Annotated in this window: 59 protein-coding genes (1 of these 59 only partly in view); 28 read left to right on the plus strand and 31 right to left on the minus strand. The window is 67.8% G+C overall.

All coding sequences use genetic code 11. The features are described from left to right. Positions 1–465: 465 nt before the first annotated feature. Both VBO01S_RS08275 and VBO01S_RS08280 read right to left on the minus strand, forming a co-directional pair. On the minus strand, positions 466–1,215 hold the full coding sequence (locus VBO01S_RS08275; protein ID WP_062472938.1) for a sulfite exporter TauE/SafE family protein: 750 nt from the start codon (positions 1,213–1,215) through the stop codon (positions 466–468). Between the two features lie 39 nt (positions 1,216–1,254). After that, positions 1,255–2,505 carry an MFS transporter gene (locus VBO01S_RS08280; RefSeq protein WP_062472939.1) on the minus strand — a complete coding sequence of 417 codons (1,251 nt, stop codon included), beginning with the start codon at positions 2,503–2,505 and terminating at the stop codon, positions 1,255–1,257. An 89-nt stretch (positions 2,506–2,594) separates the two neighbouring features. On the opposite strand from VBO01S_RS08280, the gene VBO01S_RS08285 reads away from it, so the two are divergent. The 7 genes from VBO01S_RS08285 to VBO01S_RS08315 all read left to right on the plus strand — a co-directional run bounded on the left by VBO01S_RS08285 (position 2,595) and on the right by VBO01S_RS08315 (position 9,139). Next, a complete protein-coding gene (locus VBO01S_RS08285; protein WP_255221079.1) occupies positions 2,595–3,479 on the plus strand; it encodes an AraC family transcriptional regulator in 885 nt (294 codons plus the stop codon). Between the two features lie 65 nt (positions 3,480–3,544). After that, entirely contained in the window at positions 3,545–4,231 is a 687-nt protein-coding gene (locus VBO01S_RS08290) for a phosphatase PAP2 family protein (protein ID WP_062473052.1), read from the plus strand. A gap of 165 nt (positions 4,232–4,396) precedes the next feature. Beyond that, the gene (locus tag VBO01S_RS08295) at positions 4,397–4,639 is read left to right on the plus strand and encodes an acyl carrier protein (protein WP_062472943.1); all 243 of its coding nucleotides are present in this window, start codon (positions 4,397–4,399) and stop codon (positions 4,637–4,639) included. Continuing rightward, positions 4,636–5,853 (plus strand): beta-ketoacyl-[acyl-carrier-protein] synthase family protein, encoded by a 1,218-nt coding sequence (locus VBO01S_RS08300; protein WP_082818041.1) that lies wholly within the window; start codon positions 4,636–4,638, stop codon positions 5,851–5,853. The genes VBO01S_RS08295 and VBO01S_RS08300 overlap by 4 nt, the downstream gene beginning before the upstream one ends. Positions 5,854–5,975: 122 nt before the next feature. Next, a complete protein-coding gene (locus VBO01S_RS08305; protein ID WP_062472945.1) occupies positions 5,976–6,431 on the plus strand; it encodes a DUF2501 domain-containing protein in 456 nt (151 codons plus the stop codon). 61 nt (positions 6,432–6,492) lie between these two features. Beyond that, the gene (locus VBO01S_RS08310) at positions 6,493–8,223 is read left to right on the plus strand and encodes a SulP family inorganic anion transporter (RefSeq protein ID WP_062473056.1); all 1,731 of its coding nucleotides are present in this window, start codon (positions 6,493–6,495) and stop codon (positions 8,221–8,223) included. Positions 8,224–8,254: 31 nt separating this feature from the next. Further along, on the plus strand, positions 8,255–9,139 hold the full coding sequence (locus tag VBO01S_RS08315) for a LysR family transcriptional regulator (protein WP_062472947.1): 885 nt from the start codon (positions 8,255–8,257) through the stop codon (positions 9,137–9,139). A 2-nt stretch (positions 9,140–9,141) separates the two neighbouring features. Here the strand turns inward: VBO01S_RS08315 and VBO01S_RS08320 are convergent, their stop codons facing one another. The 3 genes from VBO01S_RS08320 to VBO01S_RS08330 all read right to left on the minus strand — a co-directional run bounded on the left by VBO01S_RS08320 (position 9,142) and on the right by VBO01S_RS08330 (position 11,026). After that, the gene (locus tag VBO01S_RS08320) at positions 9,142–9,555 is read right to left on the minus strand and encodes a GFA family protein (RefSeq protein ID WP_062472948.1); all 414 of its coding nucleotides are present in this window, start codon (positions 9,553–9,555) and stop codon (positions 9,142–9,144) included. Positions 9,556–9,770: 215 nt separating this feature from the next. Beyond that, positions 9,771–10,352: a hypothetical protein gene (locus VBO01S_RS08325; RefSeq protein WP_062473061.1), complete on the minus strand. Its 582-nt coding sequence runs from the start codon at positions 10,350–10,352 to the stop codon at positions 9,771–9,773. A gap of 47 nt (positions 10,353–10,399) precedes the next feature. Next, a complete protein-coding gene (locus VBO01S_RS08330; RefSeq protein WP_062472950.1) occupies positions 10,400–11,026 on the minus strand; it encodes a hypothetical protein in 627 nt (208 codons plus the stop codon). A 195-nt stretch (positions 11,027–11,221) separates the two neighbouring features. Here VBO01S_RS08330 and VBO01S_RS08335 point away from each other — a divergent pair, with 195 nt between their 5' ends. Continuing rightward, positions 11,222–11,728, plus strand: a complete 507-nt coding sequence (locus VBO01S_RS08335) for a GNAT family N-acetyltransferase (RefSeq protein ID WP_062472952.1) — start codon at positions 11,222–11,224, stop codon at positions 11,726–11,728. Here the strand turns inward: VBO01S_RS08335 and VBO01S_RS08340 are convergent. Next, a complete protein-coding gene (locus VBO01S_RS08340) occupies positions 11,671–12,279 on the minus strand; it encodes a DUF3299 domain-containing protein (RefSeq protein WP_255221080.1) in 609 nt (202 codons plus the stop codon). The genes VBO01S_RS08335 and VBO01S_RS08340 overlap by 58 nt on opposite strands. 136 nt (positions 12,280–12,415) lie before the next feature. Between VBO01S_RS08340 and VBO01S_RS08345 the strand changes: the two genes are divergently transcribed. Further along, a complete protein-coding gene (locus VBO01S_RS08345) occupies positions 12,416–12,943 on the plus strand; it encodes a DUF2306 domain-containing protein (protein ID WP_062473063.1) in 528 nt (175 codons plus the stop codon). Here VBO01S_RS08345 and arfB read toward each other — a convergent pair. From arfB to VBO01S_RS08365, 4 genes are read right to left on the minus strand one after another with little or no spacing between them, the layout of a single operon-like run. Beyond that, the gene (arfB, locus tag VBO01S_RS08350; RefSeq protein ID WP_062472954.1) at positions 12,912–13,319 is read right to left on the minus strand and encodes an alternative ribosome rescue aminoacyl-tRNA hydrolase ArfB; all 408 of its coding nucleotides are present in this window, start codon (positions 13,317–13,319) and stop codon (positions 12,912–12,914) included. The genes VBO01S_RS08345 and arfB overlap by 32 nt on opposite strands. A gap of 16 nt (positions 13,320–13,335) precedes the next feature. Beyond that, positions 13,336–14,520: an acetyl-CoA C-acyltransferase family protein gene (locus tag VBO01S_RS08355; RefSeq protein ID WP_062472956.1), complete on the minus strand. Its 1,185-nt coding sequence runs from the start codon at positions 14,518–14,520 to the stop codon at positions 13,336–13,338. A 43-nt stretch (positions 14,521–14,563) separates the two neighbouring features. Then, positions 14,564–15,361, minus strand: a complete 798-nt coding sequence (locus VBO01S_RS08360; protein WP_062472957.1) for an enoyl-CoA hydratase/isomerase family protein — start codon at positions 15,359–15,361, stop codon at positions 14,564–14,566. After that, positions 15,358–16,020 (minus strand): TetR/AcrR family transcriptional regulator, encoded by a 663-nt coding sequence (locus VBO01S_RS08365; RefSeq protein WP_255221081.1) that lies wholly within the window; start codon positions 16,018–16,020, stop codon positions 15,358–15,360. Before VBO01S_RS08365 ends, VBO01S_RS08360 begins: the two co-directional genes overlap by 4 nt. A 168-nt stretch (positions 16,021–16,188) precedes the next feature. Between VBO01S_RS08365 and VBO01S_RS08370 the strand changes: the two genes are divergently transcribed. From VBO01S_RS08370 to VBO01S_RS08395, 6 genes are read left to right on the plus strand one after another with little or no spacing between them, the layout of a single operon-like run. Next, positions 16,189–17,028, plus strand: a complete 840-nt coding sequence (locus VBO01S_RS08370; protein ID WP_157627311.1) for an ABC transporter ATP-binding protein — start codon at positions 16,189–16,191, stop codon at positions 17,026–17,028. Then, the gene (locus VBO01S_RS08375) at positions 17,028–17,906 is read left to right on the plus strand and encodes a branched-chain amino acid ABC transporter permease (protein ID WP_062472963.1); all 879 of its coding nucleotides are present in this window, start codon (positions 17,028–17,030) and stop codon (positions 17,904–17,906) included. Before VBO01S_RS08370 ends, VBO01S_RS08375 begins: the two co-directional genes overlap by 1 nt. 2 nt (positions 17,907–17,908) lie before the next feature. Further along, complete coding sequence (locus VBO01S_RS08380) at positions 17,909–18,946, plus strand: branched-chain amino acid ABC transporter permease (protein ID WP_062472965.1); 1,038 nt, start codon at positions 17,909–17,911, stop codon at positions 18,944–18,946. 15 nt (positions 18,947–18,961) lie between these two features. Continuing rightward, the gene (locus tag VBO01S_RS08385) at positions 18,962–20,149 is read left to right on the plus strand and encodes an ABC transporter substrate-binding protein (protein WP_062472967.1); all 1,188 of its coding nucleotides are present in this window, start codon (positions 18,962–18,964) and stop codon (positions 20,147–20,149) included. A gap of 12 nt (positions 20,150–20,161) precedes the next feature. Continuing rightward, positions 20,162–20,995, plus strand: a complete 834-nt coding sequence (locus tag VBO01S_RS08390) for an ABC transporter ATP-binding protein (protein WP_062472969.1) — start codon at positions 20,162–20,164, stop codon at positions 20,993–20,995. Beyond that, positions 20,992–22,824, plus strand: coding sequence for an AMP-dependent synthetase/ligase (locus VBO01S_RS08395; RefSeq protein WP_062472971.1), 1,833 nt, complete (start codon positions 20,992–20,994; stop codon positions 22,822–22,824). Before VBO01S_RS08390 ends, VBO01S_RS08395 begins: the two co-directional genes overlap by 4 nt. A 16-nt stretch (positions 22,825–22,840) precedes the next feature. Here the strand turns inward: VBO01S_RS08395 and VBO01S_RS08400 are convergent, their stop codons facing one another. Both VBO01S_RS08400 and clpB read right to left on the minus strand, forming a co-directional pair. Continuing rightward, complete coding sequence (locus VBO01S_RS08400; protein WP_223301262.1) at positions 22,841–23,170, minus strand: hypothetical protein; 330 nt, start codon at positions 23,168–23,170, stop codon at positions 22,841–22,843. Between the two features lie 9 nt (positions 23,171–23,179). After that, the gene (clpB, locus tag VBO01S_RS08405) at positions 23,180–25,801 is read right to left on the minus strand and encodes an ATP-dependent chaperone ClpB (protein ID WP_062472975.1); all 2,622 of its coding nucleotides are present in this window, start codon (positions 25,799–25,801) and stop codon (positions 23,180–23,182) included. 156 nt (positions 25,802–25,957) lie between these two features. On the opposite strand from clpB, the gene VBO01S_RS08410 reads away from it, so the two are divergent. Then, a complete protein-coding gene (locus tag VBO01S_RS08410; protein ID WP_169805034.1) occupies positions 25,958–26,938 on the plus strand; it encodes a Bug family tripartite tricarboxylate transporter substrate binding protein in 981 nt (326 codons plus the stop codon). Positions 26,939–27,043: 105 nt separating this feature from the next. Then, positions 27,044–27,880 carry an acid phosphatase gene (locus VBO01S_RS08415; RefSeq protein WP_062472977.1) on the plus strand — a complete coding sequence of 279 codons (837 nt, stop codon included), beginning with the start codon at positions 27,044–27,046 and terminating at the stop codon, positions 27,878–27,880. Positions 27,881–27,896: 16 nt separating this feature from the next. On the opposite strand, the gene VBO01S_RS08420 is transcribed toward VBO01S_RS08415, so the two are convergent. Further along, positions 27,897–28,382 carry a molybdenum cofactor biosynthesis protein MoaE gene (locus VBO01S_RS08420; RefSeq protein ID WP_062472978.1) on the minus strand — a complete coding sequence of 162 codons (486 nt, stop codon included), beginning with the start codon at positions 28,380–28,382 and terminating at the stop codon, positions 27,897–27,899. Positions 28,383–28,418: 36 nt separating this feature from the next. Between VBO01S_RS08420 and VBO01S_RS08425 the strand changes: the two genes are divergently transcribed. Then, positions 28,419–29,444, plus strand: coding sequence for a hypothetical protein (locus VBO01S_RS08425; protein ID WP_157627312.1), 1,026 nt, complete (start codon positions 28,419–28,421; stop codon positions 29,442–29,444). A gap of 238 nt (positions 29,445–29,682) precedes the next feature. After that, positions 29,683–30,582 carry a 4-hydroxy-tetrahydrodipicolinate synthase gene (gene dapA, locus VBO01S_RS08430; RefSeq protein ID WP_062472981.1) on the plus strand — a complete coding sequence of 300 codons (900 nt, stop codon included), beginning with the start codon at positions 29,683–29,685 and terminating at the stop codon, positions 30,580–30,582. Here dapA and VBO01S_RS08435 read toward each other — a convergent pair. The 7 genes from VBO01S_RS08435 to VBO01S_RS08465 are packed head-to-tail and all read right to left on the minus strand — an operon-like array spanning position 30,569 to position 37,687. Further along, the gene (locus tag VBO01S_RS08435; RefSeq protein ID WP_062472983.1) at positions 30,569–30,820 is read right to left on the minus strand and encodes a MoaD/ThiS family protein; all 252 of its coding nucleotides are present in this window, start codon (positions 30,818–30,820) and stop codon (positions 30,569–30,571) included. The genes dapA and VBO01S_RS08435 overlap by 14 nt on opposite strands. A gap of 8 nt (positions 30,821–30,828) precedes the next feature. Further along, positions 30,829–32,118 carry a molybdopterin molybdotransferase MoeA gene (locus VBO01S_RS08440; protein ID WP_062472985.1) on the minus strand — a complete coding sequence of 430 codons (1,290 nt, stop codon included), beginning with the start codon at positions 32,116–32,118 and terminating at the stop codon, positions 30,829–30,831. Then, the gene (gene mobB, locus VBO01S_RS08445) at positions 32,111–32,656 is read right to left on the minus strand and encodes a molybdopterin-guanine dinucleotide biosynthesis protein B (protein ID WP_062472986.1); all 546 of its coding nucleotides are present in this window, start codon (positions 32,654–32,656) and stop codon (positions 32,111–32,113) included. The genes VBO01S_RS08440 and mobB overlap by 8 nt, the downstream gene beginning before the upstream one ends. A gap of 15 nt (positions 32,657–32,671) precedes the next feature. Next, the gene (gene thrC, locus VBO01S_RS08450) at positions 32,672–34,087 is read right to left on the minus strand and encodes a threonine synthase (protein WP_062472987.1); all 1,416 of its coding nucleotides are present in this window, start codon (positions 34,085–34,087) and stop codon (positions 32,672–32,674) included. Then, entirely contained in the window at positions 34,084–35,406 is a 1,323-nt protein-coding gene (locus tag VBO01S_RS08455; protein WP_062472989.1) for a homoserine dehydrogenase, read from the minus strand. The genes thrC and VBO01S_RS08455 overlap by 4 nt, the downstream gene beginning before the upstream one ends. Positions 35,407–35,420: 14 nt before the next feature. Continuing rightward, on the minus strand, positions 35,421–36,458 hold the full coding sequence (locus VBO01S_RS08460) for a DUF1176 domain-containing protein (RefSeq protein WP_062472992.1): 1,038 nt from the start codon (positions 36,456–36,458) through the stop codon (positions 35,421–35,423). After that, positions 36,455–37,687, minus strand: coding sequence for a pyridoxal phosphate-dependent aminotransferase (locus VBO01S_RS08465; protein WP_062472994.1), 1,233 nt, complete (start codon positions 37,685–37,687; stop codon positions 36,455–36,457). Before VBO01S_RS08465 ends, VBO01S_RS08460 begins: the two co-directional genes overlap by 4 nt. Positions 37,688–37,787: 100 nt before the next feature. On the opposite strand from VBO01S_RS08465, the gene VBO01S_RS08470 reads away from it, so the two are divergent. The 8 genes from VBO01S_RS08470 (at position 37,788) to VBO01S_RS08505 (ending at position 43,516) form a co-directional block, all read left to right on the plus strand. Then, positions 37,788–38,171: an Mth938-like domain-containing protein gene (locus tag VBO01S_RS08470; RefSeq protein ID WP_062472996.1), complete on the plus strand. Its 384-nt coding sequence runs from the start codon at positions 37,788–37,790 to the stop codon at positions 38,169–38,171. A gap of 144 nt (positions 38,172–38,315) precedes the next feature. After that, on the plus strand, positions 38,316–38,792 hold the full coding sequence (locus VBO01S_RS08475; protein ID WP_062472998.1) for a peroxiredoxin: 477 nt from the start codon (positions 38,316–38,318) through the stop codon (positions 38,790–38,792). 217 nt (positions 38,793–39,009) lie between these two features. Continuing rightward, positions 39,010–40,812: a PhoH family protein gene (locus VBO01S_RS08480; RefSeq protein WP_062473000.1), complete on the plus strand. Its 1,803-nt coding sequence runs from the start codon at positions 39,010–39,012 to the stop codon at positions 40,810–40,812. Positions 40,813–40,967: 155 nt separating this feature from the next. Further along, positions 40,968–41,342, plus strand: coding sequence for a VOC family protein (locus tag VBO01S_RS08485; protein WP_062473002.1), 375 nt, complete (start codon positions 40,968–40,970; stop codon positions 41,340–41,342). A 6-nt stretch (positions 41,343–41,348) separates the two neighbouring features. Further along, the gene (locus VBO01S_RS08490) at positions 41,349–41,798 is read left to right on the plus strand and encodes an EVE domain-containing protein (RefSeq protein WP_062473004.1); all 450 of its coding nucleotides are present in this window, start codon (positions 41,349–41,351) and stop codon (positions 41,796–41,798) included. Positions 41,799–41,841: 43 nt separating this feature from the next. After that, positions 41,842–42,291 (plus strand): GyrI-like domain-containing protein, encoded by a 450-nt coding sequence (locus tag VBO01S_RS08495; protein ID WP_062473006.1) that lies wholly within the window; start codon positions 41,842–41,844, stop codon positions 42,289–42,291. Continuing rightward, entirely contained in the window at positions 42,288–42,767 is a 480-nt protein-coding gene (locus VBO01S_RS08500; protein WP_062473008.1) for an MGMT family protein, read from the plus strand. Before VBO01S_RS08495 ends, VBO01S_RS08500 begins: the two co-directional genes overlap by 4 nt. Next, on the plus strand, positions 42,767–43,516 hold the full coding sequence (locus VBO01S_RS08505) for a helix-turn-helix transcriptional regulator (protein ID WP_062473010.1): 750 nt from the start codon (positions 42,767–42,769) through the stop codon (positions 43,514–43,516). Before VBO01S_RS08500 ends, VBO01S_RS08505 begins: the two co-directional genes overlap by 1 nt. Positions 43,517–43,531: 15 nt before the next feature. Here the strand turns inward: VBO01S_RS08505 and dnaB are convergent, their stop codons facing one another. From dnaB to ppsA, 7 genes are all read right to left on the minus strand, one after another. Further along, the gene (dnaB, locus tag VBO01S_RS08510; protein ID WP_062473012.1) at positions 43,532–44,938 is read right to left on the minus strand and encodes a replicative DNA helicase; all 1,407 of its coding nucleotides are present in this window, start codon (positions 44,936–44,938) and stop codon (positions 43,532–43,534) included. Positions 44,939–45,110: 172 nt separating this feature from the next. Continuing rightward, the gene (gene rplI / locus VBO01S_RS08515) at positions 45,111–45,563 is read right to left on the minus strand and encodes a 50S ribosomal protein L9 (protein ID WP_056583114.1); all 453 of its coding nucleotides are present in this window, start codon (positions 45,561–45,563) and stop codon (positions 45,111–45,113) included. A 15-nt stretch (positions 45,564–45,578) separates the two neighbouring features. After that, entirely contained in the window at positions 45,579–45,860 is a 282-nt protein-coding gene (gene rpsR, locus VBO01S_RS08520; protein WP_007830781.1) for a 30S ribosomal protein S18, read from the minus strand. Between the two features lie 21 nt (positions 45,861–45,881). Then, positions 45,882–46,196 carry a primosomal replication protein N gene (gene priB / locus VBO01S_RS08525; protein WP_062473014.1) on the minus strand — a complete coding sequence of 105 codons (315 nt, stop codon included), beginning with the start codon at positions 46,194–46,196 and terminating at the stop codon, positions 45,882–45,884. 4 nt (positions 46,197–46,200) lie between these two features. Next, positions 46,201–46,575: a 30S ribosomal protein S6 gene (gene rpsF / locus VBO01S_RS08530; protein ID WP_062473016.1), complete on the minus strand. Its 375-nt coding sequence runs from the start codon at positions 46,573–46,575 to the stop codon at positions 46,201–46,203. Positions 46,576–46,691: 116 nt separating this feature from the next. Beyond that, positions 46,692–47,150, minus strand: coding sequence for a hypothetical protein (locus VBO01S_RS08535; protein ID WP_062473018.1), 459 nt, complete (start codon positions 47,148–47,150; stop codon positions 46,692–46,694). A 214-nt stretch (positions 47,151–47,364) separates the two neighbouring features. Continuing rightward, entirely contained in the window at positions 47,365–49,761 is a 2,397-nt protein-coding gene (gene ppsA / locus VBO01S_RS08540; protein WP_062473021.1) for a phosphoenolpyruvate synthase, read from the minus strand. Positions 49,762–49,954: 193 nt separating this feature from the next. Here ppsA and ppsR point away from each other — a divergent pair, with 193 nt between their 5' ends. Then, positions 49,955–50,776 carry a posphoenolpyruvate synthetase regulatory kinase/phosphorylase PpsR gene (gene ppsR / locus VBO01S_RS08545; protein ID WP_062473023.1) on the plus strand — a complete coding sequence of 274 codons (822 nt, stop codon included), beginning with the start codon at positions 49,955–49,957 and terminating at the stop codon, positions 50,774–50,776. Positions 50,777–50,817: 41 nt separating this feature from the next. On the opposite strand, the gene VBO01S_RS08550 is transcribed toward ppsR, so the two are convergent. The 4 genes in view from VBO01S_RS08550 to VBO01S_RS08565 are tightly spaced (at most 33 nt apart) and all read right to left on the minus strand, a layout consistent with a single transcriptional unit that may run on beyond the window. Next, complete coding sequence (locus VBO01S_RS08550) at positions 50,818–51,618, minus strand: heme ABC transporter ATP-binding protein (protein ID WP_062473025.1); 801 nt, start codon at positions 51,616–51,618, stop codon at positions 50,818–50,820. Continuing rightward, entirely contained in the window at positions 51,615–52,652 is a 1,038-nt protein-coding gene (locus tag VBO01S_RS08555) for a FecCD family ABC transporter permease (RefSeq protein WP_062473027.1), read from the minus strand. The genes VBO01S_RS08550 and VBO01S_RS08555 overlap by 4 nt, the downstream gene beginning before the upstream one ends. Then, the gene (locus VBO01S_RS08560) at positions 52,649–53,557 is read right to left on the minus strand and encodes a heme/hemin ABC transporter substrate-binding protein (RefSeq protein WP_062473029.1); all 909 of its coding nucleotides are present in this window, start codon (positions 53,555–53,557) and stop codon (positions 52,649–52,651) included. The genes VBO01S_RS08555 and VBO01S_RS08560 overlap by 4 nt, the downstream gene beginning before the upstream one ends. Before the next feature lie 33 nt (positions 53,558–53,590). After that, positions 53,591–53,853, minus strand: the 3' portion of a protein-coding gene (locus VBO01S_RS08565) for a VOC family protein (protein ID WP_062473030.1). 124 nt of this gene lie beyond the right edge of the window; 263 of the gene's 387 nt are visible here — the last part of the coding sequence; its start codon lies off the right edge, out of view; its stop codon occupies positions 53,591–53,593.

A 53,853-nucleotide genomic window follows, 5' to 3' on the forward strand; every position in this document is an offset into this window, starting at 1 on the left:
ACGCTGCGCTCCTCGGCGCATACAGAAGGGGTTGGGATACCTACGGGCCATCGCTTCGCTCGGCCAGTGGGCCGCAGCAGGCGCTTTGCGCCTGCTGCGGCTGGGATTGGTGGCGGTGCGTGCGCAGCGCGTGTGGTTGCAAGCGCAAGCGCGGGTACGGGCACGGGATTCGGCTGTTGGAAATTCCCGGGCCGAGCGAAGCGACGGCCCGCCCGGTGTCCAAGCCCCTCTGGCTGCGCCGAGGAGCGCAGCATTTCGCGGATCAGGGCTCGCAGCTGTTTGAGCGAAGCGAGTTCTGCGAGACCCCGCGAAACGCGAGCACCGCAGGTTGCCCGCAGCGAAGCGAAGGGTCGCAGACAGTGGGGTCGCCTTTTCTTTGCTTACTTTCTTTTGGCGAAGCAAAAGAAAGTGAGTCCGCCGCCGGGCGGAACTCCCGGCCCCGGAAAGCAAACCCACGCGCCAAGTTCAGCGAGCCAGCAAGGCAGGCAAAGCCGAAGCCAACATAGCAACCCCAGACAACGTCAACAAGCTCAACACGATCTTGCGAAACGCCGCTTCACTGATCCCGATATACAACCGCGCCCCCAACAACACCGGCACCGCAACAGCCGCAGCGACCAACACCAGCAACGGCAAAACCGACCGCCCGATGCTCCCGCTAGCCACATGCACCGCAAACGCCACAGCCAGCATCGACAGGTTGAAGTTCTGGATCACAGCACGCTGCGTATCACGCTGGAAACCGCGCAGCGTGCACCACAACGTAGGCACGACACCCGAGAAGCCGCCGATGCCCGCCATCACACCGCCGATGGCACCCGCAACGCCGTCCGCCGCGCGACCGCCAAAAGTGATCTTCGGCAAGTGCTGCGACATCAGCATGGCCGGGCACCACAGCACCAGCAGCGTGCCCAGGCACACCTTGAACAGCACGATGTCCAGGTGCGGCAGCAGCCAGACACCGAACGGCACGCCGACCAGGCCGCCGAGCACGAAGGGCCAGAGGATGCGTTTGTCGAAAGTCCGCCGCACCGTGAGCGCCGCAATCACCTGCCCCGTGAGGGCGCCGAACAGCGCGAGCACGGCGGCCAGTTGCGGCTCCAGCGTCCAAGCCCACACAGACATCGCGACCATGCCGAAGGCAAAGCCCGACAGGCCCTGCACGAACCCCGCCAGCACAGCGCCGACGATCACATAGACATACAAGGCTTGCATGCGGCCGATGATAGGGGCCGCCCCCAGCGCCCAAGTGGCTTACGCCGACGCAGGCACCAGCGCCGTGCGACGCACGCGCCGCACATTGAAGGCACTGGCGATGAGCACGCCCTGCACCAGCGCCAACCCGACAATCACGCTCGTGTACTGACCGGCGTCCATCAGGCGACCGAACACCAGCGGCGCCACGGCCTGCCCGATGTCCAGGCCCGCGTACACCACGCCGTAGACGCGCCCCGTCGCATTGGGCGGCGTCGACTTCTTCACCAGCAGGTCGCGCGACGGCCCGGCAACGCCCGAGACGAAACCCATCGCGCCGAACAGCACCGGCACCATCACCGGCGGAAACTGCGCAAAGGCCAGCACCAGCGCCAGCGCCGCCGCCACGCCGAAGCCCGCGCCCACGATGCGCTCGCAGCGCGAGGGGTCGGAGGCCAGGAAGCCGCCCACCACCATGCCCGCCGCGCTCGCCACCATGTAGACCGTGAGGCACACCGCCACCAGCGCCACCGGCACGGCGTGCAGGTGGCCAGCCGCCACGGGCGCGAAGGTCTGCACCACGCTGATCACGGCGGCGTAGAAAAAGAAGAAGCCGAAGCACATCCACACGGCCGGGATGCGCAGGAAGTCGAACTCGCCGCCCACCGGCGCGGGCTCGCCCTGCCCCGTGGCCTTGTGCACGGCCGCAGCATCGAGCGCCAGCACGCTGCGGTAGATCCACAGGATCAGCAGCACCACGATGGCCACCACCCCGGCCGAAGCCAGCGCCACGCGCCACGAGAAGGCGATGGCGATCGGCACCACGAAGGCCGGTGCCAGCGCCCAGCCCAGGCTGCCGGTGATGCCGTGCACGCTGTAGGCATGGCCCAGGCGCGTGGGCGCGACCTTGCGGTTGAACAGCGTGTAGTCGACCGGGTGGAACACGCCGTTGCCGATGCCGCCGACCACGGCGCAGGCCAGCAGCATCCAGTAGCTCTGCGCCATGGCATAGCCGAAGGCCGCGAGCCCCAGCGCGCCCAGCCCGACGAACAGCACCGGGCGTGGGCCCAGCTTGTCGACGATGAAGCCCGAGGCCGCCTGCACGATGCACGAGACCACGAAGAACACCGTGAGCACCGCGCCCAGCTCGGTGTAGCTCACGTTGAACGCGTCCTTCAGCCAGGGAAACAGCGGCGCCAGGATCAGCTGGCTGAAGTGGCTCACCGCATGCGCCAGGCCGACCAGCCCGATCAGTTGGGCGTCGGTGCGCAAAGTGGTGGCGGGAACGGCTGTCGAGGAAGTGGATGACATGGATTGCTACAAAAAACCGGTGCGGGCACCGATGCTATGCGGCACCGACGCGGCAGAATGGCGATACAGCGACAACATTTGTCGAAACCATGCCAAGCGCCGTTCCCCCCCACGCTCCGCCCGCCCCCGAGCCCGCCAAGGCACGCGGAACGCCCACCGCGCCGACCAACAGCGTGGGCCCGCTCACGCCGCACCTGTACGCCCCCGACGCGGTGCGCCCGCTGCGCGCCAAGGAACATTTCCTGAGCGCCGACACGCTGGTCGAGCTGCACGAGCACCCGTGGCCGCAGCTCACGTTCTCGACGCGCGGCGTGATCCGCCTGAGCACGCAAGATGGCAGCTACATCGTGCCGCCCTCGCGCGCGCTGTGGGTGCCGGCCAACATGCCGCACAGCATCACGCTGATCGAAGACGCCGAGCTGCGCACCGTCTACCTGCACGCCTGGATCGCGCCCACCTGGGAGAAGTGCGAGGTGCTCGAGATCAGCCCGCTGCTGCGCGCCCTCATGCTCGCGCTCGACACCACGCCCGACGGCCTGCCCCCGGCCGACCCGCATGCGCCGCAGCGCGAACGCATGATCGCGCCGCTGCTGGTCGACGAGGTCGAGCGCGCCACGCAGATCCGCATCGACGTGCCGCTGCCCTCCGACAAGCGCCTGCGCCAGCTGTGCGAGACGCTGCTGCGCAACCCGGCCGACCGCGCCACGCTGGCCGAGCGCGCCGCCGCCATCGGCGCCAGCGAGCGCACGGTGGCGCGGCTGTTCCGCGACCAGCTCGGCATGAGCTGGCAGCAATGGCGCCAGCAGGCCGTGATGGCGCACGCGCTGCCGCTGCTGGCGCGCGGCATGGCCGTGAGCCAGGTGGCGTCGGCCAGCGGCTACGCCACCGACAGCGCCTTCTGCGCCATGTTCAAGGTGGCCACCGGGCGCTCGCCCACCTCGTTCCAGCACCGCAAGCGACCGGCCACCCTTTGATGCCGCAGGGCATGGACCGGGCACGCCAGGGTGCTCTGGCAAGATCGGCGACCGACACCGACACCATGCACTCACCGATCCCCCTGCACATCGCGGCCGAGGCCAGGCCTGCAACGTGGACCGCCGACATCTGGCTGCGCATCCGCCGCCATTTCCTGCTGAAGGCGGTCGGCACCACGGCCTTCACCTGGCTGTTCTTCATCGGCTACTTCCACCTGCTGCGCAACCCGGCCTTTCCGGTCACGGTGATGCCGCTGACGGCGCTGGACCACCTGATCCCGTTCCAGCCCTACACGCTCGGCGCCTACCTGTCGCTGTGGGTGTACGTGGGCTTTGCGCCGGGGCTGCAGCTCACGTTTCGCGAGCTGGTGGTCTACGGGCTGTGGATCGGCGCGCTGTGCCTGAGCGGCCTGGGCCTCTTCTACTTCTGGCCGACGCAGATCCCGCCGCTGGACATCGACGTCTCGGGCTACCCCGGCTTCGCGATGCTGCAGGGCGTGGACGCGGCGGGCAACGCCTGCCCCTCGATGCACGTGGCGGTCGCCATCTTCACCGCCGTGCGCCTGGCCGACGTGCTGCGCGCGGCGCGCACGCCGTGGCTGTTGCAGGCGATCAACTGGGCCTGGTTTGCAGCCATTGCCTATTCCACGCTGGCGGTCAAGCAGCATGTGGTGCTCGACGCGGTGGCCGGCGCGCTGCTCGGGCTGGCCTTTGCGCTGCCCTCGTTGCGCTGGCGCCCCGGCCCCCGTTGATCCGGGGCCGCCCCGAGGATTTCCCTAAGGTCGAAGCGGATATCATCAATCACCATTGATCATCAACACAGGCCGAACGAGGAAGGGATCGACCCCGTGGCCCGCCACCCGCAAGGGACAGGCAGCCCATCGATCAACGGCGGCACAAGACGACAGGCATCGCAGATGAGTTCGCTGAAGGAATTGCAGGACCTGATCCACGAGAAGTACGGCATCGAACCGTCCAAGCTCGACCCCCACGCCTCGATGCGTGAAACCGGCGGACTCGATTCGCTGGCACTGGCCGAATTCCTGTTCGCCATCGAAGACCATTTCGGCATCACCATGCCCGACGACGACGCGAGCATCGACACCCTGGCCGAGCTCGCGCAGCTGGTCGACAAGGTCCGGGCCGCCAAGACAGCGTGAGCACGCACGAAGTCGCCGTCACCGGGCTGGGCGTCATGGCGCCGCATGGCGACGCGCCCGACGCGCTGTTCGACGCACTGCTGCAGGGCCGCTCGGCCATCGCCCCGGTTTTCCCCGAACTCCCCAAACCCGCCGCCGCCGCCACGGTCGCCTTCGACGAGACGCGCTGGTTCACCAAGCTGCAGCTCGCGGGCGTCGACCGCGTGAGCCAGCTGGCCGTGGCCGCCGCCGACCTCGCCCTGCGCGACGCGGGCCTGACCCTGAGTGATGCCGGCGTCGATGCCGAGCGCGTCGGCGTCTACGCCGGCTGCGGCATGGGCGGCGCCGCCGCGCTCGAAGCCGCCTACCGCGGCAACGGGCGCGTCTCGCCGCTCACCATTCCCGCCTTCATGCCCAACGCGCCGGCCGCCCACGTGGCGATGCGCAACGGCGTGCTGGGCCCGGTGCTCACCTACTCGGTCGCCTGCGCCTCGTCGTCGGTGGCCATCGCCGAGGCCGCCAAGGCGGTGCAGCGCGGCGAGGTCGACATCGCCATCGCGGGCGGCAGCGAAGCGCTGATCGTCCCGGGCGTGGTGCTGGCCTGGCAGGCCATGCAGACGCTGGCCGGCTTCCAGCCCGGCGAAGCGGCCGGCGCGGTGCGCCCCTTTGCCACCGACCGCAGCGGCTTCGCACTGGGCGAAGGCTCGGCCTTCCTCGTTCTCGAATCGGCCGAACGCGTCCGCGCGCGCGGCGCCCGCCGCTACGCCACGCTGGCCGGCTGGGGCCTGAGCAGCGACGCCACCCACCTCACCAAGCCCGACGCACCGGGCCAGGCCCGCGCCCTGCGCGCCGCGCTGCGCCAGGCCGGCCTGCAGCCGCGCGACGTGGGCTACTGCAACGCCCACGGCACGGCCACGCGCATCGGCGACGTGGTCGAGCGCAACGCGCTGGCCGAGGTCTGGGGCGCCGATTTCGATGCCCTGCGCGTCAGCTCGACCAAGGCGCTGCACGGCCACATGCTGGGCGCGGCCGGGGCCATCGAGGCGCTCATCACGGTGCTCGCGCTGCACCGGCGCGAGCTGCCGCCCAACGCGAACTGCCATGAGGTCGACCCCGACTGCCGGATGAACCTCGTCGCCCCCGGCGACAGCGCCGCCCCCGGGCTCGAGGCCGCCATCAGCAACTCTTTCGCCTTCGGCGGCACGAACTCCGTGCTGCTGTTCCGCCGGGGCTGAACTGCGTGCTTTTGCGGGCCGTGCGCACCCCGTGGCGCTGTGCCCCGCGCGATAGAGACATTCCGGGCTCTCCGGTATGCTGGTGGGCGCTTCTCCCCCCATGTCCATCCAAGGAGGCCACCATGCACGCTCGCTCCACATTCGTCGCCCTTGCCCTGCTCGCCGCAGGCGCCTCGGTGCAGGCCAACAACCTGCTCGACCAGCTGAAAGAACAGGCCGGCGCGGCGGTCAACTCGCAGGGCAGCAGCAACAGTGGCGCAGGCGGCTCCGCGCTCAGCAACCTCAGCCTCGGCGGCTTCAAGATGCCCGCCATCGGCTCCAGCACCGTCGGCAGCGCGGCCGGCGTGCTCGAGTACTGCGTCAAGAACAACTACCTCGGCGGCGATGCCGCCTCCGTCAAGGACAAGCTGCTGGCCAAGATCACCGGCCAGAAGAAACAGGAAAACGACTTCGCGAGCGGTGCCAAGGGCCTGCTCAAGGGCGGCGACGGCAAGTCGCTCAACCTCAAGGGGCTGTCGTCGAAGGTCAAGGAAAAGGCCTGCGACTACGTCCTGAAGAACGCGACCTCCCTGATCTAGGCTCTTTCTCTCTCTCCCGCTCTCCGCGCGCGGCGTGCCCGCCGTGCGCGCGCCCCGCTTCATGAATCCGGCTTCCCCTTCCTCTTCCCCCGCACCGTCTCTTCGCCAGCGCCTTGCACGCTGGGTTCCCTGCCTCGGCTGGCCCCGACCTTCCGCCGCGCTGCTGCGCAACGAGGCCATGGCCGGCATCACCGTCGCGCTGATGGTGCTGCCGCAGGGCGTGGCCTATGCGGCGCTGGCCGGCATGCCGCTGGTCACGGGCGTGTATGCGGCGCTGTTCCCGGCGCTCATCGCCGTGATGTTCAGCTCGTCGCAGCGGCTGTCGGTCGGGCCGACCGCGCTCACCAGCCTGCTGGTCGGCGCGTCGCTCGCGCCGCTGGCGGTGGCGGGCAGCGACGAATGGGTGGCGATGGCGGTGTGGCTCACGCTGATGTCGGGCGCGATCCAGATCGTGCTCGGCGCCGGTCGCTTCGGCTGGCTGCTGCGGCTGGTCAACTCGCCAGTGCTGATCGGCTTCACGCAGGGCGCGGCGGTGCTGATCGCGATCTCGCAACTGCCCGCGCTGCTGGGCTTCACGGGCCGCACCATTCCGCAGGTGCTGCAAGGCGGACCGCTGCCCGACCTCACGGCCATCGCCTTCGGCCTGGGCAGCATCGCGGTGCTGTGGCTGGGCAAGCGCTGGGTGCCGCGCTTCCCGACCACGATGGCGCTGGTGGCCGGTGCGGCCGCCATCAGCTGGAGCATCAACTACGCGCTGCGCGGCGGCGCCGTGGTGGGCGCCCTGCCCTCGGGCCTGCCCTCGTTCTACTGGCCCGGCCTGCTGCCGGCGCACACCTTCAGCGCGCTGGTGCTGCCCGCGCTGATGATCACGCTGGTGAGCTTTCTGGAGACCGCGTCGAGCGCCAAGGTCGATAACGGCCGCGCCGGCACGCTGTGGAACGAAAACCAGGACCTGATCGGCCAAGGTCTGGCCAAGCTGGCCTCGGGCTTCACGGGGTCGTTCCCCACCAGCTCGTCGTTCTCGCGCTCGGCCATCACGCTCTACGCGGGCGCGCAGACCGGCTGGGCGACGCTGTTCAGCGTGGCCGTGGTGGCCGGTGCGCTGCTGTGGCTCATGCCGCTGCTGTACCACGTGCCGCAGGCGGTGCTGGCGGCGGTGGTGGTCACGGCCATCCTCGGGCTGGTGAAGCCGTCGAGCTTCACGGCGCTGTGGCGCATCTCGAAGTTGGAGGCCGGCATCGCCTTCGGCACCTTCGTGCTCACCATCGCCACCGCGCCGAGCATCTACTGGGGCGTGCTGGGCGGCCTGCTCGCCAGCCTGGCGCACTACATGTACCGCCACCTGCACCCGCGCATCATCGAAGTGGGCCTGCATCCCGACGGCAGCCTGCGCGACCGCCACCTGTGGAAGCTGCCGCCGCTCGCGCCGCAGCTGTATGCGGTGCGCATGGACGCCGAGCTCGACTTCGCCTCCGCCTCCACGCTGGAGCGCGCGCTCACGGTCGCACTGGCCGAGCGCCCCGACCTGACCGACGTGTGCCTGTTCGCGCAGCCGATCAACCGCATCGACATCACCGGTGCCGAGGTGTTCGGCTCGATCCGCCGGATGATGGAATCCAAGGGCGTGCGCCTGCACCTGAGCGGCATGAAGCTGCCGGCCATGCAGGTGCTCGAACGCGCCGGCCTGCTCGCGCCGGGGCCGATGCTCTTCAGCTACCGCACCGACGCCGAGGCGCTGGCCGCGCTGATGCCGCGCATCGACATGCCCGAAGAGGCCGAAGCCGCGGCCTGACCGCGCGCGCCTCTTCCCCCACACGGGCGCCATGAAAACCACCATCGAAGAACTGGTCGCCTTCCGCGCCGTGGTGGACACCGGCTCGATCACCGCCGCGGCCGACCAGCTGGGCCAGACCGTGTCGGGCATCAGCCGTGCGCTGAGCCGGCTCGAACAGAAGCTCGGCACCACGCTGATGCGGCGTACCACGCGGCGGCTCGAGCTCACCGAGGAAGGCGCCGCCTTTTTGCAGCGCACGCGCGCCATCCTCGATGCGATCGACGACGCCGAGGAACACATGGCCGCGCGCCGCCAGCAGCCGGCCGGCCGGCTGCGCGTGAACGCGGCCTCGCCCTTCATGCTGCACGCCATCGTGCCGCTGGTGCCGGAGTTCCGACGGCTCTATCCGCAGATCAGCCTGGAGCTCGACACCGACGACCTGCCCATCGACCTGCTGGAGCGGCGCACCGACGTGGCGATCCGCATCGGCCCGCTGCGCGATTCCACGCTGCACGCGCGCCCGCTCGGCACGCACCGGCTGCGCGTGCTCGCGAGTCCCGCCTACCTCGAGGCCCACGGCAAGCCGCGCAAGGTCGACGAGCTGGCCGGCCACGCGCTGCTGGGCTTCACGCAGCCCGAGTCGCTCAACCGCTGGCCGCTGCGCGGCGTGCACGGCGACGAATGGACCATCGCGCCCACCGTCGTCGCGTCCAGCGGCGAGACGCTGCGCCAGCTCGCGCTGGCCGGCGTGGGTATCGTCTGCCTGTCGGACTTCATGACCGCCACCGACCGCGCCAGCGGCGCGCTGGTGCAGGTGCTGCCCAAGGACACGGTCGACGTGCGCCAGCCCGTCAACGCGGTGTATTACCGCAACACGCAGCTGTCGGCGCGCATCACCTCGTTCCTCGATTTCCTGTCGCAGCGCATGGGCTGAGTTCAGCCCGGCGGCATCCGTTCGAACTTCGGCAGCGCCGGATCGAGGAAGTCCCAGGCGTGCCCGCGCACCGCGTACGTGACCGCCTGCGGCCGGTAGCGCCCCGGGTCGTCCAGGCTGGCGGCGTGCACGGTGAAGACGCCGGGCATCGCCGCGAAGGTCATGTACACGGGCGAGCCGCAGGTCGGGCAGAACGCGCGCGTCTTCATGTTGCCGCTGTCGCCCTTGAGGCTCCACAGCGTGGCCGCGCCGGTCTGCTTCACCTCGGCGCCCGCGAAGCTGAGGTACGAGCCGTGGCCCGTGCCGCTCTTGTGCTGGCAGTCTAGGCACTGGCAGTCGTTCTGGAACACGGGTTCCCCTGAGATCTCGTAGCGGATGGCGCCGCACGCGCAACCGCCGGTGTAGGCCGGGTTCATGGTTCTTGTCCTTTTCGAAGTGGCTCTCATGAATCGATGAGCACGCCGGATGGCGTGACGGCCAATCTAGTTGCACGAGGGCTTTGCAGGGGAGTAACAAGATCGTCGTGAAAAGTCCGGACCGATGCGCGCGTGCGTTCGGCTTGCCGACCAGAAAAGAAAAAGCCCACTCGCCGGCAAGGCAAGTGGGCTTTGCGCGCCCAGAAAAAGTGCGCTTACGGCTTCACCGCAGCCTTGAAGGCTTCATCGGCCAACAGGCGCGCCACCAGCTTGCGGTACAGCGCCGTATAGTGATTGACCGCGTCCGGAATGGCGATCGCACCCACGAAGGACGACGGCCAGCTGTCGTTCTCGACCAGTTCCTTGTCATAGACGGCCGTGCCGCCACGGGTGACCTTGAACCGTGCGCCCAGCGCGCCGGTGCCCTGCGACGCACCGGCGTCGACAGTGCTCGTCGTGAGCTCACCGCCGATCACAGTCTTGCTCGCGGGATCGAGCAGCCCGGCCGAACGCAACTCGACGCTCAACGCTTCCTGCAGGTACTTCGCGAACGAGCTGTCGTACGGCGAGAAGAAGGTGTTGCTCCGGATGCTCAAGCCTTTGTCGTCGCTCTTGGCCTGCGCCGACGACGTGAAATCGGCCACCGCGACGGGCGCGGTGATCGACGACCTGGCCAGTTGCGTGTTCTCGATCGAGGCCGTGGGCGGGCTGAGCTTGACCTGCGCGCAGCCGGTCAGCAGTGCCAGAACGCCGGCGCCGGCCAGCAGCGAAAACTTGCGCCAAGTTTGCAGCGACATCATTGAACTCTCCTGTTTCTCGTTGGTGTTGAACGTTCGGCCGGCAATCAGTTGAATGCGGGGTCGCGCGACAGGTCGTTCAGCGCGTTGCCCACGATCTGTCGCGTCATGGTGATGGCCGCATCCTCGAGGGTCTTGGCCTTGGTGGCATTGCCCGGTGACGCCGAGGCGCCCACGGTGGTGTGGATCGCATGGCGCACGACCTTGACCACGGGCGCCTTGCCCGGCATCACGTAGTTCACGGTGCAGATGTAGCCGTCGGACACCTGCGAACCTGCCAGGCCGAAGGTCATGCCAGCCACCACGCCCTTGCTGAACGCGTCGTCCTGCACCGGCACGTTGTTGATCTTGATACCCAGCATCGCGCCGTTGGGCACCGGCTTCTCGCCCGCCGTCGAGAAAAGGCCGCTGGCCTCGACCTGCGATATCACCTGTTTCTTGAGGGCCTCGGTCGCGCGGCTGTTGGACACACCCTTGGTCTCGAAGTCGAACAGCACCTGCACCGGCGCCGGGGTTGCGGGCTTGACATAGGTCACTGCGTCGATGTCCTTGAGGGCCCCGTCGACATAGTGGCTTGCACAACCGCCAAGGGTGAGTGCCAGCACGGCACCGAGGAACGCGCCGGACAGGCGCACGCGAGGCTGACGCACAGGCGCCGCAACTTGAACCGACATGGATTTTTCTCCTCCCGAAACGGGCTTCTTGGTGGTGTTGTCTTCCGTTGTCGCCACGTGCCCCAGTGCGTTGCAGTGGCAAAAAAGATCGTATCAGAATGTTCTTAATTGCAACTACCTGGCCTGCAGGTGCGGGCGTTGGCGCGGATGATGGAATGCCGCTTTTTTCGGGAAAATTCTGATCAAGGAAATGCCATGCATGTCGATCTGGTGTCCGAAGCCCAACACGATTCGCTCATCGAGCTGCTGGCCGAACTGCACGCCTTCTACAACGAAGGCGCGCGCGTGCCGCGCGAGCTGGTGCGCGAACACCTGCTGGGCAATCTCCTGGCGCCCGGCTCGCCGCACCAGCTCGTGGTGGCCTCGACAGACGCGCACACCGTGGTCGGGCTGGCCGCGATCACCTGGGTCTTCTCGCTGGTCGACTTCGCACCGGAGCAGCGCAGGCACTGCCAGCTCAAGGAGCTCTACGTGAAGTCGGGCCACCGCAGCGCCGGGGCGGGCCGCGCCCTCATGGCCTGGGTGGCGGCGCGCGCCGTCGCCCAGGGGTGCCACCGCATCGACTGGCCGGTGAAGGCGACGAATGCGCGGGGCATCGCGTTCTATGAAGGGCTCGGCGCCTTCCAGGTTGCGGAGCGACTGAGCTATCGGTTGCTGGAACCGGCCCTGGGCGAACTGGCGGCCTTCACGGCCCCTGCGTGACCGCCACCCGCTCGACCGCCGCCGACGCGATCTCGTAGCCGCTCACGCCCATGTCGGCCGACGCGTAGCGCGCCGCTCACGCGCACCGTGTCCATGGCGTGCAGTCCCTTCACGGGCGCGGGCGCGATCACGTGGACGATCTGGTTGGCGGGCGGCGGCGGGGTGTGGATGCAGGCGCCGAAGTACGGCACCAGCAGGAATTCGCGGATGCCGTCTTGTGTGGCATCGAGCGGCACGACGAAACCCGAGAGCCTGGCGGGCTTGCCGTCGAGCGCGACGTTGACCGGCGCGTTGTCCCAGACGGCCCGCATCTCGTCGAGCATCTGGATCGCGCGCGGGTCGTTGTCGCGCAGCGCTTCGAGGCTGATGTTGCGGTAGCGCTGGGTCGGGTCCCACTCCTTGGGCACCAGCGCGTCCCAGGCCATCTCCTGCGCGGCCGGCGCGCTGGCCGCGCCCTGCCCCTGGGCCGCGTCCGGGCTGCAGGCGGACAGCAGGCTGCCCGCGACCGCCATCAGCAGCACCATTCCCGTGCGACGAACAAAAACACTCATGGCCCCGATTGTGCTTGCCGAAGGTGACACAGCGCTCGGGGCGGGCCGGAAGACCTGCCCTGAAACGAATGGGCACACATGGCAAAAAGGCGGGCGCCGCGCCAGAATGCCGCACCACGACCACGAGGAGATCCGCATGGCACCCACAGGATGGCTTGGATTGACGTCACTCGGCACGGTTCACACCGCGATCAGCCTGATCGCCGTGTTCGCAGGCATCTGGGCCCTGCTGCGCTACAAGGAAATCACCCTGCGCACCGGCCTGGGCCAGGTCTTCGTCTGGACCACGGTGCTGACCTGCCTCACGGGCTTCGGCATCTTCCAGCACGGCGGTTTCGGCAAGCCCCATGCGCTGGGCATCATCACTTTGGTGGCGCTGGCCGTCGGGGCGCTGGCGGGATACGGACGGCTCGGGGCCAAGTCGCGCTACATCGAGGCCGTCGCCTATTCGGCGAGCTTTCTCTTCCACTGGATTCCGGCCTTCACGGAGACGCTGACGCGGCTGCCGCTGGGCGCGCCGCTGCTGCCGAACGCCGAGGCGCCCGAGCTGAAGGCGATCACCGCGGTGCTCGGCGCGCTGTACGTGGTCGGCGTGACGCTGCAGATCAAGCGGCTGCGCGGCGACAAGCCGGTCAGTCCTGCACCCGCCCGCGCAGGCTCTTGATCTGCGAGCGCTGGCTCTTGCCTTCGAGCCGGCGCTGCTTCGAACCGTAGGTGGGCTTGGTGGCGCGCCGCACGCGCGGCGGCGTGGCCACGCTGTCGATCACCGCCTGCAACCGCGCGAGCGCGTCGGCGCGGTTCATCTCCTGTGTTCGGTGCTGCTGCGCCTTGAGCACGAACACGCCTTCCTGCGTGATGCGGCTGTCGCGCAGGGCGAGCAGCCGCTCCTTCACATCGGCCGGCAGCGAGCTGGCATGGATGTCGTAGCGCAGGTGCACCGCGCTCGACACCTTGTTGACGTTCTGCCCGCCCGCACCCTGCGCACGGATGGCGCTGATCTCGACCTCGTCGGGGTCGATCAGGAGTGGGGGGCGGAGCATGCCCGCGAGTGTGCCTTCAAACGCGTTCAAACACGGCGGCGATGCCTTGGCCGCCGCCGATGCACATCGTGACGAGCGCATAGCGGCCGCCGGTGCGGTGCAGCTCGGCGATGGCCTTCGTCGTGATGATCGCGCCGGTCGCGCCCACCGGATGGCCCAGCGAGATGCCCGAGCCGTTGGGGTTCACCTTGGCGGGGTCGAAGCCCAGCTCCTTGATGACGGCGCAGGCCTGCGCCGCAAAAGCTTCGTTCGACTCGATCACATCGAAGTCGCTGACCTTCAGGCCCGTGCGCTCCAGCACCTTGCGCGTGGCCGGCACCGGGCCGATGCCCATGTACGCGGGTTCGACGCCGGCGTGCGCATAGCCCACGAGGCGTGCCAGCGGCTTCAGGCCCAGCGCCTTCACGCGGCCGCCTTCGGCCAACACCACGGCGGCGGCGCCGTCGTTGATGCCCGAGGCGTTGCCGGCGGTCACGAGGCCGTCCTTCTTGAACGCGGGCTTCATCTTCGACAGCGTGTCGACGGTGGTGTCGGCGCGCACGTGTTCGTCGGTGTCGAACAGCACGACGCCTTTGCGCGTCTTCACCTCGACCGGAACGATCTGCTCCTTGAAGCGGCCTGCAGCAATGGCGGCGGCGGCGCGCTGCTGGCTGGTCACGGCCAGTTCGTCCATCTGCTCGCGCGTGATGCCGTAGCGCGCGGCCACGTTCTCGGCCGTGATGCCCATGTGGATCTTCTCCCACGGGTCGTGCAGGATGCCCAGCATGTAGTCGACCAGCACCGCGTCGCCCATGCGCGCGCCGTAGCGGGCCGAGGTGTCGAAGTACGGGCCGCGGCTCATCGATTCGGAGCCGCCGCCGATGGCGATGTCGCAGTCGCCCAGTGCAATGGCTTGCGCCGCTGACACGATGGCCTGCAGGCCCGAGCCGCACAGGCGGTTCACGTTGAAGGCCGGCGTCTCGATGGGGCAGCCCGCATCGATGGCGGCCACGCGGCTCAGGTACGCGTCCTTCACGTCGGTGGGAATCACGTTGCCCATGACCACATGGCCGATGGCGTCGGCGGCCACGCCGCTGCGCTCGATGGCGGCCTTGACGGCGGTGGTGGCCAGTTGCGTGTTGGGCACGTCCTTGAGCGCGCCGCCGAAGGTGCCGATGGCGGTGCGGGCGGTGCCGACCACGAAGATGTCGCGTTGGGTCATGGGATGGATCTCCTGGATTGAAAAAACGAAAACAAGGAATTCTTCAGCGGCCCGTGAAGGCCGCGGGCTTCTTGCCGAAAAAGGCATCGAGGCCGATGCGGAAATCGGCAGTGGCCGCGCACGACTGGAACGCGGCCGACTCGGCGTCGAGCTGGCTCGCGAGGTCGCGGTCGAGCGAGCCGCGCATCAGCCGGCGCAGGTGGCCCAGCGCCACGGTCGGGCCCTTGGCCAGCCGCTGCGCGAGGGCCATGGCCTCGGCTTCGAGCTCGGCCGCGGGCACCACGCGGTTGATGAGGCCCAGGCGCTCGGCGGCAGCGGTGTCATAGGTGTCGCCGAGCATCGCGATCTCCAGCGCGCGGCGCATGCCGACCAGGCGCGGCAGCGCCCACGACGCGCCGACGTCGCAGCTGGTGCCGACGTTCACGTAGGCCAGGTTGAAGCGCGTGCCCTCGGCCGCGAGCACGAAGTCGGCCTGCAGCATCAGGCTCAGCCCCGCACCGGCCGCCACGCCGTGCACCTGCGCGACCAGCGGCGCGTCCATGGCGTCGAGCACGGTCAGCGCCTCGTGCAGCGGGCCGATGAGGTCGGCCGCGCCCTGCTTCGGGTCGGCGCTCAGCACGCCGAGGTCGCCGCCGGCCATGAAGCCCTTGCCCGCGCCGCTCAGCAGCACGGCGCGCACGCTCCTGTCGGCAGCCAAAGAACGCGCGGCGGCGAGGAAGGCGGTGGCCATCGGCACGTCGATGGCATTGAGCGCGGCCGGCCGGTTGAAGCGCAGCGTGGCCACCGCGCCTTCGCGGCCCACCAGCAGGGGTGCGGAAGAAGAAGTCTCTTGGGTCGTCATGGGTTCACCTGGGTAGGGGCGCGCTGCAGCACGCCGTTGAGCAGCAGCTCGATGCCCTGGTCGGCGATCTGGTCGGGCGTGAGGTCGCCGTCGGGGCGGTACCAGCGGCCGATCCAGCTCAGCGCGCCGGCCAGCATGAAGGCCGCCATCTTCGGGTCGCAGGGCGCGAGCGCGCCTTCGGCCACGCCCTCTTCGATGAGGCGGCGGAAATGCCCGTCGATGCCGGCCTTGAGGCGGCGCAACTCTTTCTTGAGCGGATCGGGCAGCGGGTCTTCGCCGATGCGGATCACGCACATGCCGAAGTCCTGCGTGACCACGCCCGAGTAGATGCGCATGCAGGCCTTCAGCTGGTCGATGGCACTGCCGCCCGCGGCGCGCACCTCGCCGATGCCGGTCTGCATGAGGTCCAGCGCCATCTTCACGCACTCGAGCAGGATCTGGTCCTTGTTCTCGATGTAGTAGTACAGCGTGGGCTTGCTCACGTTGAGCCGCTCGGCAATGTCGTCGAGCGAGGTCGCGTGGAAGCCGCGCTCGTTGAAGAGCTGGGCGGCCGTGCGCAACACGGCCATGCGCTTGACCTCGCGCTGCTGCGCACGGCGGTCGGCAGGCGCCCACGGAGAGGTTGGCGCTGAAGCTGGAACGGCGGAGGAACGGGGCATGGGGTTTGTGCGGGCGGGGAAAGTCCCGATGCCGCGAACTGCGGCGAACACGGACATTACCGGCCAGTAGGAATTTTACGGGCCAGTAGCATTTCGCTGCTGGACACAAACCCTGACCTTGCGGCGCGCCCCTTAGCCATGCCTGACGAGACTCGACGGGATACCTCCATGTCCGCACCTTCCGCCCCGGCCCCGGTGCTGCAGGCCGAGGCGTTGACGCTGGCATTCGGCGGGGTGAAGGCCTTGACCAACGTCGGCTTCAGCGTGGCGCCCGGCTCCATCACCGCAGTGATCGGGCCCAACGGCGCGGGCAAGACCTCGCTGTTCAACACCATCTCGGGCTTCTACAAGCCCTCGCAGGGCCGCGTGCTGTTCGAGGGCGCCGACATCACCCGCCTGCCCGCCCCGAAACGCGCCGCGCTCGGGCTGGCGCGCAGCTTCCAGAACATCGCGCTGTTCCGCGGCATGACCGTGCTCGACAACATCAAGCTCGGCCGCCACACCCACCTGAAGACCAACGTGTTCGACGCCCTCTTCTACCTGGGCCGCGCGCGCCGCGAAGAGGCCGAGCTGCGCCGCGACGTCGAAGAACGCATCATCGATTTCCTCGAGATCGACCACATCCGCCACGCCTCCGTCGCCGCCCTGCCCTACGGCCTGCAGAAGCGCGTGGAAATGGCGCGCGCGCTGGCCATGCAGCCCAAGGTGCTCATGCTCGACGAGCCCGTGGCCGGCATGAACCGCGAGGAGACCGAAGACATGGCGCGCTTCATCCTCGACGTGCGGCGCGAGTGGGGCATCACGGTGCTGATGGTGGAGCACGACATGGGTATGGTGATGGACCTGTCGGACCACGTGGTGGTGCTCAACTTCGGCCAGGTCATCGCGCAAGGCACGCCCGCGCAGGTGCAGGCCGACCCGGAAGTGATCCGCGCCTACCTCGGCGCGGGCGACGTGGGCGAGCTGCGTCGCCGGCTGCGCGGCGAAGCTGCCGTGGGAGCCGCCTGATGGATTGGGCCTACCTCTTCGAGATCGCGCTCACCGGCATCGCCGGCGGCGGCCTGTACGCGCTGGCGGCGCTGGCCTTCGTGCTGGTCTACAAGGCGACGCGCGTGGTCAACATCGCCATCGGCGAGATGCTGATGGTCGGCGCGTACCTGTTCTTCACCTTCGCCGCGAGCTTCTCGCTGCCGATCTGGATGGCGGTGCTGGGCTCGGTGATCGGCACCGGCCTGCTGGGCGCGGTGATCGAGCGCACCATGATCCGCCCGCTGCTGGGCGAGCCGCCGATCTCGGTGTTCATGGTGACGGTGGGGCTGGCGTCGATCCTCGTCGGGCTGGTCGAGATCATCTGGACCGCCGACCAGCGCCGCCTGCCCGAGTTCCTGCCCAACACGCCTGTGATGATCGGCGAGGCCTTCCTGGCGCCGAAGATCGCCTACGGTGCGCTGATCGCGGTGGTGCTGATCGGGCTGGTGCTGCTGCTGTTCCGCTTCTGGCGCGGCGGCGTGGCGCTGCGGGCCACGGCCTCCGACCAGGCCGCTGCCTACTCGATGGGCATCCACGTGCCGCGCGTGTTCTCGCTCGCCTGGGTGGCCTCGGCCATGATCGCGGCGGTGGCCGGCATCATCGTCGGCGCCATCGGCGGCATCTCGTCGTCGATGGGCGTGTTCGGGCTGTCGGTGCTGGTGGTGGTGATCGTCGGCGGGCTCGACAGCGTGCTGGGCGCACTCGTCGGCGGCGTGCTCATCGGGCTGATCGAAGCGCTGGCGGGCTCCTACCTGGGCGGCGAATACAAGCTGCTCGCCACCTTCATCGTGCTGGTGTTCGTGCTGATGGTGCGGCCGTACGGGCTCTTCGGCACGCACGAGATCGAGAGACTCTAGCCATGCGCATCGGCACCCTCAAGCAAAGCTACACCGCCGACGCGGCGCTGTTCGATTCGCGCACGCAGAAGGTGTGGCTCGCGATCGGCACGGCGCTGCTCGTGCTGTTCCCCTTCATGGCCAGCGACTACTGGCTGTACCTCGCATGCCTTGTCGCCATCAACGTCGCGAGCGCCACGGGGCTGAACATCCTCACCGGCTACACGGGCCTCGTGAGCCTGGGGCAGGCCGCGTTCATGGGCCTGGGCGCGTACACCGTCGCGATCATGCAGACGCGGCTGGGCACGCCCTTCCTGCTGAACATCCTCGCGGGCGGCGTGGTCGCCATGCTCGGCGGGCTGGTCGTCGGCATCCCGTCGCTGCGCGTGAAGGGCCTGTACCTGGCCATCGCGACCATCGCCGCCTCGTTCATCACGCACTTCCTGTTCGCCAACCTCAAGCTCACGGGCGGCACCACCGGCATCTCGCTGCCGCCCGCGCAGCTCTTCGGCCTGCCGCTGGACACGTCGTTTCGCCTGTACTGGGTGATCGTGCCCCTGATGGTGCTGATGGTGCTCGGCGCGGCCAACCTGTTTCGCACGCGCGTGGGGCGCGCCTTCATCGCCATCCGCGACCGTGACATCTCGGCCGAGGTGCTGGGCATTCCGCTCTTGCGCTACAAGCTGCTGTCGTTCGGGCTGTCGTCGTTCTACGCGGGCGTGGCGGGGGGGCTGTGGGCCTATTTCTTCCGCGTGGTCACGCCCGAGAGCTTTCCGCTCTTGATGTCGATCTTCTTCCTGGCCGCCATCATCGTCGGCGGCATGGGCACGATCCTGGGCGGCATCTTCGGCGCCGTGTTCATGACCATGGTGCCCGAGCTGCTCAAGCTGGTGGTCGACCTGCTGCCGGGCGGCGTCGAGATGACCGTGTTCCTCTCGCCGGTGCGCACCGTCGTCTTCGGCCTGCTGATCGTCGGATTTCTGGTGTTCGAGCCGCACGGGCTCGCAGAAGTGTGGCGGCGCCTGCGCCGCTTTTTCCATCTATGGCCGTTTCGTAACTAGAACCAGGAGACACACATGCCCAAGACAACGAAGAAGCTTTCCCCCCAGCGCCGCGCCCTGCTGATCGCCGCGGGCCTGGCCGCCACCGTGCCGTTCGCGGCGAATGCGCAAGGCAACGAGGACATCGTCATCGGCGGCTCGATCCCCATGACCGGCGTGTTCGCCTTCGCGGGCGTTGGCATCAATGCCGGCATTGCCGACTACGTGAAGATGGTCAACGACGCGGGCGGCATCAAGGGCCGCAAGCTGCGCTACGTGCCGGAAGACACGGGCTACAAGGTCGACGTCTCGGTGGCGGCCTTCAAGAAGATCACGAGCCAGAACAAGGTCAACCTCTACTACGGCGACTCCACCGGTTTCTCCAAGACCATCAACCCCGAGCTGGACCGCGGCGGCCAGATCCTGATGGCGGGCGCCTCGTTCGCCACCGAGCTGAACGACCCGGCCAAGTACCCGAACCAGTTCCTGGTGGGCCCCGACTACACCGAGCAGATCGGCATCCTGCTGCGCCACATCGCCAAGGAAAAGCCGGGCGCGAAGGTGGCCTTCGTGTACTCCGACTCCGAGTTCGGCCGCGACCCGATCGAGGCCAGCGAAGCCGCCGCGAAGAAGCTGGGCCTCAGCGTGCCCGTAAAGCTCATGACGCCCGCGGGCAGCGTCGACGTGTCGACCGAGGTCATCAAGCTGCGCCGCGCCGCGCCCGACTACACGATCTTCCACGGCTACATCCTGGCGCCCATTCCCGAGTTCGTGCAGCAGGGCAAGCAGATGGGCATGACCAGCAAGTGGATGGGCACCTTCTGGACCATGGACAGCTCCACCGTCATGAAGATGGGCGAAGGCGGTGACGGCTTCATGGGTGTCATGCCCTACCGCTACTACTACGACACCTCGGCCAAGGCGCCGATGCTCGACAAGATCCGCGCGCTGCGCCCCGAGTACCAGAGCACGGCCTACACGCAGGGCTTCCTCACGGCGATGCTGTTCACCGAGGCCGCCAAGCGCACGCTCGATGCCGGCAAGCCGCTGGACGGCAAGAACCTGAAGGCCGCGCTCAACACCATCAAGGACTTCGACACCGGCGGGATCATCGGCACGCCGATCACCATCAAGGGCAATTCGATTCCCGTGGGCCGCGTCTACAAGGCCGACATGAAGGCGCAGAAGATGGTGCCGGCGTCGGACTGGATCGCACTGAACTGACAGATCGACACGATGGACGCGCGCGCGGCACCGACTGACCTCGTCTTGGAGGTCAACAACATCGAGGTGGTCTACAACAAGGTCGTGCAGGTGCTGCGCGGCCTGTCGCTGGCCGTGCCGCGCGGACAGATCGTGGCGCTGCTGGGCAGCAACGGCGCGGGCAAATCGACCACGCTGAAGGCGGTGTCGGGCCTGCTCGCGCTGGAAGACGGCGAGGTCGAGGGCGGGCGCATCGTGTTCGACGGCGCGCCCACCGAGCGGCTCGCGCCGCAGCAGCTGGTGCGGCGCGGCCTGAGCCATGTGATGGAAGGCCGGCGCGTGTTCGAAGACCTCACGGTCGAAGAGAACCTGGTCGCTGCGACCTACGCGCTGACCGGGCGTACAGGCGTCGCGCCCACGTCGCGCAACTTCGACGACGTCTACGCCTACTTCCCTCGCCTGCACGAGCGCCGCAAGGGCCTCGCGGGCTATCTTTCGGGCGGCGAGCAGCAGATGCTCGCCATCGGGCGTGCACTGGTGGCGCAGCCCCAGCTGATCCTGCTCGACGAGCCTTCGCTGGGCCTCTCGCCCAAGCTGGTCGAGGACATCTTCACGATCATCGCGCGCATCAACGCCGAGCGCGGCACCTCGATGTTGCTGGTGGAGCAGAACGCCAGCGTGGCACTGGCCATCGCCCACACGGGCTACATCATGGAAAGCGGCAAGGTCGTGATCGACGGCAGCGCCGAGCGCCTCGCGGCCGACCCCGACGTGCGCGAGTTCTACCTGGGCGTGGGCGGCAGCGGCGAATCGCGCAGCTTCCGCGAGCTGAAGCACTACAAGCGCCGCAAGCGCTGGCTGTCATGACGACCCCGACGACGAACCCGCTCCCTTCGCTCACGCTGCCGCAGATGCTGCGCGAGCAGGCACGCCTGCAGCCGCAGCGCATCGCGATCCGGCAGAAGGACTTCGGCATCTGGCATCCGCTGGACTGGGCCGGCTACCTTCAGCGCGCCAGCCGCTTCGGCCTGGGCCTGCACGCGATGGGCCTCGCACCCGGCGGGCACCTGGGCGTGATCTCCGAGAACCGCGTCGAGTGGCTGCTCGCGCAGATGGGCGCGGGGCTCATCGGCGCCGTGACCGTGGGCGTGTACCCCACCAGCCCGAGCAACGAGGTGGCCTACGTGGTCGGCCATGCGGACATCGAGGTGATCGTCTGCGAAGACCAGGAACAGACCGACAAGGTGCTCGACGCGCTCGACCAATTGCCGCGCCTGCGCAAGATCGTCGTGATCGAGACCAAGGGCCTCGCGAGCTACCCGCCCGACGTGCGCGAGCGCATCGCGACCTTTGCCGAAGTGGAACAGGCCGGCGCCGAGGTGCTGGCACGCGACGGCACCGCGCTCATCGACGCCGCGCTGCAGCGCCAGACGCTCGCCGACATCGGCTTGATGATCTACACCTCGGGCTCCACGGGCAAGCCCAAGGGCGCGATGATTTCGTACCGCAACATCCGCGGTGTCGTGCCCGGCATCGTCGAGCGGCTCGGGCTCGACGGCGGCACCACGCACCTGTCGTACCTGCCGCTGTGCCACGTGGCCGAGCAGATGCTCACGGCCTTCGTGCCGCTGTACCTGGGCTCGCAGGTCAACTTCGGCGAATCGATCCGCACCGTGCAGGAAGACCTGCGCGAGGTGGCGCCCACCATGTTCCTCGGCGTGCCGCGCATCTGGGAAAAGCTGCACGCGGGCATCAGCATCAAGATGCAGGAAACCGGCAGATTGCAGCGCGCTCTGTTCCGCAAGGCCATCGAGGCCTGCGCGCCGCTGGCCGAGAAGCCGCGCAGTGCCTGGACGCTGGCCGAGCGCGGCCGCTTCGCCCTCGCCTACTGGACCGTGCTGCGCGCGCTGCAGAACTTCATCGGCCTGCGCCGCGCGCGCATCGCGCTCACGGGCGCGGCGCCGATTCCCGCGGACGTGGTGCGCTTCTTTCGCACGCTGGGCGTGCCGCTGGTCGAGGTGTACGGGTTGACCGAATCGACCGGCATGGTCTCGGGCCACCGCGCGGACGCCGTGACCATCGGCACCGTCGGCCCGCCGACGCTGGGCACCGAGCACCGCGTGGGCGAAGCCGGCGAGCTGCTGGTGCGCGGCGACATGGTGTTCGAGGGCTACTACAAGAACCCCGAGGCCACGGCCTCATCGATCCGCGATGGCTGGCTGCACACGGGCGACGTGGTGCGCGAGGAAGCCTGCGGACAGCTGCGCATCGTCGACCGGCTGAAGGACATCATGATCACCGCCGGCGGCAAGAACCTCACGCCCTCGGAAATCGAGAACACCATGAAGGGCAGCCCCTTCATCAAGGAATGCATCGTGGTGGCGGACGGCCGCAAGTTCGTCGGCGCGCTGCTGCAGATCGACTACGAGACCGTCGGCAAATGGGCCGAGGCGCAGCGCCTGCCCTTCACGCATTTCCGCTCGCTGGTGGAAGAACCCAAGGTGCGCGCGCTGATCGAGGCCGAAGTGGCGCGCGGCAACGGGAAGCTGGCGCAGGTGTCGCAGATCAGACGTTTTCATCTGCTCACCAAAGAGTTGGACCATGACGACGGTGAAGTCACCGCAACCATGAAGGTGCGGCGCTCCAGCATCTACAAGGCCTACGCCAACGAGATCGAGGCGCTGTACAGCGCCTGATCGGGAAGAAAAAGGCTCAGTCGCCGCGCACGGGCCGGGCCCGCACATCGGTCACATCGTCGGCCGGGCCCAGCACGACCGGGCTGCGCACCGACTCGCCGCGCGCACGGGCGCTGACCACGTCGGCCGCCGTGGGTTCGGCCGGCTGTTGTGCCGCATGGCGAAATCGGTCGAAGCCCGAGCGCGGGTTGAAACGCATGACCCAGGGCGTCACGGGCTTGCCCGTGAGACGCCCCCAGGCGTAGCGCACACCCCACACCGCCGCCAGCAGCAGGGCCGCCACGGCCAGGCTGGCCGCGAAGACCAGCCCCAGAAGCAGAAGAATGACGCGAAGAATGAAGTTCATCATCCGACTTTAGGCCGATGCAGCCGCCGTTGGTTCCCCGCCCTTGCGGAACGAGAACTGGCCCGGCGACTGGATCGGGTCGGTTTCGACCTCGATCGTGTCCTTCGGCCCGAAGCTGCCGTCCAGCAACAGCTTCGAGAGCGGGTTCTCGATGCGCTGCTGGATGGCGCGCTTGAGCGGACGGGCACCGAACACCGGGTCGAAGCCGACCTTGGCGATCTCGGCCAGCGCCGCAGGCGACACCAGCAGACCCAGGTCCATCTTCGCCAGACGCGCCTGCAGCACCTTGAGCTGGATCGCGGCGATCGATTCGATGTTCTTCGCGTCGAGCGCGTGGAACACGACGGTCTCGTCGATGCGGTTCAGGAACTCGGGGCGGAAGTAGTTCTTCAGCTCGTCCCACACCGCCTCTTTGATCTCTTCGCTCGGCTGGCCCACCATCGACTGGATGATCGGCGAACCGATGTTGCTGGTCATCACGATGACGGTGTTCTTGAAGTCCACGGTGCGGCCCTGGCCGTCCGTGAGGCGACCATCATCGAGCACCTGCAGCAGCACGTTGAACACGTCGGGGTGCGCCTTCTCGACCTCGTCGAGCAGCACCACGCTGTAGGGCTTGCGGCGTACAGCTTCCGTGAGGTAACCGCCCTCTTCATAGCCCACGTAGCCCGGTGGCGCGCCGATGAGGCGGGCGACCGAATGCTTCTCCATGAACTCGCTCATGTCGATGCGGATCAGGTGGTCTTCGCTGTCGAACAGGAAGCCCGCGAGCGCCTTGCACAGCTCGGTCTTGCCCACGCCCGTGGGGCCGAGGAACAGGAACGAGCCCGTGGGGCGGTTCGGATCGCTCAGGCCCGAGCGCGAGCGGCGGATCGCGTTGGCGACCGCACCGATGGCCTCGTCCTGGCCGACCACGCGCTCGTGCAGCTTGTCTTCCATGACGAGCAGCTTGTCGCGCTCGCCCTGCATGAGCTTGGCGACCGGGATGCCGGTGGCGCGCGCCACGACCTCGGCGATTTCTTCCGAACCGACCTGCGTGCGCAGCAGCGTGGGCGCGCTGGACTTGCCCTTGCTCGCCTCGCTCTCTTCGGCTTCCTTCAGGCGCTTCTCGAGCGCCGGCAGCTGGCCGTATTGCAGCTCGGCGACCTTGTTGAAGTCGCCCTTGCGCTTCCACTCTTCGATCTGGAACTTGATCTTGTCGATGTCTTCGCGCACGTGCGCGCTGCCCTGGGCCTGGGCCTTCTCGGCCTGCCAGATCTCGTCGTAGTCGGCGATTTCCTTTTGCAGCTTGGTGATCTCGTCCTCGATGAGGCCGAAGCGCTTCTGCGAGGCTTCGTCCTTCTCGCGGCGCACGGCTTCACGCTCGATCTGCAGCTGGATGAGGCGGCGGTCCAGGCGGTCCATGACCTCGGGCTTGGAGTCCATCTCGATCTTGATCTTGGCCGCGGCCTCGTCGATGAGGTCGATGGCCTTGTCGGGCAGGAAGCGGTCGGTGATGTAGCGGTCACTCAATTCGGCCGCGGCCACGATGGCCGGGTCGGTGATCTGCACGCCGTGGTGCACTTCGTACTTTTCCTGCAGGCCGCGCAGGATGGCGATGGTGGCCTCGACGCTGGGCTCGCCCACGATGATCTTCTGGAAGCGGCGCTCCAGCGCGGCGTCCTTCTCGATGTACTTGCGGTATTCGTCGAGCGTGGTGGCGCCCACGCAGTGCAGCTCGCCGCGCGCGAGCGCGGGCTTGAGCATGTTGCCCGCGTCCATCGCGCCTTCGGCCTTGCCGGCGCCAACCATGGTGTGCAGCTCGTCGATGAAGACGATGGTCTGGCCTTCGTCCTTCGCGAGTTCGTTGAGCACGGTCTTCAGGCGCTCTTCAAACTCGCCGCGGAACTTGGCACCGGCCAGCAGCGCGGCCATGTCGAGCGACAGCACGCGTTTGCCCTTGAGCGACTCGGGCACTTCGCCCGCGACGATGCGCTGGGCCAGGCCTTCGACGATGGCGGTCTTGCCCACGCCGGGTTCGCCGATGAGCACGGGGTTGTTCTTGGTGCGGCGTTGCAACACCTGGATGGCGCGGCGGATTTCCTCGTCGCGGCCGATGACCGGGTCGAGCTTGCCCAGGCGGGCGCGCTCGGTGAGGTCCAGGCAGTATTTCTTGAGGGCTTCGCGCTGGCCTTCGGCGTCGGCGCTGTTCACGCCCTGCCCGCCGCGCACGGCCTCGATGGCGGCCTCGAGCGACTTGCGGCTCAGGCCGTTGTCCTTGGCGATCTTGCCGATGTCGGCCTTGCTGTCGGCCACGGCGAGCAGAAAGAGTTCGCCCGCAATGAACTGGTCATTGCGCTTGATGGCTTCCTTCTCGGTCGCCTGCAGCAGCTTGCCCAGCTCGGGGCCGACCTGCACGATGTCGTGGCCCTGCACCTGGGGCAGTTTCTTGATGGCGCCCTCGGCGGCCTGCAGCAGCCCGGGCACATTGACGCCGGCACGCTCCAGCAGGGCACGCGGGCCATCGTCCTGGCGCAACATCGCGACCAGCAGGTGGGCCGGTTCGATGTAGGCGTTGTCGTTGCCGAGCGCCAGCGTCTGGGCGTCGCTCAGTGCTTCCTGAAATTTGGTGGTGAGTTTGTCTTGTCGCATGGTGGTATTCCTGCATCCAAAATAGGGCTGTTCGGGCACGATTCAAGGTTGCGAATCGGATTTGCACCCTGGGCACGGGTATTGCACCGGGCCCCGCACCGTCCCGCCGTAGGCATTTCTCTCTTTCTTCGAATGGAGTCGATCATGGTTTTTTCAATGCAGCGCGTCCAACCGATGCGCCGCGCGTTCAGCGTGGGTCTCCTGGCAGCGGCCATGGGCATGGCCGGCCTGGCGCAGGCCCAGAGCGGCACGCCGGTGCGCATCCTGGTGGGCTTTCCCGCCGGCGCGGGCACCGACGCCATTGCCCGCACCCTGGGCGAAAAGCTCAAGGACGTGCTGGGCGTGCCCGTGGTGGTCGAGAACCGCGCGGGCGCGGGCGGCCAGATCGCGGCGCAGGCGCTGAAGGCCGCGCCGGCCGACGGCCACACGCTGTTCCTTTCGCATGACCACTCCATCTCGATCCTGCCGCAAGTGGTGAAGAACCCGGGCTTCAACCCCGCGACCGACTTCGTGCCCGTGGCCGGCTTTGCCACCTTCGCCAACGTGCTGGCGGTGTCGGGCGGCACGCCGGCCAAGAGCATCGACGAGTACGTGAAGTGGATCCGCACGCAAAAGGGCGGCAAGGAGACCATCGGCGTGCCGGCGCCCGCGTCGATCCCCGAGTTCCTGGTGAAGATGATCTCGGACAAGTACAAGATCGACGTGCAGCCCGCGCCCTACCGCGGCAGCGCGCCCATGACGGCCGACATGCTGGGCAACCAGATCACGGCGGGCATCGCCTCGGTGCCGGACTTCATCGAGAACCACCGCGCGGGCAAGGTGCGCATCGTGGCCTCCATCGGCGCCAAGCGCCAGGCACTGCTGCCGAACGTGCCGACCTTCACCGAGCTGGGCTTTGCGAACCTGGAAGACCTGCCCTACTACGGCATCTTCGCGCCAGTGGGCACGCCGCAGCCGATCATCGACAAGTACGGCGACGCGCTGCAGAAGGTGCTGGCCATGCCCGACGTGAAGCAGAAGCTCACCACGATGGGCCTGACGGTCGGCTACGAGCCCCAGGGCCAGTTCGCGGGCCGCGTGCGCACCTACACACAGACCTGGGAAAAGATCATCCAGGCGAGCGGCTTCAAGCCCTGAGCTGCGCGGCCTGAGACGGCCGTCACATGAGTGATCTTCCGGCCGGGCGGGGCCCTCTACGATGGGCCCTCGCCTTCCAACAACAAAGCCGGAGACACATCCCTCATGCGATTCACGACCCTCGCCGCCTCGCTGGCGGCCGCGCTGCTGCTCGGCGCCTGCGGCAGCACCGCACCGATCTCCCCCGCCGAAGTCGGCGAATTGCGCCCCGGCTCGGGCTACCTCAAGGGCTACCTGCCCGCCGCCGAGTTGCCCGACAGCCTCGCCCTGCTGCCGGCGCCCCCGGCCGAGGGCTCGGCCGCGCTGGCCGCCGACGGCGCCACCTTCCGCGCGCTCACGGCCCTGCAGGGCACGCCGCGCGGCGCGCTCGCAGTGCAGGACGCCAACCTCAAGTTCCCGAAGGCCGCCGAGGTGTTCTCGTGCGCGCTGGGCATGCCGATCTCCGAGCAAGCCACGCCGAACCTGAACATGCTGCTGCGCCGCACGCTGGCCGACGCCGGCACGGCCACCTACAAGGCCAAGAACACCTACAACCGCACGCGCCCCTTCGTGGCGTTCAAGACCGGCAGCTGCACGCCCGCCGAAGAAGCCTCGCTGGCCAAGGACGGCTCGTACCCTTCGGGCCATTCGGCCGTGGGCTGGGCCTGGGCGCTGGTGCTGACGGAGCTCGCCCCCGAACGCGCCGATGCGCTGCTGCAGCGCGGCCGGGCCTTCTCGCAGAGCCGCGCGATCTGCGGCGTGCACTGGCAGAGCGACATCGAGAACGGCCGGCTGGTCGGCGCGGCGACGGTGGCGAAGCTGCACACGAATCCGGTGTTCCAGGCGCAGATGGCGGGTGCCCGCTCGGAGATTGCGAAGGCACGCGCGGCGGGTGCGGTGCCCGCTCAGGATTGCGACGCGGAAGCCAAGGCGCTGGCGACCTCGGCGCTGATCGCACCGTAAGTCTCGACCGCGCTGCTCAGGTGGCGCTGTTCGAGGCGGCGATGCCCCAGCGCGCCAGCGCCTCGTCGTCGGTCACGCGGGCATCGACCCAGCGCGCGCCCTCGGGCGTCTGCTCCTTCTTCCAGAACGGGGCCTGCGTCTTCAGGTAGTCCATCAGGAACTCGCAGGCCTGGAAGCTCTGGCCGCGGTGGGCGGACACCACCGCCACCATCATGATCTGGTCCAGCGGCTGCAGCAGCCCCACGCGGTGGATGACGCGCGCGCCCAGGATGTCGAAGCGCCGGTGGGCTTCGTCGATCATGGCCTCGATGGCCTTCTCGGTCATGCCGGGGTAGTGCTCCAGCTCCATCGAGGCGATGGTGCTGCCGTCGTTGCGGTCGCGCACGGTGCCGATGAAGCTGCAGACGGCGCCGACGCGCGCGTCGGCCGCGCGCAGGGCGGCGATCTCGGCACCGGCATCGAAGTCGGCCGTCTGGATGGAAACGCGAGGGAGCGAGGACATGCCCAAATTGTGGCACTGCCGCCCTACACTGCGCCGATGCCGGCCCCCACGTCGCAGCCCCTGACACCCGACGATGTCGAGATGCTGCGGCGCGTCGACCTTGCCGCGCGCACCCCGGCCGCCGGCCTGGCGGTGCTCGCCGTGCTGCTGGCGGGCTGCGCCCTCGTCTTCGTGGTGATCGGGCGGCTGGCCAGCGCCCCGCCGGGCCTGGCCCTGGCGATGAACGCGGCGGCACTGGTCACCTTGCTGCTGGGCGTGTGGCTGTTCACCCATCGGGCGCGGATCGACCGGCGCCTGGCCCAGGCCACCCGCGAGGCCCTGGCGAAAAATAGCAAGTTCACCGTGGCCGGCACCGTGGACCACGTGGCCGCCCTGCCCGGCGGCGCGCTGCGCTACACGGTCGACGGCCAGTTCCACGTCGACGTCGTGCCGGTGCTGGGCCTGGACGCGCCTCGCAGCCACGCCACGGGCCGACCACTGACGGCGGTGCGGCACCTGGCGCAGGCGCCCGTCGAGATCGAATGCGTGGCGCGCGACAACGCCGTGCATCTGCTGCTGCGCACGCGTTATCCGATGGCGCGCCAGGCCATGCGCAGCGAGCGGCCAGCCACCTCGCGCGACCGTCGGCGCGCCGGGCGCTCGGACCGCCGCTTCATGAGCGTCGTGCTGGCGGGCGGCGCGGTCCTGGCGATCGGGACGGCGTGGGCCGACGGTTTTCGCCCGGGCTTCGGCCTGTTCATGGCGGGGTACGCGGCCGCCATCTGTGCGCTGGTGTTCGCGGTCGGCGTGCTGCCGCAGCTGCTGCGCGCACGCCGGTTCACGCACCTGCACACGGTGAGCGGGCCGGTCACCGAAATCCTCACGGCCCAGGTGCCGCAGGGCAAGCACACGGCGGAGGTGCGCTGGTTCCGGGTCGACGGCCAGCTGTTCGGCGCGCTCGACCTCAAGACCGACGCGCAGCTGGGCAACCAGGTCACGGTCGAATTCCTGGGCAATGCCCGCGCCGCCGAGGGCGGCCGTGTCGTGAGCCTGCAACGCAGCGCCACCGCACCGCCGGCCTAGGCGCGACAATGCAGCCCATGCCTTCGCGCCGCACGTCCATCCGCCTCTCGCCTTCGTTCGAAGGCCAGGCACGCGCGCGCCAGGGCAACAAAGCCAAAAAACCAAAGCTCGTCTGACCGGAGCCGAGGTTCCGTCGTCGGATGAGCGACGGAACCTGCCAAGGCTTTGGCCCCTCTTGGGTTGCGCGCGCATCGGACGGTGGTTCTTTCCATCGGTCGATTCCTGAAAGGAAGCCTGCGTGCCACATCAACAACCAACCGCCGACACCGCCACCGATTTCTCGGGCCTGTGGGTCGCCCTCGTCACCCCGTTCCGCGACGGCGCGGTCGACCACACCGCCCTGGCGGCGCTCGTGCGCCGGCTCGCCAACGACGGCGTGACCGGCTTCGTGCCCTGCGGCTCGACCGGCGAAGCCGCCGCGCTCGACGAGGCCGAGCAGCTGGCCGTGCTCGACACCGTGCTGACCGCCGCGGGTGGCCTGCCGGTCGTGATGGGCGTGTCGGGCTACCACCTGGGCAAGACCACGGCATGGGTGCGCAGGCTCTCGGAACGCCCGCTGGCGGGCCTGCTGGTGGCCGCGCCGCACTACATCCGCCCGTCGCAGGCCGGCGTGCTCGAGTGGTTCCACGCCATCGCCGATGCCAGCACGGTGCCCGTGCTGGTCTACGACATCCCCTACCGCACGGGCGTGACCATCTCGCGCGAGACGATGCTGGCGCTGGCCGAGCACCCGCGCATCCGCGGCATCAAGGACTGCGGCGGCGACATGGCCAAGACGCGCGCGGTGATCGCCGACGGCCGGCTGCAGGTGCTCACGGGCGAAGACCACCAGATCTTCGCCACCATGGCCGAAGGCGGCGTGGGCGCCATCGCGGCCAGCGGCCATGTGCAGACGAAGCACCTCGTGCGGCTGGTGCGCCTGCTGGCCGAGAACCGGCTGGCCGAGGCGCGCGCCGAATGGCAACCGCTGCAACCGCTGCTGGAGATGCTGTTTGCCGAACCCAACCCGGGCCCGCTGAAGGCGCTGCTGGCGCATGCGGGCGAACTGCGCGACGAACTGCGCTCGCCGATGACGCGCGCGTCGGACGGCCTGCGCGAGCGCCTCGTGGCGCTGGACGCGCGGCTCAGCCGCCCGTGACGGGCGGGAAGAACGCGACTTCGCAGTCGTCGTTCAGCGCGGCGGCTTCGTCGCTCATGGCCTGGTCGAGCGCCATGCGCACGGCCTTGCCGCGTGCGAGCGCAATGGCGTAGGCCCCGCCGCGGGCTATGAGTTCGTCGCGCAGGGCGGCCAGCGTGCCGGCGGCCGTGTCGACGGTTTCACCGCTGCTGGACAGTGCCTCGCGCACGGAGGCGAAATAACGGATGCGGACCTTCATGGGGTGGTTCAGCCGAGCAGCGATGCGAGGGGAATGAAGTTCACGGTGTCGCCGGCCTGGATGGTCCGGCCCGCCGGGTTGTCGACCAGCCCGTCGCCCCAGACCATCGAGGTGAGCACGCCCGAACTCTGGTTGGCGAACAGGTCGAGCCCGCCCGCCGCGTTCCGCCGCACGCGCAGGAACTCGCGGCGCTTGTCGGCGCGCGGCCAGTCGAAATCGGCGCGCAACGGCACGGCCGCGGGCGCCACGCGCGTGGCGCCCTGCAGCGCGAGCAGGAAGGGCCGCACCAGCATCAGGAAGGTCAGGAAGCTCGACACCGGGTTGCCGGGCAGCCCCGTGACGTGGCAGGCGCCCTGCCCGTTCTTGCGCGCGATGGAACCGTAGGCGAAGGGCTTGCCGGGCTTCATCGACAGCGACCACAGCTGCAGCTCGCCCAGCGACTGCAGCGCGGCGCGGATGTGGTCTTCTTCGCCGACCGAGACGCCGCCGGTGGTGATGATGAGGTCGCTCGCCTCGGCCGCCTCGCGCAGCGCGGCGATGGTGGCTTCGCGGTTGTCGGGCACGATGCCCAGGTCGTTCACCTCGCAGCCCAGGCGGTGCAGCAGCGCGCGCATGAAGAAGCGGTTCGAGTTGTAGATCGCGCCGGGCTTCATCGCGTCGGGCGCGACCTCGCCGGGCATCACCAGCTCGTCGCCGGTGGAGAGCATGGCCACGCGCGGCTTGCGCGCGACCTGCAGTCGGTCGAAGCCGACGCTGGCGGCCAGGCCGAGCGCGGCGGGCGTGAGGCGTTCGCCGCGCTGGAGCACCACGTCGCCCGAGGCCACGTCCTCGCCTGCGCGGCGCACCCACTGGCCGGCCACGGGCGCGATGGCGATGCGCACCGCCCCCAGGCCGCCCTCTTGCGGCGTGGCGGCCGTGTCTTCCTGCATGACGACCGCGTCGGCGCCTTCGGGGATCTGCGCCCCCGTGAAGATGCGCGCCGCCGTGCCGGCCGCGAGCGGCGTGCCGACGGTGCCGGCGGGAATGCGCTGCGTCACGGCCAGCTCGGTGCCGGGCGTGGCGCAATCGGCCGCGCGCACGGCGTAGCCGTCCATCGCACTGTTGTCGCGCGGCGGCACGGTGAGGCCCGAGACGAGGTCCTGTGCCAGCACGCGCCCGTCGGCATTGAAGGTGCCGACGCTCTCGGCCGGCAGCAGCGGCCGGGCCTTGGCGAGCAGCACCGCGATCGCTTCATCGAGCGGCATCAACGGCGGGCGCGAGGACGAGGCGGCGAAGGGAACGGGAGAGGAATCAGCCATGGTGTCCGGGGTTGTAGTCGAAGCGCTCGCCGCTGTCGATCAACCACGTGGCAATGGCCTCGGCGTCGTTGAGGTCGAGCACCGGGCGCACCGTGGCCTCGGGCAGGCCGTCCGGCGCATCGGTGGCGATGGCGGTGACAAAGGGGTCGTCGATGTACAGCGCGGGGCGCGGCGCCTCGCCGTCGCCGCTCGGGCGCCAGACCTCGATCTTGAGCACGTCGCTGTGCCGGAAGCCCTCGACCAGCGCCCAGTCGACCGCCGGATGCAACTCGGCGAGCAGCTGGTGCACCGTGAGCTCGACCGGCACCTCGAACTCGCGCATCAGCGCGAGCCGCTGGTCGGACGCGACGACCACCTCGAAGGCCCCGGCTTGCCGGTGGCGCCAGGTGTCCTTGCCGACGTGGTCGATGTCGAAGCGGTGGTGCGCATGCTTGACCACCGACACGCGCAGCCCGCGCTGCTTGAGCACGGGAATCAGGCGCTCCACCAGCGTGGTCTTGCCTGCGCCGGAATACCCGGCGAAGCCGACGACCTTCATGCCGCGGACGCCCGGTCAGTCGCAGTGCTGGGCGATGTAGGCCTTGACGGCCTCGGCATCGGCCGGCAGCTGGACCACGCGCTTGGGCAAGGCTTCGATGCCTTCGAACTTCTTCGGGCGCGCGGGCTCCTCGCCCAGCGCCTCGACCACCGTGGCCGCGAACTTGATCGGCAGCGCGGTCTCGAGCACCACCATCGGCACGCCGGGCGTGAGCTGCTCTCGCGCGGCCTTGAGGCCGTCGGCGGTGTGCGGATCGATCAGCGTGGCGAAGCGCTTCTCGGTGTCGCGGATCATCGCGAGCCGGTCGGCGTGCGTGCTGCGGCCACTGCGAAAGCCGAAGCGCTCGGCGGCCAGCTGGAACGCCGGGTCGGCGCTCAGGTCGAAGCTGCCCGTCAGGCCCAGGTCGTCCACGAACAATTGGCGCAGGCGGTCTGCATCGCGGCCGACCAGGTCGAACACGAAGCGCTCGAAGTTGCTGGCCTTGCTGATGTCCATCGAGGGGCTGGAGGTTTCGTGCGTGTCGACCGCCGCGCGCACGCGATACACGCCGGTGCGGAAGAACTCGTCGAGCACGTCGTTCTCGTTGGTGGCGACCACCAGCGTCTGGATCGGCAGGCCCATCATGCGCGCCACGTGGCCCGCGCAGACGTTGCCGAAGTTGCCCGAGGGCACGGTGAAGCTCACCGGCTTGTCGTTGCTCGCCGTGGCCTGGAAGTAGCCCGCGAAGTAGTAAACAACCTGCGCCAGCAGGCGCGCCCAGTTGATCGAGTTGACCGTGCCGATGCGGTACTTGCGCTTGAAGCCCAGGTCGTTCGACACCGCCTTGACGATGTCCTGGCAGTCGTCGAACACGCCAGTGATGGCGATGTTGTGGATGTTGGCGTCCTGCAGGCTGAACATCTGCGCCTGCTGGAACGGGCTCATGCGGCCGTCGGGCGAGGTCATGAAGACACGCACGCCCTTCTTGCCGCGCATGGCGTACTCGGCCGCGCTGCCGGTGTCGCCACTGGTGGCGCCCAGGATGTTGAGCTCGGCGCCGCGGCGGGCCAGTTCGTACTCGAACAGGTTGCCCAACAGCTGCATCGCCATGTCCTTGAAGGCCAGCGTGGGACCGTTGGACAGGGCTTCGAGGTACACGCCGTCTTCGAGCTCGCGCAGCGGCACGATCTCGTCGGTGCCGAACACCTCGGCCGTGTAGGTCTTCGCGCAGATCGCCTTCAGGTCGGCCGCGGGAATGTCGTCGATGTACAGCGAGAGGATTTCGAAGGCCAGCTCGGCGTAGGGCAGCGTGCGCCACTTTGCGAGCGTGGCGGTGTCGACCTGCGGGTACGTCTCGGGCAGGTACAGGCCGCCATCGGGCGCCAGGCCTTCGAGGAGGATTTCGCAGAAGCGCTTGCGGTCGGCGTGGCCGCGGGTGCTCAGGTAGTTCACTTCAACTCTTCCTTGCGGATGCGCACGATGGGCTCGAGCACGGTCGGCAGCGCCTGCAGCTCGGCCATGACGTCATTGACGGTGCCTTCGCGCGCGTCGTGCGTGAGGATGATGAGGTCGGTCTGCGTCGAGCCTTCGCCGCCCACTTCGTCGGCTTCGCGCTGCAGCACGGCGTCGATGCTGATGCCGGCGGTGGCCAGCAGGCCCGTCACCTTGGCGAGCACGCCGGCCTGGTCGGCCACGCGCAGGCGCAGGTAGTAGCTGGTGACGACCTCGGCCATCGGCAGCACCTTCAGGTCGCTCATGGCGTCGGGATGGAACGCCAGGTGCGGCACGCGGTGTGCGGCGTCGGCGGTGTGCAGGCGGGTGATGTCGACGAGGTCGGCGATCACGGCGCTGGCGGTCGGCTCGCTGCCGGCGCCCTTGCCGTAGTACAGCGTGGTGCCCACGGCGTCGCCGTGCACGACCACGGCGTTCATGGCGCCCTCGACGTTCGCCAGCAGGCGCTTGGACGGCACGAGCGACGGGTGCACGCGCAGCTCGATGCCCTGGGCGGTGCGCTTGGTCACGCCCAGCAACTTGATGCGGTAGCCGAGCTGCTCGGCGTACTTGATGTCCTGCGCGGCAAGCTTGGTGATGCCTTCGACGTGAGCCTTGTCGAACTGCACCGGAATGCCGAAGGCGATGGCGCTCATCAGCGTGACCTTGTGCGCGGCGTCGACGCCTTCGATGTCGAAGGTGGGGTCGGCTTCGGCGTAGCCCAGGCGCTGGGCTTCCTTCAGCACGGTGGCGAAGTCCAGGCCCTTGTCGCGCATCTCGGACAGGATGAAGTTGGTCGTGCCGTTGATGATGCCGGCCAGCCACTGGATGCTGTTGGCCGTGAGGCCTTCGCGCAGCGCCTTGATGATCGGAATGCCACCGGCCACTGCGGCCTCGAAGGCCACCATCACGCCCTTGGCATGCGCGGCCGCGAAGATTTCGGTGCCGTGCACGGCAAGCAGTGCCTTGTTGGCCGTGACCACGTGCTTGCCGGCCGCGATGGCTTCGAGCACGAGCTGCTTGGCAATGCCGTAGCCGCCGATGAGTTCGATGACGATGTCGATGTCGGGGTTGGCGATGACTTCGCGCGCATCGGCGACCACCTTCACGCCTTCGCCGGCCACTTCGCGGGCACGGGCGGTGTCGAGGTCGGCCACCATGGTGATCTCGATGCCGCGGCCAGCGCGGCGCTTGATTTCTTCCTGGTTGCGCTGGAGCACCTTGAAGGTGCCGCTGCCGACCGTGCCTGCGCCGAGCAGGCCTACTTGGATGGATTTCATGGGAGGGGTCGCGTTCATGGTTTGGATGGGGTGAGAGACGGTGCTGTGGCGTCCACGAGGCGGCTGACGTAGCGCGGCAGGCTCCAGGCGCCGCCCGCGAAGCCGCGGCACATGCCGTCGCCGTTCGCACTGGTGCGCACGAAGGTCGTGCCGTTGAAGTGCCAGGTTTCGCTCGACCAGCAGTCGCCGATGCCGCGGCCCTTCATGGAAGAGGTGACGCTGGCGTCCTTGTCGTCGAACTCGCCGCTCGCTTCGAGCGACACGGGCGCATAGGGCGGCTTGTCGTTGGCGGTCCAGAGCAGCGTGGTGTAGTTGTACGCGCCCACGCCGCAGCCCAGCGCCAGAAGCACCTTGCGGTCGCTCAGGCGGTGAACCTCCACCGACCTGGCGTTGACCTGGTCCTGGTTGTTGCACTGCTCGCGCGCGTCTTTCAGGTCGAGCGACGGAAAGATGCGCGCGGCCAGCGCGTCGTCGCCAGGCCGCGCCTTCGGCGGCTTGACCACATGGACGACGGGCATGGGCACCGGCGGCAGCACGGAAGATTCGGGCTTGGCGCCCTTGCGCACCAGCGCACCCGGGGTGCCGACGCGGCCTTGTGCTTCGTCCATTTTCAGCAGCACGGCGTTGAGGCCGGCGAGCGACAGCGTCCACTTCTTGCCGCCGTTGGCAGTGACGGTGGCGTCGTCGCTCTTGAGCAGCTCGGGCAGCACTGCGCGGATCTGGCCCTGGTCGAAGCTGGCGGTTCCCGCGTCGAGGCCGGACAGGGCGGCCTTGCCGACCTTGAAACGCAGCGGCCCCTTGGCACTGCCGTCATCGCCGATCTGCAGTTGAATATCGAGGGCCGTGTTCGGCCCGGCCGCGCGGGTGATCAGCATCGACACCTGTTGGTGCTCCCCGCCGTCTGCCTGGTAGCCGGCGGCGCGGCAGGTCAGCGTGTTGTCGCAGACCAGTTCCCAGTCGTTGTGCGAGAACGAGACCGGATCTTTCTTCCCGGCCGCGCCGACAGACAGTGCGCCCAGCAAGAGCGCGGCAGCGACGCAGGCGGATTTCATGGTCCCGTCTTGCGACGCAACCGGTACTGCTCCAGGAACTTGGCGATGCGGTTGATGGCCTCGCGCAAGTCGTCTTCATGGGGCAGGAACACGATGCGGAAGTGGTCCGGCGTGGCCCAGTTGAAGCCGGTGCCCTGCACCAGCATCACACGGGTTTCCTTCAGCAGCTCGAGGAAGAACTGGCGATCGTCCGCGATCGGATAGACCGCGGGGTCGAGCTTGGGGAACATGTAGAGCGCGGCGCTGGGCTTGACGCAGCTCACGCCCGGAATGGCGGTGATCAGTTCGTAGGCCAGGTCGCGCTGGCGGCGCAGGCGCCCGCCTTCGCACACGAGGTCGTTGATGCTCTGGTAGCCGCCGAGCGCCGTCTGGATCGCCCATTGGCCCGGCACGTTGGCGCACAGGCGCATGTTCGAGAGCATGTTCAGGCCCTCGATGTAGTCGCGTGCGCTGCGCTTGTCGCCCGACACCACGAGCCAGCCGGCGCGGTAGCCGCACGAGCGGTAGCTCTTGGACAGCGAATTGAAGGTCAGCGTGAGCACGTCGGTCGACAGGCTGGCGATGGCCGTGTGCTTGACGCCGTCGTACAGCACCTTGTCGTAGACCTCGTCGGCGAAGATCACGAGGCCGTGCTCGCGGGCGATCTCGACGAGGCTCTTGAGCAACTCGTCGGAATACAGCGCGCCAGTCGGGTTGTTCGGGTTGATGACCACGATGCCCTTGGTGCGCGGCGTGATCTTGGCGCGGATGTCGGCCAGGTTCGGCATCCAGCCGTTGTCCTCGTCGCACAGGTAGTGCACCGGCGTGCCGCCCGACAGACTCGTGGAGGCGGTCCACAGCGGGTAGTCGGGGGCCGGCAGCAGCAGCTCGTCGCCGTCGTTGAGCAGCGCGTTGGTGGACATGGCGATCAACTCGCTGGCGCCGTTGCCCAGGTAGATGTCGTCGAGCGTGACGCCCGCGATGCCCTGCTTCTGGGTCTCGTGCATCACGGCCTTGCGCGCCGCGAAAACGCCCTTGCTGTCCGAGTAGCCCGCCGAGGTCGGCAGGTTGCGGATCATGTCCTGCTGGATCTCCTCAGGCGCATCGAAGCCGAACACGGCCAGGTTGCCGATGTTGAGCTTGATGATCTTCTGGCCTTCTTCCTCCATCTGCTTGGCGGCGTCCATGATGGGACCGCGGATGTCATAGAGGACGTTGGCCAGCTTGGCCGATTTCTTGAGCTGCTTCAAAGGGGCCCTCCCGGGCGGGTTTACTCGAAGGTCAAAGGCCCCTGCGGGCCTCGTGTCACTAGGGAAAACCTATAATTTGACCACAGTTCCCAGTGCCCCGATGAAGCTCCAGCCCGACAAATCCGACGTCCAGACCCTCACCGCACACGGCCCCGGCTGGGTCGCGATCAACAACGAAAAGGTGGAGGGCAGCGTGGTCGTGGGTTCGCGTGGCGAACGCTTTGCCTGGGATTGCACGCGTTTCGACCAGCTGGGCCCCGAACAATTCGCGCAATTGGCGTCGTTGGGCGCGGAATTGGTCATTTTCGGCAGCGGCAACCGCATCCGATTTCCCCAGCCCGCATGGCTGCAGCCCCTGATGGCGCAACGCACTGGCGTGGAGACCATGGACACCCCGGCAGCCTGCCGCACCTACAACATCCTGGCCGGCGAAGGCCGGCACGTCATCGCCGCCCTGCTCGTCGAGAGCCCGGCGGGTGGCTGAGAGAGGGGTTTTCGAGGTAAAATACCGGGTTGCGAACCGGCCAGCTACCCCAAGTTAGCAACGACCAATCCTCCGTTCATCGAGCAAGCCCGAAAAAGGCTGAGAGGGCTCGGAGAACGGAATCTAACGGAGAAAACAAGTTTCATGGCGATCGTTGTCAACAAACCCATTCCTGAATTCGACGCCAACGCCACGGGCGGCATCAAGGTTTCGAACACCTCGCACCTCGGCCACGTCATGGTCATGTATTTTTACCCGAAAGATAACACTCCGGGTTGCACGACCGAAGCGATGCAGTTCCGCGACCACTACAAAGACTTCGAAAAAGCCGGTGCCACGGTCTTCGGCGTGTCGCGCGACAACATGAAGTCGCACGACGAATTCAAGGCCAAGCTCGAACTCCCCTTCGAACTGATTGCCGACACCGAAGAAAAAATGTGCCACATGTTCGGCGTGGTCAAGAACAAGATCATGTACGGCAAGAAGGTCAAGGGCATCGAGCGCAGCACTTTCCTGATCGGCGCCGACGGCATCCTGAAGGCCGAATGGCGCGGGCTCAAGGTTCCAGGCCATGTCGAAGACGTCCTCAAGGCCGTCAAGGCACTCAAGAAGGCCGCCTGATCGCGCCGCAAGGCACCGGGCGTGCGCTTTTGCATCAAGTCGTGGGAATTGCCCCACGCGGTGTGCAAAGAGCCTCTGGTGCGTCTTTTGCGGTGTGCATAATGGCCTCATGCCGTTGAGCTCCACGACCGCATCCTCCGAACGAAGCCGCCTGGGTCTACAGGCGGCTTTTTCGTTTTCCGGCCCTCCTCTTTCTTCCTTGCGAGCGACCTGACCCATGCCATTGCCTCCCGCCCCCACGAAACGCGCCGCATTGCTCTCGCCGGACGCCATCGACGCACCCGCCCGTCCCTCGCACAGAAACTCGCGCCGTTCCGGCGATTCGCGCGACGACGCCCCCGCCAAGAGCGGACCGCAGCCGCTGGAGCTGTTCGACAACCTCGGCACGGAAGGCGGCGGCGATGCGCCTGTCGCCCGCCCGGCACGCCGCGCAAAAACCAAGGCTGCACCCGCCCCGGCACCCACGTCGGCACCGGTGAGCGCACCGCAGCAACAACAACCCGCGATGGTGCAAGTCGAGACGCGCGTGCCCACGCCCACCCCGGCAGCCGCCACGCCTATCGCGGCGCCCCAGCAGGCCCCGGCACGCCCCAAGCGCAAGTCCACCGGCCCCGCCAAGCTGTTCGTGCTCGACACGAACGTGCTGCTGCACGACCCGATGTGCCTGTTCCGCTTCGAGGAGCACGACATCTTCCTGCCGATGATCGTGCTGGAAGAGCTCGACGGCCACAAGAAGGGCACGACCGAAGTCGCGCGCAACGGCCGCCAGACCAGCCGCACGCTCGACGCGCTGGCCGCCGCGCAGGACGCAGACATCGACAAGGGCCTGAAGCTGGACACCACCGGCCACCGTGAAGCCGGCGGGCGCCTCTTCTTCCAGACCGCCCCGCTCGACTACTCGCTGCCGATCAGCCTGCCCCAGGGCAAGGCCGACAACCAGATCCTGGGCGTCGTGCACGCGCTGCGCGACGAGTACGCCAAGGACCGCCCGGGCAAGCCGAAGCAGGAAGTGGTGCTGGTGTCCAAGGACATCAACATGCGCGTCAAGGCGCGCGCGCTGGGCCTGGCCGCCGACGATTACCAGAACGACAAGACGCTGGAAGACGGCGACCTGCTCTACGCCGGTTCGCTCGCCCTTCCGCCCGACTTCTGGACCCGCCAGAGCAAGACGGTCGAAAGCTGGCAAAGCGGCAGCAACACCTTCTACCGGATCAGCGGTCCGCTGGTGCCCAACCTGTACATCAACCAGTTCGTCTTCTTCGAGGCGCCCGGCGAGCCGAGCATGTACGCGCGCGTCACCGAGATCCGCGACAAGACCGCGGTGCTCAAGACGCTCAAGGACTACAGCTCGGGCAAGAACGCGGTCTGGGGCGTGAACACGCGCAACCGCGAGCAGAACTTCGCGATGAACCTGCTGATGGACCCCGAGATCGACTTCGTCACGCTGACCGGCACGGCCGGCACCGGCAAGACGCTGATGGCGCTGGCCTCCGGCCTCACGCAGGTGCTGGACGACCGCCGCTACACCGAGATCATCATGACCCGCGCCACGGTGAGCGTCGGTGAAGACATCGGCTTCCTGCCCGGCACCGAGGAAGAAAAGATGGGCCCCTGGATGGGCGCACTCGACGACAACCTCGAATTCCTGGCCAAGGGCGACGGCGGCGGTGCCGGCGAGTGGGGCCGCGCGGCCACCAACGAGCTGATCCGCAGCCGCATCAAGGTCAAGAGCATGAACTTCATGCGCGGCCGGACCTTCCTGAACAAGTACGTGATCATCGACGAGGCGCAGAACCTCACGCCCAAGCAGATGAAGACACTGATCACCCGCGCCGGCCCCGGCACGAAGATCATCTGCATGGGCAACCTCGCGCAGATCGACACGCCCTACCTCACCGAAGGCTCGTCGGGCCTGACCTTCGCGGTCGACAAGTTCAAGGGCTGGCCGCACGGCGGGCACATCACGCTGGCGCGCGGCGAACGCTCGCGCCTGGCCGATTTCGCAAGCGACGTGCTCTAGATTCATCGGCTCCGGCCGACACAAGCCCGCGCATGCTCCCAGAGCATCGCGGGCTTTTTTTCGCCCGCCATGACAGGCTACTGACAAGACGTTGTCAGGAGGCGGCTCGCACCATCCAGGCTCCTTCCAACGCAACGAACGAAAGAGAGCACTTCATGACCACCCATGCCATCACCTGGTTCGAGATTCCGGTCGCCAACCTGGACCGCGCCCAGGCCTTCTACGAAACCGTGCTCGCGCGCAAGCTGCGCCGCGAAGACTTCGGCGGCAACCCCCTGGCCGTGTTTCCCTACGATGACCCCGCCACCGGCGGTGCACTGAAGCCCGGCGCCAACACCAGCGCGCAGGCGGGCAGCGGCATCCGCGTCTACCTCGACTGCATGCCCAGCATCGATGCCGTGCTCTCGCGCGTCGAAGCGGCCGGCGGGCAGATCGTGGCCCCCAAGTCGGCGCTGCCGCCGGGCATGGGCTTCATCGCCCACCTGCGCGACACCGAAGGCAACGAAGTCGGCCTGCACGCCCCCGCCTGAGACACCATGGCACAACGCAACTGGATTGCGGTCGCCAGCGCCGAGCACGCCCGGCGCGGCCGGGACCACCGGCCGCTCGGGTTCATGCAGGTGGGCCACGGCAAGCTCGCGCCGCTCAAGCGCGTGGCGGCGGGCGATCGCGTGGCCTACTACGCACCGGCCACGGTGTTCGGCGGCACGGACAAGCTGCAAAGCTTCGTGGCGCTGGGCATCGTGCAGTCGGGCGATCCGTACGAGTTCGACATGGGCAACGGCTTCGTCCCGTGGCGTCGCGACGTGGCCTACGTCGCCGCACACGAGGCGCCCATCGCCCCGCTGATCGAACGCCTCGCCTTCATCGAAACCCCGAAGCAATGGGGCTACAAGTTCCGCTTCGGCCTGTTCGACATCACCGACATCGACATGAAACTGATCGCGCAGACGATGAAGGCCGAACCGAAGGCGCTCCTGTTTTGAGCGCTTTCGCCCTCCTCATCCGCCACTTCCGGAGAAAAAACGCATGGACCCCATCCGCCAACACCACGACGCCTTCCGCGTCTGCGGCCTCACGGTACGCACCACCAACCGCGAAGAGATCGACCCCGCCACCGCACGCATCGGCGCGCTGTGGAACCGCTTCTTCGGCGAACAGACCTACGAGTCGACGCCGCACCGCACCAGCGACACGCGCATCTTCAGCGTCTACTCCGCCTACGAATCGGACGCGCACGGCGCCTTCGACATGACGGCCGGCGTCGCCGTCTCGGATGGCGCCAACAGCGTCGCCATCGAAGCCGGCGACTACCTCGTGTTCAGCGGCCGCGGCGAGATGCCGCAGATGGTGATCGCCACCTGGCAGCGCATCTGGCAGTATTTCGAGGCGCACCCGGAAATCGTTCGCCGCTACCGCAGCGATTTCGAAGCCTACGAGGGGCCGGACGCAGTGGCGATCCACATCGGAGTCTCATGAGCACACGCAAGGGCTGGCGCGACAGGCTGGCCGGCTACCCGAACCTGCCGAACGTGAAGGCCATTCCCCCGGCCATGCGCGCGCGGCATGGCGAGGGCACCATCGCCACGCCCTCGCCCGCCGAGGTCGAGGAGGCCATGCGTGGCGTGCCCGAAGGCCGGCTCGCGACCGTGCTCGGCATCGGCGAAGACATCGCGGCGCGCCACCAGGCCACCATCGGCTGCACCGTGACCACGGCCATCTTCGCCTACATGGTGGCCCATGCCACCGAGGAAGCCATGACGACCGGCGCCGGTCGCACGCCAGGCACACCGTACTGGCGCACGCTCAAGATCGGCGGCGAGCTCAACCCGAAGTACCCGGGCGGCATCGAGGCCCAGATGTCGCGGCTCGAGGCCGAAGGCCACACGGTGGTCCAGCGCGGCAAGCGCTACTTTGTCGAGGACTTCGCCAGGAAGCTCGTCGGAACGCGTTGATGCGACGCGCCGACCGCCTCTTCCAGCTCGTGCAGCTCATCCGCGGCCGCCGGCTCACCACGGCCGCCTTCCTGGCGCAGCGCCTGGAGGTGTCGGAGCGCACGGTGTACCGCGACGTGGCCGACCTGCAGCACCAGGGCGTGCCGATCGAGGGCGAGGCCGGCGTCGGCTATCGGCTCGGCGCGGGCTTCGAGCTGCCGCCGCTGATGTTCACGCAGGACGAAGCGTCGGCGCTCGTGGCCGCCGCGCGCATGACCCAGAGCTGGGTCGATCCGGCGATGGCGCGCAACATCGAAACCGGCCTGGGCAAGATCCTGTCGGTGCTGCCACCGGCGGCGCGCGTGTCGGCCGAGGCGCTGGCGTTGTATGCGCCCGCGCTCGGTCTCGACGACGCCCTGCGCACCCGGCTGCAGACGCTGCGCGAGGCCGTGCAGGCGCACCAGAAGCTGCGGCTGCACTACCGCGACGTCTCGGGCGATGCCAGCGAGCGCACGGTGCGTCCGCTGGGCTGCTTCTACTGGGGCAAGGTCTGGACGCTCTCGACGTGGTGCGAGCTGCGCAACGATTTCCGCGGCTTCCGGGTCGACCGCATGGAGACCGTGGAGGTGCTCACCACGCGCTTCCAGGACGAACCCGGCAAGACGCTGGCCGATCTGCTGCGGCAGGTGAAGGCCGAGGCACAGCGCCACAAGGTGTGGGAGCAGAAGCCGCCGGCCTCGATGTCCGAGCCTGGCAGCGACGCCGGCTGACGAGCTGCCCTGCGGTCAGTACTCGTCGTTGTTGCTGTAGCCGACGAGGTTCTCGAACTTGGTGATCGGCTTCAGGAAGGCCAGTTTCACCGTGCCGGTCGGGCCGTTCCGGTGCTTGCTGATGATCACCTCGGCCACGCCCGGTTCCTTCGACTCCTTGTTGTAGTAGTCGTCGCGGTAGATGAACATGATGATGTCCGCGTCCTGCTCGATGGCGCCGGATTCGCGCAAGTCGCTCATCATGGGGCGCTTGTCGGTACGCGCTTCCACGCCGCGGCTGAGCTGCGACAGCGCGATCACCGGGCACTTCAGTTCCTTGGCCAGCATCTTCAGGCCGCGCGAGATTTCACCCACGGCCGTGGCGCGGTTCTCGTCGCCCGAGCTGCTGGTGGACATGAGCTGCAGGTAGTCGACCACGATCAGGCCGAGGCGCCCGTACTGGCGCGCCAGCCGGCGCGCATTGGCGCGCAGTTCGCTGGACGAAAGGCCCGGCGTCTCGTCGATGTGCAGCGACACCGTGCGCAGCTTCTCGATGGCCTCGGTCAGGCGCGGCCACTCCTCGTCGCTGAGCTTGCCGGTGCGCAGGTGGCCCTGGTCGATGCGACCGATGGAACCCACGATACGCACTGCCAGCTGGGCGGCGCCCATTTCCATCGAGAACACCGCCACCGGCAGCCCCTCTTCGAGCGCCACGTGCTCGGCGATGTTGATCGCCAGCGAGGTCTTGCCCATCGACGGACGCGCGGCCAGCACGATCATGTCGCCCGGCTGCAGGCCCGAGGTCATCTTGTCGAAGTCGTTGAAGCCCGTGCGCACGCCCGTGATGTCGTTCGGGTTCTCGGCCATCTCGGTCACGCGGTCGAGCAGCTCGACCACCAGGGAATCCATGCTCTGGAAACCCTGCTTCATCCGCGTGCCTTCTTCGCCGATGTTGAAGATCTTCTGTTCGGCTTCGTCCAGGATCTTGTCGACCGGCTTGCCCTGCGGATTGAAGGCGTTGGTGGCGATCTCGTCGGCGGCGGTCACGAGCTTGCGCAGGATGGAGCGCTCGCGCACGATCTCGGCGTAGCGCCGGATGTTGCTCGCGCTCGGCACGTACTGCGCGAGCGAGTTCAGGTAGACCAGCCCGCCGATGTCGTCGGCCTTGCCCAGGTTCTGCAGCTGCTCGAAGACCGTGATCACGTCGGCCGGCTTGCTGGCATTGATCAGCCCGCCGATGGCCGCGTAGATCAGCTTGTGCTCGTGGCGGTAGAAGTCGCCATCGACCAGCAGGTCGCCCATGCGGTCCCAGGCGCCGTTGTCCAACAGCAAGCCCCCCAGCACGCTGGATTCGGCCTCGATGGAGTGAGGCGGAATGCGCAATTGCGCGATCTGGCGGTCGGCCGACGAATCATTGTCGGCATAGGAGAAAACGGCGGACATGGACTTCCCTTGCAACCCTGCATGCTAAGCCGCGCAGGGCGCGGCGTGTGTGGACAAGGTTGTTAATAAACAGTGAACTTCCGGTGCGGCGAGGTGGACAACTCGCGCGCAGAAAAGAAAAAGCCGCCCGAAGGCGGCTTTCTTACGTCAGCGCACCGGGCGCTGTGAACGATCAGGCGGTTTCGCCGTAGACCGTGACGGTGATCTCGACGACCACGTCGGTGTGCAGCGAGACGCTCACGGTGTTGTCGCCAACGACCTTGATCGGGCCGTTGGGCAGACGCACTTGCGACTTGGCAACCTTGTAGCCTTGCTTGTTCAGCTCTTCGGCGATGTCGCCGTTGGTGACCGAACCGAACAGACGGCCGTCCACGCCAGCCTTTTGGGTCAGCTTGACGGTCGAGCCGGCGAGCTTCTCGCCCTGGGCTTGCGACTCGGCCAGCTTGGCGGCCGCAGCCTTTTCGAGTTCGACGCGCTTGGCTTCGAATTCGGCCTTGTTGGCAGCGGTGGCGCGACGGGCGCGACCCGAGGGGATCAGGAAGTTGCGTGCGTAGCCGTCCTTGACCTTGACGATGTCGCCCAGGCCGCCGACGTTCAGAACCTTGTCCAGAAGAATGATTTGCATGGTGTGTGCTCCTTCTTAGACGCGGTGCTGGTCGCTGTACGGCACCATGGCCAGGAAGCGCGCGCGCTTGATGGCGGTGTTCAGCTGACGCTGGTAGATCGCGCGCGTGCCGGTCAGGCGTGCGGGGATGATCTTGCCGTTTTCGCTGATGAAGTCACGCAGCGTGTCGATGTCCTTGTAGTCGATTTCTTCGACGCCAGCGACGGTGAAACGGCAGAAGCGCTTGCGCTTGAACAGCAGCGACTGGGTGTTGCGCTTCGGGCGCTTGTCTTTGTTGAATTTCTTGAACGTGGCCATTGGGGGACCTCTTGTCGAAAATTAATCTTGCTGAAAATCCTGGATGTGCAGGACCGGATGCTTGCCGTTGCCCGGTGTCGCGAGAAACCCCTGGAATCGCCAGAGACTTCCCATCGACTGCGCTGCGAGCCGCTCGGCGATGGCGCCGAACGCAACGGCCTTGAGGGCCGTCTTCACCTGCCGGGGCTTTCCCGCCTCCTGGAGCGTCGACTCATGGTCGAGCTTCAGATCGAGGGCGGGCAGGCCGGCTGGCGTGTATCGCAGGGTTCCGAGTTCGGCGACAGAGGCGGTCAGCAGAAGCTGGTTGACCCCGGTCGCCGCAGCGGCAGCCGTCACGCCATCAGTTGTTGTTGGCGGCGTATTCGGCCTGCTGGGCCTTGCGGGCCTCTTCGCGCTCGACCGTCTTCATCATCGACGAAGGACCGGTGTCGGCCTTCTTCTTCTGAACGGTCAGGTGACGCAGCACGGCATCGTTGAACTTGAACGCGTGTTCCAGTTCACCCATCACGGCTTGTTCAGCTTCGATGTTGACGCACAGGTAGTGGGCCTTGTTGAGCTTGTTGATCTGGTAAGCCAGCTGACGGCGGCCCCAGTCTTCAACGCGGTGGACCTTGCCGCCGCCGGCCGTGATCAGGCCCTTGTAACGCTCCAGCATGGCCGGAACTTGTTCGCTCTGATCCGGGTGGATGAGCAAGATGATTTCGTAGTGACGCATGGCACTCCTTGTGGATTCTTCCGTGGAAGAGGAAAAGCCACCCGCAGCGTCGGGCGCGGTATGGCAAGGCAAAGCCGGCGATTATAGCCCTGTCTTGCGCGATCCGGCAAGGCACCTCAGTCGTTGAGGGCCTTGTCGAGGGCAGCGGCCTTCTCCGGGCCCACGGCGGCACGGATCTTGGGCGCCAGTGCCAGGAGGTCTTCGTAGCTGGTCGTACCTTCGACCTGGAGGTTGAGCCGGAAGCCCATCAGGCCCAGGCTGCCGGTCAGCTGGGTGGCAATCGGATACGCGTCCTTGTAGCGCTGCTGCCGGCTGCGGCCGGAAGATGCAACAGGCGCCGGGGCCGCCGAAACTGCGGGCGCCACGGCTGGCGGCTGGCCGGCCAGAGGCGCCAGCAGGCCCAGGGCGACCATCTGCTCGACCTCTTCGCGCCCGATGCCCAGCCCTGAGGCCAGCACGTCGTCGATCGAGCGCTTGCCATCGAACTGGATGAAGGCCGAGCGCTGGCGCGGCGTCAACGGCACCGAGCGGTCCTTGAGGACCTGCTGTCCGGCTTCCGTCTTGACAAGAATCATGGGGGTCTCCGGCGAAGTGCTGACACAGGCCCTGACGGGCCCGCATCACCTCAGGCAGGCAGCCGGATTGCGCCGCCTGCGAATGTCACGAGTCTGACACCGGAAACGCACTTTGTTTCATTTGCACAGGCAGGCACGGGGGGAATCCCCCATGGGGATTTCCGCCATTCGTCGCGCTGCACCACGCGGCGGGGCATGCCCGCCGCGCGCAGGCTCAGCCTCTTTGGGCCAGCTGCTGCCAAGTGTCGATCACGCTGTCCGGGTTCAGCGAGATCGATTCGATGCCCTGCTCCGCCAGCCACAGCGCGAAGTCCGGGTGGTCGCTGGGGCCCTGGCCGCAGATGCCGACGTACTTGCCTTCGGCCTTGCAGGCCTTGATGACGCGGCTCAGCAGTGCCTTGATGGCCGGGTCGCGCTCGTCGAAGTCGGCCGCCAGCAGCTCGAGGCCGGAGTCGCGGTCCAGGCCCAGCGTGAGCTGGGTCAGGTCGTTCGAACCGATCGAGAAGCCGTCGAAGAACTTCAGGAACTCTTCCGGCAGCACGGCATTGCTCGGCACCTCGCACATCATGATCAGCTTGAGCGCGTTCTCGCCGCGCTTGAGGCCATGCTCGCCCAGCAGCGTGGTCACGCGCTCGGCCTGGCCCAGGGTGCGCACGAAGGGCACCATGATCTGCACGTTGGTCAGGCCCATGTCGTTGCGCACGCGCTTGAGCGCCTCGCACTCCATGGCAAAGGCTTCGCCGAAGTCGGCGCTCAGGTAGCGCGCCGCGCCGCGGAAGCCCAGCATCGGGTTTTCTTCTTCCGGCTCGTAGCGGCTGCCGCCGATCAGCTTGCGGTACTCGTTCGACTTGAAGTCCGAGAGGCGCACGATGACGGGCTTGGGCCAGAACGCAGCGGCGATGGTCGCGACGCCCTCGGTCACCTTGTCGACGTAGAACGCGCGCGGCGAGGCATGGCCGCGGGCCACCGACTCGACGGCCTTCTTCAGGTCGTTGTCGACGTTCGGGTAGTCGAGGATCGCCTTCGGGTGCACGCCGATGTTGTTGTTGATGATGAACTCAAGGCGGGCCAGGCCCACGCCGTGGTTCGGCAGCTGCGCGAAGTCGAAGGCGAGCTGGGGGTTGCCCACGTTCATCATGATCTTCAGATCGATCTCGGGCATCACGCCGCGCTGCACTTCGGTCACTTCGGTCTCGAGCAGGCCGTCGTAGATGAAGCCGGTGTCGCCCTCGGCGCAGCTCACGGTGACGAGCGTGCCGTCCTTGAGCAGGTCGGTGGCGTCGCCGCAGCCGACCACGGCCGGAATGCCGAGTTCGCGCGCGATGATGGCCGCGTGGCAGGTGCGACCGCCACGGTTGGTGACGATGGCGGCGGCGCGCTTCATCACCGGTTCCCAGTTGGGGTCGGTCATGTCGGTGACGAGCACGTCGCCGGCCTGCACCTGGTCCATTTCGCTGATGTTGTGCACGATGCGCACGGCACCCGTGCCGATCTTCTGGCCGATGGCACGGCCTTCGGCCAGCACGGCGCCCTTGCCCAGCAGCTTGTAGCGCTGCTCGGCCTTGCCCTGCTGCTGGCTCTTCACCGTTTCAGGACGCGCCTGCAGGATGTAGAGGTGGCCGTCGGTGCCGTCCTTGCCCCACTCGATGTCCATCGGGCGGCCGTAGTGTTCTTCGATCACCAGCGCGTAACGGGCCAGTTGCTCGACGTCGGCGTCGCTCAGCGAGTAGCGGTTGCGCTGCTCGGCCTTGACGTCGGTGGTCTTGACCAGCTTGCCGCTCGCCTTTTTCTCTTCGGGCGTGGCGAACTCCATCTGGATCAGCTTGGAGCCGAGATTGCGGCGGATGACGGCCTTCTTGCCGGCCTTGAGGGTCGGCTTGTGCACGTAGAACTCGTCAGGATTCACCGAGCCCTGCACCACCGTCTCACCCAGGCCGTAGCTCGAAGTGATGAACACGACCTGGTCGAAGCCCGACTCGGTGTCGATGGTGAACATCACGCCGGCGGCGCCGAGGTCGGAGCGCACCATGCGCTGCACGCCGGCCGAGAGCGCGACCACGTCGTGCTCGAAGCCCTTGTGCACGCGGTAGCTGATGGCGCGGTCGTTGTAGAGGGAGGCGAACACCTCCTTCATCTTGTGCAACACGTCGTCGATGCCGACCACGTTCAGGAAGGTTTCCTGCTGGCCGGCGAACGAGGCGTCGGGCAGGTCTTCGGCGGTGGCCGAGGAGCGCACGGCGAACGAAGCGGCGGGGTTGCCGGCGCTCAGCGTGGCGAAAGCCTCACCGATGGCTTTCTGCAGGTCGGCCGGGAACGGCTGGGCTTCGACCATGGCACGGATTTCGGCGCCGGCCGCAGCCAGGGCGCGCACGTCTTCGGTGTCCAGCGCAGCCAGGCGCTTGCTGATCTTGTCGGCCAGGCCGTCGTGCGCCAGGAACTGGCGGAACGCGTGGGCCGTGGTCGCAAAACCGGTCGGCACGCGCACGCCCTGTGGCAGCTGCGAGATCATTTCGCCGAGGCTGGCGTTCTTGCCGCCAACCGACTCGACGTCGGTCATCCTCAGGTTTTCAAATGGCACGACCAGTGCGGTCGCCTCGAAAAGTGCAGACATGGGGAAGCTCCAGAAGTTGAAACCGGCGCTGCATGCAGACGGCGCAGCACGATCGTTGTCGTTGCTTTGGGTGCGGTCGCGGTGTGCATGGAAAGAATTCGAGGGGGTGGGGAAAGCGGATTCCCGATAATGGCCCGGATTGTAGGCGTGGCAGGTCGCGCGCGCCGCAGGACTCCGCCGCAAAAGCAACACCATGCATACACGCACCGTTTTCTTCGTCTCCGACGGCACCGGCATCACCGCCGAAACCTTCGGCAACGCCGTTCTGGCCCAGTTCGAGATGAAGCCGCGCCACGTGCGGCTGCCGTTCACCGACACAGTCGACAAGGCGCACCAGGCGGTGCGGCAGATCAACCATACGGCCGAGGTCGAGGGCGTTCGGCCCATCGTCTTCACCACACTGGCCAACATGGACGTGCTTGGCGTGATCGAAACCGGCTGCAAGGGCATGCTGCTCGACATGTTCGGCACCTTCGTTCGGCCGCTCGAAATCGAACTGGCCATGAAGTCGAACCACCGCATCGGCCGCTTCAGCGACGTCAGCAAGAGCAAGGCCTACAACGACCGCATCGCGGCCATCGACTTCAGCCTGCAGCACGACGACGGCCAGAGCCACCGCGACCTGGAAGGCGCCGACGTGATCCTGGTCGGCGTGAGCCGCAGCGGCAAGACGCCCACCTCGCTCTACCTGGCGATGCAGCACGGCCTGAAGGCGGCCAATTACCCACTGATTCCCGAAGATTTCGACCGCCGCCAGCTCCCGCCGGCGCTGAGCCCGCACCGGAAGAAGATCTTCGGCCTGACGATCCAGCCCGAGCGGCTGAGCGAGATCCGCAACGAGCGCCGGCCCAACTCGCGCTACGCCAGCCTGGAGAACTGCCGCCACGAAATCAGCGAGGCCGAGGCCATGATGCGGCGCGCCGGCATCCGCTGGCTCTCGACGACCACCAAGTCGATCGAGGAAATCGCCACCACGATCCTGCAGGAGCTGCGGCCGGAGCGGCTGGTCTACTGATTTGCTATCTTTTCAGTAGCAAACACCGCCCACCCGACGGACTATCCGAACAGATACTGCGTGACGCCGTCCGTGCCGGTCACCGGCTGGCAGGGCATGCGCCAGACGGCCTCGATCAGCGCAGGCTGCAGCACCTCGGCGGTCGCCCCCCGGCGCAGGCCGTCAGGCGCACCCAGCACCACCACCTCGTCGGCATAGCGCCGCGCCAGGTTCAGGTCGTGCAGCACCGCCACCACACCCACGCCCCGCGCCGCCCAGGCGCGCAGCAGACGCATCGCCGAATGCTGGTGCGCAAGGTCGAGCGCGGCGGTGGGCTCGTCGAGCAGCAGCCACCGGCTCGCGCCGTCGGGGCGCGGATGCCAGAGCTGGGCCAGCGCCCGCGCCAGGTGGACCCGCGCCTTCTCGCCGCCCGACAGCGTGTTGAGGATGCGCGGCGCCAGCGCCGTGACGTCGGTCAGGGCCATCGCCTCGGCCATGATCGCGTCCTCGTCGCGGGTCGGTGTGCGGCGGTGTGGGTAGCGGCCGAGCGCGACGATGTCCTGCGCCGTGAAGTCGAAGGCGACCGCGCTTTCCTGCGGCATCAGGGCCCGGCGCAATGCCAGCGTGGGTATGCCGTGGTCTGACAGCGGCCGGCCGTCGAGCGTCGCCCTGCCCTGCGTCGGCTCGCGCTGGCCGGCCAGCACCGACAGCAGCGTCGACTTGCCCGCGCCGTTCGGGCCGAGGATCGCGGTCACGCGGCCCGGCGCCAGTTCGACCGACGCGTTGGTCAACAAGGTCTTGGCGCCGATGCGCACCTCGACGCCGACGCACGCCAGCGTCCCATTTCCCGTCGCCGTCGTCATACGCGCCCCCTGAAATGCCGCAGCATCAAGAGGAACATCGGCACGCCGATGAAAGCCGTGAGCACGCCCAGCGGCAGTTCGGCCGGAGCCATGACGGTGCGCGCCACCGTGTCGGCCGCGAGCACCAGCGCCGCGCCCAGCAGCGCCGAGGCCGGCAGCACGACGCGGTGGTCGGGCCCGGCCACCATGCGCACCCAGTGCGGCGCGATCAGGCCGATGAAACCGATGATCCCGGTCGTGGCCGTCACCGCGCCCACCGCCACCGCGGTGATGACCACGGCACGTCGCTTGGTGCGTTCCACGTCCACGCCGAGCAGCGCCGCCTGCGCCTCGCCGAGCGCGATGGCGTTCAGGGGCGAAGCGAGCGATGCCGCGGCCCAGCACGAGAGCAACACCGCCACGCCCACCAGGATGACCGCGCTCCAGCGCGCACCGCCCAAGCTGCCCAGCAGCCAGAACTGCAGGCTGCGCAGTTGCTCGTCGGTCGCCATCACGCTCAGCAGGCCGAGGCCGGCGCCGGCCAGCGCGTTGATCGCGATACCTGCCAGCAGCATCAGCGCCATGCGCGTGCCGCCGTCGTTGCGCGACAGGCCGTAGATCAGCAAGGTCACGACGAAGCCACCGCCGAAGGCCATGAGCACCAGCGTCCAGCTGCCGAGCGTGCGCGGCAGCATTGGCCAGAACGAGGCGCCCAGCACGATGGTGACGCCGGCCGCCAATGCCGCGCCGCTGCTGATGCCGATCAGCCCCGGGTCGGCCAGCGGATTGCGGAACAGCCCCTGCATCAGCGTGCCCGCCATGCCGAGCCCCGCACCCGCCGCCACGCCGAGAACCAGGCGCGGCAAGCGGATGTTGAGGAAGACGAGGTGCTCGGGCGACTGGCTGCTTGCACCCAGCCCCAGCGAGGTCAGCACGTTCCACAGCTGCGAAAGACTGATGGCGTAGGCACCCGACACGGCGCCCACCGCGAGGGCCGCGACGAGCAGCACCGCGCTGCCGCAAAGCACGGCACGCGCCCCGAAGCGCTGGCTCATGCGAGCGCGGCCCGGAACTTGTCGTGCAGTTCGCCGATGGCGGCCGGCAGGCGCGGGCCAAAACCCAGCAGCAGCAAGGCGTCCTGCGTGATGAGCGCACGCTTCTTGTACGCCGGCGTGAGCGCCAGCTCGGGCCGCTGCCAGAAGCGCTCGACGCCGCCGTGCGCCTCGATGCTCTGCGTGCTTGTGAGGATGATGTCGGGCGCCGCACTGGCCATGGCCTCGGCCGTCATCGGTCGGTAGCCGTGGAAGCCGCCCAGCGCATTCACGCCGCCCGCGAAGCCGATCACCGCATGCGCCGCGGTCTTCTCGCCGGACACCTGCGGGCTCGCGCTGTGCGACAGCACGAACAGCACCTTCGGCTTGCGGCCCTTCGCGCCGCCGATGCGCTGCAGGACCTGCGCCCATTCGGCATCGAGCCGGCCTTGCAACTCACGCGCCTGTGCTTCCTTGGCGGCAGCGCGACCCACGGCCTGCACCTTGCGCTGCACTTCGCCCCAGCTGTGATCGGCTTCGATGATCTCGACCTTGACGCCGGCCGTGCGAATCTGGTCGAGCACGACGGTCGGGCCCGACTCGTTGGTCGCGATGATCGCGTCGGGCTTCAGCGAGAGCAGCCCTTCGGCCGACAGCTGACGCATGTAGCCCACCTTGGGCGTGGCACGCGCCGCAGCGGGAAACAGGCTGGTCGTGTCGGTGCCGACCAGCTGGCCTTCGGCGCCGAGCGCATAGACCACCTCGGTGATCGCACCGCTGACCGTGACCAGCCGTGGCAGCCGCTTGCTGTCCTGTGCGAACGCGGGCCATGCGCCCGCGCCGAGCGCTGCAGCAGACAGCAGGCGCAGCGCATCACGGCGACGCGGCACGGAAGAAGAAAGAAAAGAGGAATCTCGTTGGTCAGTCATGGGGTCACGGACAGCGAAAGAGAAAGATGCGCGTCAGCCGCGCCGGGGAATGTTGTGCGCGATGCGCCAGAGCACACCGGTCGGGTCGGTCAGCGTGAAATCGACCATGCCCCACGGGCGCTCGGCGGGCGGCGTGGTCTGCACTGCGTAGCGTTCGGTCAGCCGCTGCGCCTGCACGCGGTCCCACCAGGCCAGCGCGTCGTCGACGAGCAGATGCATCATGAAATTCTCTGCATGGGTCTGGACGTAGAAGTCCTGCAGCAGGAAGCTGCTCTCGCCACAGAAGAAGTAAGCAA

Origin of the sequence: Variovorax boronicumulans NBRC 103145 (genome assembly GCF_001591345.1) — a bacterium.
Classification (GTDB): domain Bacteria; phylum Pseudomonadota; class Gammaproteobacteria; order Burkholderiales; family Burkholderiaceae_C; genus Variovorax; species Variovorax boronicumulans.

Excerpts from the sequence above, each read along its gene's own strand:
- VBO01S_RS08275 (WP_062472938.1), bottom strand. The coding sequence starts at position 1,215 with ATGCAAGCCTTGTATGTCTATGTGATCGTCGGCGCTGTGCTGGCGGGG.
- VBO01S_RS08280 (WP_062472939.1), bottom strand. The coding sequence starts at position 2,505 with ATGTCATCCACTTCCTCGACAGCCGTTCCCGCCACCACTTTGCGCACC.
- VBO01S_RS08285 (WP_255221079.1), top strand. The coding sequence starts at position 2,595 with ATGCCAAGCGCCGTTCCCCCCCACGCTCCGCCCGCCCCCGAGCCCGCC.
- VBO01S_RS08290 (WP_062473052.1), top strand. The coding sequence starts at position 3,545 with ATGCACTCACCGATCCCCCTGCACATCGCGGCCGAGGCCAGGCCTGCA.
- VBO01S_RS08295 (WP_062472943.1), top strand. The coding sequence starts at position 4,397 with ATGAGTTCGCTGAAGGAATTGCAGGACCTGATCCACGAGAAGTACGGC.
- VBO01S_RS08305 (WP_062472945.1), top strand. The coding sequence starts at position 5,976 with ATGCACGCTCGCTCCACATTCGTCGCCCTTGCCCTGCTCGCCGCAGGC.
- VBO01S_RS08310 (WP_062473056.1), top strand. The coding sequence starts at position 6,493 with ATGAATCCGGCTTCCCCTTCCTCTTCCCCCGCACCGTCTCTTCGCCAG.
- VBO01S_RS08315 (WP_062472947.1), top strand. The coding sequence starts at position 8,255 with ATGAAAACCACCATCGAAGAACTGGTCGCCTTCCGCGCCGTGGTGGAC.
- VBO01S_RS08320 (WP_062472948.1), bottom strand. The coding sequence starts at position 9,555 with ATGAACCCGGCCTACACCGGCGGTTGCGCGTGCGGCGCCATCCGCTAC.
- VBO01S_RS08325 (WP_062473061.1), bottom strand. The coding sequence starts at position 10,352 with ATGTCGCTGCAAACTTGGCGCAAGTTTTCGCTGCTGGCCGGCGCCGGC.
- VBO01S_RS08330 (WP_062472950.1), bottom strand. The coding sequence starts at position 11,026 with ATGTCGGTTCAAGTTGCGGCGCCTGTGCGTCAGCCTCGCGTGCGCCTG.
- VBO01S_RS08335 (WP_062472952.1), top strand. The coding sequence starts at position 11,222 with ATGCATGTCGATCTGGTGTCCGAAGCCCAACACGATTCGCTCATCGAG.
- VBO01S_RS08340 (WP_255221080.1), bottom strand. The coding sequence starts at position 12,279 with ATGAGTGTTTTTGTTCGTCGCACGGGAATGGTGCTGCTGATGGCGGTC.
- VBO01S_RS08345 (WP_062473063.1), top strand. The coding sequence starts at position 12,416 with ATGGCACCCACAGGATGGCTTGGATTGACGTCACTCGGCACGGTTCAC.
- arfB (WP_062472954.1), bottom strand. The coding sequence starts at position 13,319 with ATGCTCCGCCCCCCACTCCTGATCGACCCCGACGAGGTCGAGATCAGC.
- VBO01S_RS08355 (WP_062472956.1), bottom strand. The coding sequence starts at position 14,520 with ATGACCCAACGCGACATCTTCGTGGTCGGCACCGCCCGCACCGCCATC.
- VBO01S_RS08360 (WP_062472957.1), bottom strand. The coding sequence starts at position 15,361 with ATGACGACCCAAGAGACTTCTTCTTCCGCACCCCTGCTGGTGGGCCGC.
- VBO01S_RS08365 (WP_255221081.1), bottom strand. The coding sequence starts at position 16,020 with ATGCCCCGTTCCTCCGCCGTTCCAGCTTCAGCGCCAACCTCTCCGTGG.
- VBO01S_RS08370 (WP_157627311.1), top strand. The coding sequence starts at position 16,189 with ATGTCCGCACCTTCCGCCCCGGCCCCGGTGCTGCAGGCCGAGGCGTTG.
- VBO01S_RS08375 (WP_062472963.1), top strand. The coding sequence starts at position 17,028 with ATGGATTGGGCCTACCTCTTCGAGATCGCGCTCACCGGCATCGCCGGC.
- VBO01S_RS08380 (WP_062472965.1), top strand. The coding sequence starts at position 17,909 with ATGCGCATCGGCACCCTCAAGCAAAGCTACACCGCCGACGCGGCGCTG.
- VBO01S_RS08385 (WP_062472967.1), top strand. The coding sequence starts at position 18,962 with ATGCCCAAGACAACGAAGAAGCTTTCCCCCCAGCGCCGCGCCCTGCTG.
- VBO01S_RS08390 (WP_062472969.1), top strand. The coding sequence starts at position 20,162 with ATGGACGCGCGCGCGGCACCGACTGACCTCGTCTTGGAGGTCAACAAC.
- VBO01S_RS08395 (WP_062472971.1), top strand. The coding sequence starts at position 20,992 with ATGACGACCCCGACGACGAACCCGCTCCCTTCGCTCACGCTGCCGCAG.
- VBO01S_RS08400 (WP_223301262.1), bottom strand. The coding sequence starts at position 23,170 with ATGAACTTCATTCTTCGCGTCATTCTTCTGCTTCTGGGGCTGGTCTTC.
- clpB (WP_062472975.1), bottom strand. The coding sequence starts at position 25,801 with ATGCGACAAGACAAACTCACCACCAAATTTCAGGAAGCACTGAGCGAC.
- VBO01S_RS08410 (WP_169805034.1), top strand. The coding sequence starts at position 25,958 with ATGCAGCGCGTCCAACCGATGCGCCGCGCGTTCAGCGTGGGTCTCCTG.
- VBO01S_RS08415 (WP_062472977.1), top strand. The coding sequence starts at position 27,044 with ATGCGATTCACGACCCTCGCCGCCTCGCTGGCGGCCGCGCTGCTGCTC.
- VBO01S_RS08420 (WP_062472978.1), bottom strand. The coding sequence starts at position 28,382 with ATGTCCTCGCTCCCTCGCGTTTCCATCCAGACGGCCGACTTCGATGCC.
- VBO01S_RS08425 (WP_157627312.1), top strand. The coding sequence starts at position 28,419 with ATGCCGGCCCCCACGTCGCAGCCCCTGACACCCGACGATGTCGAGATG.
- VBO01S_RS08435 (WP_062472983.1), bottom strand. The coding sequence starts at position 30,820 with ATGAAGGTCCGCATCCGTTATTTCGCCTCCGTGCGCGAGGCACTGTCC.
- VBO01S_RS08440 (WP_062472985.1), bottom strand. The coding sequence starts at position 32,118 with ATGGCTGATTCCTCTCCCGTTCCCTTCGCCGCCTCGTCCTCGCGCCCG.
- mobB (WP_062472986.1), bottom strand. The coding sequence starts at position 32,656 with ATGAAGGTCGTCGGCTTCGCCGGGTATTCCGGCGCAGGCAAGACCACG.
- VBO01S_RS08455 (WP_062472989.1), bottom strand. The coding sequence starts at position 35,406 with ATGAAATCCATCCAAGTAGGCCTGCTCGGCGCAGGCACGGTCGGCAGC.
- VBO01S_RS08460 (WP_062472992.1), bottom strand. The coding sequence starts at position 36,458 with ATGAAATCCGCCTGCGTCGCTGCCGCGCTCTTGCTGGGCGCACTGTCT.
- VBO01S_RS08470 (WP_062472996.1), top strand. The coding sequence starts at position 37,788 with ATGAAGCTCCAGCCCGACAAATCCGACGTCCAGACCCTCACCGCACAC.
- VBO01S_RS08475 (WP_062472998.1), top strand. The coding sequence starts at position 38,316 with ATGGCGATCGTTGTCAACAAACCCATTCCTGAATTCGACGCCAACGCC.
- VBO01S_RS08480 (WP_062473000.1), top strand. The coding sequence starts at position 39,010 with ATGCCATTGCCTCCCGCCCCCACGAAACGCGCCGCATTGCTCTCGCCG.
- VBO01S_RS08485 (WP_062473002.1), top strand. The coding sequence starts at position 40,968 with ATGACCACCCATGCCATCACCTGGTTCGAGATTCCGGTCGCCAACCTG.
- VBO01S_RS08490 (WP_062473004.1), top strand. The coding sequence starts at position 41,349 with ATGGCACAACGCAACTGGATTGCGGTCGCCAGCGCCGAGCACGCCCGG.
- VBO01S_RS08495 (WP_062473006.1), top strand. The coding sequence starts at position 41,842 with ATGGACCCCATCCGCCAACACCACGACGCCTTCCGCGTCTGCGGCCTC.
- VBO01S_RS08500 (WP_062473008.1), top strand. The coding sequence starts at position 42,288 with ATGAGCACACGCAAGGGCTGGCGCGACAGGCTGGCCGGCTACCCGAAC.
- VBO01S_RS08505 (WP_062473010.1), top strand. The coding sequence starts at position 42,767 with ATGCGACGCGCCGACCGCCTCTTCCAGCTCGTGCAGCTCATCCGCGGC.
- dnaB (WP_062473012.1), bottom strand. The coding sequence starts at position 44,938 with ATGTCCGCCGTTTTCTCCTATGCCGACAATGATTCGTCGGCCGACCGC.
- rplI (WP_056583114.1), bottom strand. The coding sequence starts at position 45,563 with ATGCAAATCATTCTTCTGGACAAGGTTCTGAACGTCGGCGGCCTGGGC.
- rpsR (WP_007830781.1), bottom strand. The coding sequence starts at position 45,860 with ATGGCCACGTTCAAGAAATTCAACAAAGACAAGCGCCCGAAGCGCAAC.
- rpsF (WP_062473016.1), bottom strand. The coding sequence starts at position 46,575 with ATGCGTCACTACGAAATCATCTTGCTCATCCACCCGGATCAGAGCGAA.
- VBO01S_RS08535 (WP_062473018.1), bottom strand. The coding sequence starts at position 47,150 with ATGATTCTTGTCAAGACGGAAGCCGGACAGCAGGTCCTCAAGGACCGC.
- ppsA (WP_062473021.1), bottom strand. The coding sequence starts at position 49,761 with ATGTCTGCACTTTTCGAGGCGACCGCACTGGTCGTGCCATTTGAAAAC.
- ppsR (WP_062473023.1), top strand. The coding sequence starts at position 49,955 with ATGCATACACGCACCGTTTTCTTCGTCTCCGACGGCACCGGCATCACC.
- VBO01S_RS08550 (WP_062473025.1), bottom strand. The coding sequence starts at position 51,618 with ATGACGACGGCGACGGGAAATGGGACGCTGGCGTGCGTCGGCGTCGAG.
- VBO01S_RS08555 (WP_062473027.1), bottom strand. The coding sequence starts at position 52,652 with ATGAGCCAGCGCTTCGGGGCGCGTGCCGTGCTTTGCGGCAGCGCGGTG.
- VBO01S_RS08560 (WP_062473029.1), bottom strand. The coding sequence starts at position 53,557 with ATGACTGACCAACGAGATTCCTCTTTTCTTTCTTCTTCCGTGCCGCGT.